The organism is Pseudomonas sp. YuFO20 (assembly GCF_035064975.1).
GTDB classification, from domain to species: Bacteria; Pseudomonadota; Gammaproteobacteria; order Pseudomonadales; family Pseudomonadaceae; genus Aquipseudomonas; species Aquipseudomonas putida_AE.
On the sequence record NZ_JAXDEO010000003.1, the window covers coordinates 1 to 57,671 of the forward strand.

At 60.9% G+C, this 57,671-nt stretch carries 51 protein-coding genes and 1 pseudogene (1 of these 52 running past the window's edge); 23 read left to right on the top strand and 29 right to left on the bottom strand.

The annotated features are described in order from the left end of the window. Positions 1-103: 103 nt before the first annotated feature. Positions 104-823 (top strand): response regulator transcription factor, encoded by a 720-nt coding sequence (locus SOP85_RS02260; RefSeq protein ID WP_323625956.1) that lies wholly within the window; start codon positions 104-106, stop codon positions 821-823. Beyond that, positions 820-2,340 carry a sensor histidine kinase gene (locus SOP85_RS02265; RefSeq protein WP_323625958.1) on the top strand — a complete coding sequence of 507 codons (1,521 nt, stop codon included), beginning with the start codon at positions 820-822 and terminating at the stop codon, positions 2,338-2,340. Before SOP85_RS02260 ends, SOP85_RS02265 begins: the two co-directional genes overlap by 4 nt. 127 nt (positions 2,341-2,467) lie before the next feature. On the opposite strand, the gene SOP85_RS02270 is transcribed toward SOP85_RS02265, so the two are convergent. From SOP85_RS02270 to SOP85_RS02285, 4 genes are all read right to left on the bottom strand, one after another. After that, on the bottom strand, positions 2,468-3,223 hold the full coding sequence (locus SOP85_RS02270) for a class II aldolase/adducin family protein (protein ID WP_323625959.1): 756 nt from the start codon (positions 3,221-3,223) through the stop codon (positions 2,468-2,470). Further along, positions 3,220-4,158: a CobW family GTP-binding protein gene (locus SOP85_RS02275; protein WP_323625960.1), complete on the bottom strand. Its 939-nt coding sequence runs from the start codon at positions 4,156-4,158 to the stop codon at positions 3,220-3,222. The genes SOP85_RS02270 and SOP85_RS02275 overlap by 4 nt, the downstream gene beginning before the upstream one ends. After that, complete coding sequence (locus tag SOP85_RS02280) at positions 4,155-5,903, bottom strand: amidohydrolase (protein ID WP_323625961.1); 1,749 nt, start codon at positions 5,901-5,903, stop codon at positions 4,155-4,157. Before SOP85_RS02280 ends, SOP85_RS02275 begins: the two co-directional genes overlap by 4 nt. Positions 5,904-5,965: 62 nt before the next feature. Further along, positions 5,966-7,570: a 5-guanidino-2-oxopentanoate decarboxylase gene (locus SOP85_RS02285; RefSeq protein WP_323625962.1), complete on the bottom strand. Its 1,605-nt coding sequence runs from the start codon at positions 7,568-7,570 to the stop codon at positions 5,966-5,968. Positions 7,571-7,717: 147 nt separating this feature from the next. On the opposite strand from SOP85_RS02285, the gene SOP85_RS02290 reads away from it, so the two are divergent. The 7 genes from SOP85_RS02290 to SOP85_RS02320 all read left to right on the top strand — a co-directional run bounded on the left by SOP85_RS02290 (position 7,718) and on the right by SOP85_RS02320 (position 15,541). Then, complete coding sequence (locus tag SOP85_RS02290; protein ID WP_323625964.1) at positions 7,718-8,623, top strand: LysR substrate-binding domain-containing protein; 906 nt, start codon at positions 7,718-7,720, stop codon at positions 8,621-8,623. A 290-nt stretch (positions 8,624-8,913) separates the two neighbouring features. Continuing rightward, positions 8,914-10,005 (top strand): ABC transporter ATP-binding protein, encoded by a 1,092-nt coding sequence (locus SOP85_RS02295; protein WP_323625965.1) that lies wholly within the window; start codon positions 8,914-8,916, stop codon positions 10,003-10,005. A gap of 91 nt (positions 10,006-10,096) precedes the next feature. Continuing rightward, positions 10,097-11,209 (top strand): ABC transporter substrate-binding protein, encoded by a 1,113-nt coding sequence (locus SOP85_RS02300; protein ID WP_323625966.1) that lies wholly within the window; start codon positions 10,097-10,099, stop codon positions 11,207-11,209. 10 nt (positions 11,210-11,219) lie between these two features. Then, entirely contained in the window at positions 11,220-12,092 is an 873-nt protein-coding gene (locus tag SOP85_RS02305) for an ABC transporter permease (protein ID WP_323625967.1), read from the top strand. Between the two features lie 7 nt (positions 12,093-12,099). Beyond that, complete coding sequence (locus SOP85_RS02310; RefSeq protein WP_323625968.1) at positions 12,100-12,927, top strand: ABC transporter permease; 828 nt, start codon at positions 12,100-12,102, stop codon at positions 12,925-12,927. A gap of 278 nt (positions 12,928-13,205) precedes the next feature. After that, on the top strand, positions 13,206-13,910 hold the full coding sequence (locus SOP85_RS02315) for a hypothetical protein (protein WP_274073898.1): 705 nt from the start codon (positions 13,206-13,208) through the stop codon (positions 13,908-13,910). Between the two features lie 200 nt (positions 13,911-14,110). Beyond that, on the top strand, positions 14,111-15,541 hold the full coding sequence (locus tag SOP85_RS02320; protein WP_323625969.1) for an aminotransferase-like domain-containing protein: 1,431 nt from the start codon (positions 14,111-14,113) through the stop codon (positions 15,539-15,541). Between the two features lie 184 nt (positions 15,542-15,725). Here the strand turns inward: SOP85_RS02320 and SOP85_RS02325 are convergent, their stop codons facing one another. The 10 genes from SOP85_RS02325 to SOP85_RS02370 form a co-directional block, all read right to left on the bottom strand. Continuing rightward, positions 15,726-16,526 carry an N-acyl homoserine lactonase family protein gene (locus SOP85_RS02325; RefSeq protein WP_323625970.1) on the bottom strand — a complete coding sequence of 267 codons (801 nt, stop codon included), beginning with the start codon at positions 16,524-16,526 and terminating at the stop codon, positions 15,726-15,728. Positions 16,527-16,540: 14 nt separating this feature from the next. Then, positions 16,541-17,500: a diiron oxygenase gene (locus SOP85_RS02330; protein WP_323625971.1), complete on the bottom strand. Its 960-nt coding sequence runs from the start codon at positions 17,498-17,500 to the stop codon at positions 16,541-16,543. Positions 17,501-17,565: 65 nt separating this feature from the next. Beyond that, on the bottom strand, positions 17,566-18,324 hold the full coding sequence (locus SOP85_RS02335) for a TauD/TfdA family dioxygenase (RefSeq protein WP_274073902.1): 759 nt from the start codon (positions 18,322-18,324) through the stop codon (positions 17,566-17,568). A 21-nt stretch (positions 18,325-18,345) separates the two neighbouring features. Continuing rightward, on the bottom strand, positions 18,346-19,218 hold the full coding sequence (locus SOP85_RS02340) for a branched-chain amino acid aminotransferase (RefSeq protein WP_323625972.1): 873 nt from the start codon (positions 19,216-19,218) through the stop codon (positions 18,346-18,348). 31 nt (positions 19,219-19,249) lie between these two features. After that, positions 19,250-20,602: a KamA family radical SAM protein gene (locus tag SOP85_RS02345; protein WP_323605645.1), complete on the bottom strand. Its 1,353-nt coding sequence runs from the start codon at positions 20,600-20,602 to the stop codon at positions 19,250-19,252. Between the two features lie 34 nt (positions 20,603-20,636). After that, positions 20,637-21,293, bottom strand: a complete 657-nt coding sequence (yfcF, locus tag SOP85_RS02350) for a glutathione transferase (protein WP_323625973.1) — start codon at positions 21,291-21,293, stop codon at positions 20,637-20,639. 199 nt (positions 21,294-21,492) lie between these two features. Then, positions 21,493-21,978, bottom strand: coding sequence for a cupin domain-containing protein (locus SOP85_RS02355; RefSeq protein ID WP_323625974.1), 486 nt, complete (start codon positions 21,976-21,978; stop codon positions 21,493-21,495). Between the two features lie 84 nt (positions 21,979-22,062). After that, positions 22,063-22,557: a RidA family protein gene (locus SOP85_RS02360; protein WP_274073907.1), complete on the bottom strand. Its 495-nt coding sequence runs from the start codon at positions 22,555-22,557 to the stop codon at positions 22,063-22,065. 48 nt (positions 22,558-22,605) lie between these two features. Then, complete coding sequence (locus tag SOP85_RS02365; protein WP_323625975.1) at positions 22,606-23,886, bottom strand: ATP-grasp domain-containing protein; 1,281 nt, start codon at positions 23,884-23,886, stop codon at positions 22,606-22,608. Between the two features lie 42 nt (positions 23,887-23,928). Then, positions 23,929-25,029 carry a hypothetical protein gene (locus SOP85_RS02370; RefSeq protein WP_323605641.1) on the bottom strand — a complete coding sequence of 367 codons (1,101 nt, stop codon included), beginning with the start codon at positions 25,027-25,029 and terminating at the stop codon, positions 23,929-23,931. A 148-nt stretch (positions 25,030-25,177) separates the two neighbouring features. Between SOP85_RS02370 and SOP85_RS02375 the strand changes: the two genes are divergently transcribed. Both SOP85_RS02375 and SOP85_RS02380 read left to right on the top strand, forming a co-directional pair. After that, the gene (locus tag SOP85_RS02375) at positions 25,178-26,596 is read left to right on the top strand and encodes an aminotransferase-like domain-containing protein (RefSeq protein ID WP_274073910.1); all 1,419 of its coding nucleotides are present in this window, start codon (positions 25,178-25,180) and stop codon (positions 26,594-26,596) included. Positions 26,597-26,823: 227 nt separating this feature from the next. Further along, a pseudogene (locus tag SOP85_RS02380) lies at positions 26,824-27,094 on the top strand (DUF3077 domain-containing protein). A 60-nt stretch (positions 27,095-27,154) separates the two neighbouring features. Here SOP85_RS02380 and SOP85_RS02385 read toward each other — a convergent pair. The 9 genes from SOP85_RS02385 to SOP85_RS02425 all read right to left on the bottom strand — a co-directional run bounded on the left by SOP85_RS02385 (position 27,155) and on the right by SOP85_RS02425 (position 35,103). Beyond that, positions 27,155-27,469: a helix-turn-helix domain-containing protein gene (locus SOP85_RS02385; protein ID WP_323625976.1), complete on the bottom strand. Its 315-nt coding sequence runs from the start codon at positions 27,467-27,469 to the stop codon at positions 27,155-27,157. Next, positions 27,466-27,810, bottom strand: coding sequence for a toxin (locus SOP85_RS02390; RefSeq protein ID WP_323625977.1), 345 nt, complete (start codon positions 27,808-27,810; stop codon positions 27,466-27,468). The genes SOP85_RS02385 and SOP85_RS02390 overlap by 4 nt, the downstream gene beginning before the upstream one ends. Before the next feature lie 146 nt (positions 27,811-27,956). After that, complete coding sequence (gene cyoE / locus SOP85_RS02395) at positions 27,957-28,844, bottom strand: heme o synthase (RefSeq protein ID WP_274073912.1); 888 nt, start codon at positions 28,842-28,844, stop codon at positions 27,957-27,959. A 10-nt stretch (positions 28,845-28,854) separates the two neighbouring features. Further along, entirely contained in the window at positions 28,855-29,190 is a 336-nt protein-coding gene (gene cyoD, locus SOP85_RS02400; protein WP_007916940.1) for a cytochrome o ubiquinol oxidase subunit IV, read from the bottom strand. Then, positions 29,190-29,813 (bottom strand): cytochrome o ubiquinol oxidase subunit III, encoded by a 624-nt coding sequence (locus tag SOP85_RS02405; protein WP_033038499.1) that lies wholly within the window; start codon positions 29,811-29,813, stop codon positions 29,190-29,192. The genes cyoD and SOP85_RS02405 overlap by 1 nt, the downstream gene beginning before the upstream one ends. A gap of 3 nt (positions 29,814-29,816) precedes the next feature. After that, the gene (cyoB, locus tag SOP85_RS02410) at positions 29,817-31,847 is read right to left on the bottom strand and encodes a cytochrome o ubiquinol oxidase subunit I (protein WP_274073913.1); all 2,031 of its coding nucleotides are present in this window, start codon (positions 31,845-31,847) and stop codon (positions 29,817-29,819) included. A gap of 3 nt (positions 31,848-31,850) precedes the next feature. Continuing rightward, positions 31,851-32,786, bottom strand: coding sequence for a ubiquinol oxidase subunit II (cyoA, locus tag SOP85_RS02415; RefSeq protein WP_046820452.1), 936 nt, complete (start codon positions 32,784-32,786; stop codon positions 31,851-31,853). 805 nt (positions 32,787-33,591) lie between these two features. Next, positions 33,592-34,101 carry a disulfide bond formation protein B gene (locus tag SOP85_RS02420; RefSeq protein WP_274073914.1) on the bottom strand — a complete coding sequence of 170 codons (510 nt, stop codon included), beginning with the start codon at positions 34,099-34,101 and terminating at the stop codon, positions 33,592-33,594. 108 nt (positions 34,102-34,209) lie between these two features. Next, a complete protein-coding gene (locus SOP85_RS02425) occupies positions 34,210-35,103 on the bottom strand; it encodes a LysR family transcriptional regulator (RefSeq protein ID WP_323605631.1) in 894 nt (297 codons plus the stop codon). Between the two features lie 122 nt (positions 35,104-35,225). Between SOP85_RS02425 and SOP85_RS02430 the strand changes: the two genes are divergently transcribed. Then, on the top strand, positions 35,226-36,164 hold the full coding sequence (locus tag SOP85_RS02430; RefSeq protein WP_323625978.1) for a DMT family transporter: 939 nt from the start codon (positions 35,226-35,228) through the stop codon (positions 36,162-36,164). On the opposite strand, the gene SOP85_RS02435 is transcribed toward SOP85_RS02430, so the two are convergent. The 6 genes from SOP85_RS02435 to SOP85_RS02460 form a co-directional block, all read right to left on the bottom strand. Beyond that, the gene (locus tag SOP85_RS02435; protein ID WP_323625979.1) at positions 36,165-36,941 is read right to left on the bottom strand and encodes an ABC transporter substrate-binding protein; all 777 of its coding nucleotides are present in this window, start codon (positions 36,939-36,941) and stop codon (positions 36,165-36,167) included. It abuts the gene before it with no gap. Between the two features lie 320 nt (positions 36,942-37,261). Beyond that, positions 37,262-37,714, bottom strand: coding sequence for a molybdopterin synthase catalytic subunit MoaE (moaE, locus tag SOP85_RS02440; protein WP_274073918.1), 453 nt, complete (start codon positions 37,712-37,714; stop codon positions 37,262-37,264). Between the two features lie 3 nt (positions 37,715-37,717). Further along, on the bottom strand, positions 37,718-37,960 hold the full coding sequence (gene moaD / locus SOP85_RS02445) for a molybdopterin converting factor subunit 1 (RefSeq protein WP_046820459.1): 243 nt from the start codon (positions 37,958-37,960) through the stop codon (positions 37,718-37,720). Beyond that, the gene (moaC, locus tag SOP85_RS02450) at positions 37,957-38,430 is read right to left on the bottom strand and encodes a cyclic pyranopterin monophosphate synthase MoaC (protein WP_323605626.1); all 474 of its coding nucleotides are present in this window, start codon (positions 38,428-38,430) and stop codon (positions 37,957-37,959) included. The genes moaD and moaC overlap by 4 nt, the downstream gene beginning before the upstream one ends. A gap of 226 nt (positions 38,431-38,656) precedes the next feature. Further along, on the bottom strand, positions 38,657-40,051 hold the full coding sequence (locus SOP85_RS02455) for a PhoH family protein (RefSeq protein WP_046820461.1): 1,395 nt from the start codon (positions 40,049-40,051) through the stop codon (positions 38,657-38,659). A 335-nt stretch (positions 40,052-40,386) separates the two neighbouring features. Further along, positions 40,387-41,511 (bottom strand): polysaccharide deacetylase family protein, encoded by a 1,125-nt coding sequence (locus SOP85_RS02460; protein WP_323625980.1) that lies wholly within the window; start codon positions 41,509-41,511, stop codon positions 40,387-40,389. A 286-nt stretch (positions 41,512-41,797) separates the two neighbouring features. On the opposite strand from SOP85_RS02460, the gene yaaA reads away from it, so the two are divergent. From yaaA to SOP85_RS02515, 11 genes are all read left to right on the top strand, one after another. Continuing rightward, the gene (gene yaaA, locus SOP85_RS02465) at positions 41,798-42,577 is read left to right on the top strand and encodes a peroxide stress protein YaaA (RefSeq protein ID WP_323625981.1); all 780 of its coding nucleotides are present in this window, start codon (positions 41,798-41,800) and stop codon (positions 42,575-42,577) included. Positions 42,578-43,389: 812 nt separating this feature from the next. Next, positions 43,390-44,706 (top strand): nucleotide sugar dehydrogenase, encoded by a 1,317-nt coding sequence (locus tag SOP85_RS02470; RefSeq protein WP_274073922.1) that lies wholly within the window; start codon positions 43,390-43,392, stop codon positions 44,704-44,706. Positions 44,707-44,904: 198 nt separating this feature from the next. Then, positions 44,905-46,386, top strand: a complete 1,482-nt coding sequence (gene alg8, locus SOP85_RS02475) for a mannuronan synthase (protein WP_406592065.1) — start codon at positions 44,905-44,907, stop codon at positions 46,384-46,386. 36 nt (positions 46,387-46,422) lie between these two features. Continuing rightward, positions 46,423-47,592 carry an alginate biosynthesis protein Alg44 gene (locus SOP85_RS02480; protein WP_274073923.1) on the top strand — a complete coding sequence of 390 codons (1,170 nt, stop codon included), beginning with the start codon at positions 46,423-46,425 and terminating at the stop codon, positions 47,590-47,592. Between the two features lie 9 nt (positions 47,593-47,601). Next, positions 47,602-49,113 carry an alginate biosynthesis TPR repeat lipoprotein AlgK gene (gene algK, locus SOP85_RS02485; protein WP_406592064.1) on the top strand — a complete coding sequence of 504 codons (1,512 nt, stop codon included), beginning with the start codon at positions 47,602-47,604 and terminating at the stop codon, positions 49,111-49,113. Next, positions 49,110-50,594 (top strand): alginate export family protein, encoded by a 1,485-nt coding sequence (locus tag SOP85_RS02490; protein ID WP_274073925.1) that lies wholly within the window; start codon positions 49,110-49,112, stop codon positions 50,592-50,594. The genes algK and SOP85_RS02490 overlap by 4 nt, the downstream gene beginning before the upstream one ends. A 26-nt stretch (positions 50,595-50,620) precedes the next feature. Then, on the top strand, positions 50,621-52,195 hold the full coding sequence (algG, locus tag SOP85_RS02495) for a mannuronan 5-epimerase AlgG (RefSeq protein WP_274073926.1): 1,575 nt from the start codon (positions 50,621-50,623) through the stop codon (positions 52,193-52,195). Positions 52,196-52,205: 10 nt separating this feature from the next. Continuing rightward, positions 52,206-53,657 (top strand): alginate O-acetyltransferase, encoded by a 1,452-nt coding sequence (locus tag SOP85_RS02500; protein ID WP_323625982.1) that lies wholly within the window; start codon positions 52,206-52,208, stop codon positions 53,655-53,657. An 8-nt stretch (positions 53,658-53,665) separates the two neighbouring features. Then, entirely contained in the window at positions 53,666-54,778 is a 1,113-nt protein-coding gene (locus SOP85_RS02505) for a mannuronate-specific alginate lyase (RefSeq protein WP_323625983.1), read from the top strand. Between the two features lie 207 nt (positions 54,779-54,985). Next, a complete protein-coding gene (locus SOP85_RS02510) occupies positions 54,986-56,551 on the top strand; it encodes an MBOAT family O-acyltransferase (RefSeq protein WP_274073929.1) in 1,566 nt (521 codons plus the stop codon). Positions 56,552-56,562: 11 nt separating this feature from the next. Then, on the top strand, positions 56,563-57,671 hold the 5' portion of the coding sequence (locus SOP85_RS02515; RefSeq protein WP_274073930.1) for an alginate O-acetyltransferase. 67 nt of this gene lie beyond the right edge of the window; only the first 1,109 of its 1,176 coding nucleotides appear in the window; the start codon lies at positions 56,563-56,565; its stop codon lies beyond the right edge, outside the window.

The following is a 57,671-nucleotide window of genomic DNA, read 5'->3' on the forward strand; positions in this document are numbered from 1 at the left end:
ATCTTTTGATCTTGATCTTTAAAAACAAGATCAAAAGATCGCAGCCTTCGGCAGCTCCTACAGTGAGTGGCATTACGCACCCTGCGCAGAAGGATTGAGCTGGATGGAACAGACCAAACGCATCCTCGTGGTCGAGGATGACCTGCATATCGCCGACCTCATCTGCCTGCACCTGCGGGACGAGCAGTTCGAGGTGGTGCACAGCGCCGATGGCACTGAAGGCATGCGCCTGCTGCAACAGGGCAACTGGGATGCGCTGATCCTCGACCTGATGCTGCCCGGTGTCGATGGCCTGGAAATCTGCCGCCGTGCCCGCGCCATGGCCCGCTATACGCCGATCATCATCACCAGTGCGCGCTCCAGTGAAGTGCACCGGATTCTCGGCCTGGAACTGGGTGCCGACGACTACCTGGCCAAGCCGTTTTCCATGCTCGAGCTGGTGGCCCGGGTCAAGGCGCTACTGCGCCGGGTGGAGGCCATGGCACGCAACCTGAAGATGGACGCCGGCAGCCTGCTCATCGACGGCCTGGCCATCGACCCGATCACCCGCGAAGTGGCCCTCGACGGCCGGCGCCTGGACCTCACGCCCCGAGAGTTCGACCTGCTGTACTTTTTCGCCCGCCAGCCGGGCAAGGTATTTTCGCGCATGGACCTGCTCAATGCCGTGTGGGGCTACAGCCACGAAGGCTACGAGCACACCGTCAACACCCACATCAATCGCCTGCGCGCCAAGATCGAGGCCGACCCGGCGCAACCGGTGCGCATCCTCACGGTCTGGGGTCGCGGTTACAAATTCGCCACCGGTAAGGAGCCACGGCCATGAGGCTGACCCTGACGCAGCGCCTGTCCCTGGTGTTCGCCGTGCTGCTGCTGGTGTGCTGCGGCACCTCGGCGTGGCTGCAGGTGCGTTCCAACCAGATGCATGAGCAGGAAGTGGTGCAAGGGCTGTCCCGGGACCTGGCGCAGCACATCGCCAGTGACACGGTGCTGATGGACACCCAGGGCCTGATGCCCAACGCCGTGCGCGATCTGTTCAGCAAGCTGATGCAGGTCAACCCCAGCGTCGAGGTTTACCTGCTGGACACCGAGGGCAAGATCGTCGGCAGCGCCGCGCCCGAAGGCCGGATCCGCCGTGAGCGCGTCGACCTGGCGCCGATCCAGCGCCTGCTGCGGGGCGATGCCTTGCCGATTGCCGGCGATGATCCGCGCAGTGTCGATGGGCGCAAGGTGTTCAGCGCCGCGCCGTTGAAGGTCGACGGCAAGCCGGTCGGTTATCTCTACGTGGTGCTGTTGGGTGAAGACCACGATCGCCTGGCCGAGCGCGGCGCCACCAGTGCGGCACTGAATACTGCCCTGCTGTCCATCGGCCTGGTCGCGCTGCTGTGCCTGATTGCCGGCCTCACTGCGTTTGCGTTGATCACCCGACCCTTGCGCCGTCTCACCGACACCGTCAGTCAGTTCGACATCGACGGCGTCCCGGTCTCGCCGGCCCTGCCCGTCACTGTGGACAAAACCGCCAGCCATGACGAGATCGCGATACTCGACGCCACGTTCCGGCAGATGCAGGCGCGCCTGGGCGAACAATGGCGCTCCCTGACCCGCCAGGACCAGGAGCGCCGCGAACTGGTGGCGAACATCTCCCACGACCTGCGCACGCCGCTGGCGTCGCTGCATGGCTACCTGGAAACCCTGTCGCTCAAGGACGCCACGCTGTCACCCGACGACCGTCGTCGCTATCTCGGCATCGCCCTGGATCAAAGTCGCAAGGTTGGCGGTCTGGCGCAGTCGCTGCTTGAGCTGGTGCGGCTGGAGCATGGCTTCGTGCAGCCGGTGCTGGAGCGGTTTTCCCTGACTGACCTGGCCCAGGACATCTTCCAGAAATTCGAATTGACGGCCGAGGCGCGGCAGGTCGAATTGAAGGCCACGTTCGCCCCCAACGTGTCTGCGGCCTGTGCGGACCTGGGATTGATCGAGCGGGTGTTGACCAACCTGTTCGACAACGCCTTGCGCCATACGCCGCCAGGGGGCGAGATTGAACTGGGGTTGCGTCCGCAGGGGTCGTTCATTGAAGTGACGGTCAGCGACACCGGGCCGGGTATTGCTCCGGAGTTGCGCGAAGGGCTGTTTTTGCGGCCGTTCAATATCGGTGGGGCACGGCGTGATGGTGGGTTGGGGTTGCGGATTGTGCATCGCATCCTGCAATTGCATGGGCTTGAGATTCAGTTGATCGACAGGCCGGGGCGTGGGGCGACGTTTCGGTTTTCATTGCCGATCGATGAACAGACCGCGGCGGCACTGGCGGTGCGATCCATGAACCTGAATACACCGGGGCAGGCCTGAAAATTTTTGGTGCCTGGCATGGCCTCTTCGCGAGCAAGCCCGCTCCCACAGGGGAACTGCGACATACCCCTTTGTGGGAGCGGGCTTGCTCGCGAAGGGGCCAGCCGATTACTTACAGAGCCACAGATTAATCCCGATACCCAGGTGCCACCCGCTCCAGCAATCTCAACAACGCCGCCCAAGCCAATTGCATCGCATCCGGATCATTCAGCTCCCCCTCCTCCAACACCCGACCCGGCTCATTGAACTGGCGCTCGGTATGCGCGCAAACCTCTGCCGGCGGCAACACCAGTTCACCCGCCGCCATGGCCGCCAACTGAATGTCGCAGGCCTTCTCCAGGTAGTACATGCGCATGAACGCCTGCCCCACCGTCTCACCCACCGTCAGCAGGCCGTGATTGCGCAGCATCAACACCGGCTTGTCGCCAATGTCCGCCACCAGCCGTTGCTGCTCGCTCAGGTCCAGCGCCACGCCTTCGTAGTCGTGGTAGGCGACCCGATTGTAGAACTCCATGGAGATCTGATTCACCGGCAACAACCCGCACTTGAGTGCGGCCACCGCACAACCGGATTTGGTGTGGGTGTGCAGCACGCACTGTGCATCTTCCCGTGCGCCGTGGATCGCACTGTGGATAACAAAGCCCGCCGGGTTCACCGGGTACGGCGATGGCTCGACGGCGCGGCCATCGAGGTCGATCTTGACCAGATTGGACGGGGTAATTTCGTCGAACATCAGCCCGTAGGGGTTGATAAGAAAGTGATGCTCAGGTCCTGGAATGCGCACCGAGATGTGGGTGAAGATCAGGTCGGTCATGCGAAAGTGCGCCACCAATCGGTAACAGGCGGCGAGTTCTTCACGCAAACGTTGTTCGATCGGATTCATGCGCTCACCTTCACGGTGCAGGCCTCAAGTCCCTGTCCCAACGCGTCCCACCCATCAAAACCCCGGCGTGCGATAAACACCAGGCGCGTGGCGCTGGCCTGATCGGTGGCGGGCGAAAACTGACTGCGAGTACCGACATGTTGCAACCAGTGCGCCTGGTTGCCTTGGGCCAGCCGCACCAGCCCCTTGACCCGAAATACATCACTGGGCAGCGCCTGCAACCAGCCGCGCAAACCCTCGGCATCGAGCGCCGAATCGCTCTGCCACAGCCAACTGCTGAACATCTCGCCGTGATCGCCATCGGCAACTCGGGTCAGCGGTTTCAACGCCCGGGTTTCAAGCTCCAGATCGGTGTCCAGCCACAGTGCATCGGGCAACTGCGCCTGCACGCTTTCGTGAATCCGGGTCCTGGAACCCAGTGCATCACGCAGCGCCTGCAACTGTGGCGCGTCGACCAGATCGGTCTTGTTCAGCAGCAACAAATCGGCAGCAGCCACCTGGGCCCTGGCCAGGCGGGCGTACTCACCGTCCAGTTGCAGATGCCGGGTGGCGTCGACCACCGTGATCACCATGTCCAGCTGCATCTGGCTGCGCAGCTGTGGATAAGCCAGGGTCTGCACGATGCGCTGCGGGTCGGACACGCCGCTGCACTCGATGACGATGCGTTCCAGCCGCGGCTCCAACTGCGCCAGGCTGCCGAGCTGGGCCAGCAGGTCTTCCTGCACGGTGCAGCAGATGCAGCCGTTTTGCAGGCTGTACACCGCGTCGGTCACCTCGGAAACGATAGCGGCGTCGATGTTCAGTTCGCCGAAATCGTTGACGATCACCGCCAGGCGGCTGCCTTCGGCGCGGCGCACCATGCGGTTGAGCAAGGTGGTTTTACCGGCGCCGAGAAAGCCCGATACGACGGTCACGGCGATTCGTGGTGTGGTCATTCTGCCTTGCCCTCCAGCACCGGTGGCTCGCCCTGCCAGACCGCCTTGAGGCCGATTGCGTCCAGCGTCGAATGGCGGTCGTAGACCAGTTGCCCTTCGACGAAAGTCAGCAGCACCTGGGTCTTGTGGATGTAGTTGCGCGCAGGCATAGCGAACAGGTCACGATCGATCACGATCAAGTCCGCCGCCTTGCCCACTTGCAGGCTGCCGGTGCTGTGCTCCAGGCCCATGGCCACGGCGCCGTTGCTGGTGATCACGGTCAGCGCCTGTTCCAGGCTGATCGGGTCGCCGAAGCAGGCCGGGTCGTCGTTCCACGGGTTCTGCCGGGTGATCATGGTTTCCAGCGCCAGCCACGGGTCGATGGACGCCACCGGCCAGTCGGTGCCCATCACCGCGGTGCCACCGGCGGCGAGCACGCCCTTGAAGTCATAGATGCGCTTGAGGCGTTCCTGGCCGTAACCAGAACGCGCGCCGCTGGCGAAGGGTGTCGGGTACCAGGCTGCCGGGGAGAATTCGGCGATGACGTTGAGTTCCTTGAAGCGCGGCAGGTTGCCCGGGTGCAGCAAGGTGCTGTGGGCGCACTGGTGGCGCACGCCGCTGAAGCCGTTGCGTCGACGCGCCTCGGCCACGGCATCGAGGAACACGTCGGACGCGCCGTCGCCGGTGCAGTGGGCGATCACGCGGATACCCTTGCGGTCCATGTCCACCACCATGTCAGTGATGTGTTCCGGGGTCAGGTTGAGCTTGCCGCGCCAGCTCGATTCCTGCGGCCATGGGGTCAGCAGGTACGAAGACTTTGGCTCCACGGTGCCGTCGAAGTGGAACTTCACCGCGTTGGCGCTCAGGCGTGCGCTGCGATAGTAGTGACGCTCGCCGGCGAGCAGTTCCCAGCGACGACGCACAGGGAAGATGTCGTCCTGCCAACTGATCGCCGCTTCGATGCGCACCGTCAGTTCGCCGCTGTCATCCAGCTCCTTGAGGGCCTGCAAGCGCTGTTCGCAGACGTGCACGTACTTGCTCGCCGTGACGCCCCGCGAGCTCTGGAAGTGCACGCCATCGCGATAGGCGCGGCGCAGCACGCTGACCGGGGTCGGCGGCATGGCGGCATGGATCATCGCGTAGGCGCCGTCGATCATCAGGCCGGTGGGTTCGCCGGTCAGTTCGTCACGCTCGAAATAACCGTTGCGCGGATCTGAGGTGTTGCCATCGATGCCGGCCAGTTCCAGGGCCTTGGAGTTGACCATCATGGTGCCCCACATGCGGTCGAGCAGCGCTACGGGGCGGTCCGGCATGACGCTGTCGAGCCAGGCGCGGCCCGGGGTCAGGCCAGCTTCGCGGAAGGTGTAGCGCACCCAATATTGGCCGTAGATCCAGCCATCACCTGGATGACTGTCGGCATAGCTCAGGATGCTTTCGCGCAGTTGCTCGGGCGTCGGGTCTTCGATGCCGACATCCAGGTCATCGGCGTAGCGCGGCGCCAAAGCGAGGTCGGGGTGCGTGTGCATGTCGTGCAGGCCCGGCATGCAGAACGCGCCTTGCAGGTCATGCACACGGGTGTTCGGGCCCTTGAACATTTCGATCTGGCTGAGGCCGGCGACACCGATCAACTTGCCATCGCGAATCGCCACCGCTTCGCCCCATGGGTTGGCAGGGTCCTGGGTGTAGATGCGACCGTTGGCGAGGATCAGGTCGGCGTAGGTCCCCTGCACGGAATGGGTAGAGGAAAAATTATCGGACTCAGCCATGTAAGCCACCTTTGAGTTCAGGAGATTGAAAGGTCCGGGGACCGTAAAAATTTGTTGTTGTTTTAGTCAGCAAGAAAGGTCGCGGCATCCACCTCGATCATCACCGGTTCGACGCTGTTGCCCAGTTGGCCCAGCAGCTCGCGCAGGTCCTGCAGATTGCTCGCCCGGTGGTGAGCGACGTGGCAGCTTCGAGCCAGGGCGGCGAAGTCCGGGGTGAGGATGTCCACCCCCAGCAACGGCACCGCCTTGGCATTCATGTAGTCGCGGATTTCGGCGTAGCTGCTGTTGTTCCACAGCAGCAGGATCACGCCGACGCCGGCCTCTTTGGCGGCGATCAGTTCGGCGCTGGAAAACTGCAGGCCACCGTCGCCGACCAACGCCACCACCGGCCGCGATGGATCCGCCAGCTTGGCGCCGATGGCGGCGGGCAAACCGTAGCCGAGGGTGCCGTAGCCGCTGCCGGCGTTGAACCAGCTGTTCGGTGTTGGCGCGCGGTAGCCCAGGGCGCCCTGATACGCCGGTTGGGTCGAATCACCGACGATCAGCGGCTCTGGCAAGTGATCTCGCACGGTATCGAGCAAGGCCTGCATGCGGCTCTGCTTTGCGCTCCAGCCAGCGTGCTCGATGGCGTTGACCCGGCTCACCCGCTCCCCTGCCCAGGCACCATCGGCCTGGTGTTGCGGCAGTTGCTCCAGTAACGCGAGCAAACCCTGCTCGGCATCGCCCAACAAGCCGACCGTGGCCGCTTGCACGCCAAGTATTTGCAGCGGATCGATGTCCAGGCGAATCAGCGGTGCCTTGAACTGCAAGGGGCCGAGGCCGAAAAAGTCGTAATCGGTCTCCCCCAGTTCGGTGCCGACCGCCAGCACCACGTCGGCCTCGGCAAACAGCTCGCGGCCATGGGCCGAGGACTGCACGCCGTCGAGCAATAGAGGATGGTCAGGGGCCAGCAAACCCCGGGCGTTGGTGGTCAATGCCACGGGTGCCTGCAGACGTTCGGCGAGCGCGGTCAGGGTTGCGGTAGCCCGACGTGCACCGCCGCCGGCGAGGATCAATGGGCGCTTGGCGTTCTGGATCAATTCGACGGCGCTGGCGATGCCCTCCGGTGCTGGCGCCGGTGCTGCCGGCAACGCGCGGGGGCGCAAGTCCAGGCCCTCGGCGGACATCTCCAGCACGTCCAGCGGAATCTCGATGTGCACCGGTCGTGGCCGCGTGCAGCCGAACAGGGCAAAGGCCCGCGCCAGCACTTCCGGTAATTGCGCCGGGTGCTGCAGCGTATGGCTGAAGGCGCAGACCCCGGCGACCAGCGCGCGTTGATCCGGCAGCTCATGCAGGTGACCGTGGCCCAGGCGCAAGTGTTCGCGACGGTTGCAGGTGGAGATCACCAGCATCGGCACAGAGTCCGCATAGGCCTGGCCCATGGCGGTGATGATGTTGGTCATGCCGGGGCCGGTGATGATGAAACACACTCCCGGCTTGCCGCTGGCGCGGGCATAACCGTCGGCCATGAAGCCGGCGCCCTGTTCGTGGCGCGGGCTGACGTGTTTCAGGCGGCTGCCGTGCAAGCCGCGATACAGCTCGACCGTATGCACGCCGGGAATGCCGAAGACAGTTTCGACGCCATAGCCTTCCAGCAGCTGGACGAGCGCCTGGGCACAACGGGTCATGCAGCACCTCTTTTTATGATGGGCCGAGCGACCCGAGGACAATTGGCGCTAGTATTGTTGAATCAACCGATACAACAATCGATTTTTTTTGGCCTGACTGTTCGATTTACGTCACCATACGAACTCACAACAAGCACGGGATGATTTATGCGTTTTCCTTCGATGACCGCCCTTCGCGCGCTGGACGCCGTCGCCCGCACCGGCAGCGTGTCGGTTGCGGCCCGTGAACTGAACCTGACCCGCAGCGCCATCAGCCACCAGATCAGCAAGCTCGAGGAATGTGTCGGCTTCCCTCTCACCGAGCGCATCGGCCGGGGCATCGGCCTGACGTATCAGGGCGAACGTTATGCCCGGGAGGTGCACGGGATACTGTTGAACCTGCTCGATGCCGGGCAGTCGATCGACGACCAGGAGATCTCCGGCCGGCTGTGCGTCAGTTGCGCCCCGGGGTTTGCCACCTATTGGTTGTGCCACCACATCGGCGCGTTCCTGCGTCAGTATCCGCAGGTGCAGTTGCAGCTGATTTCCCCGCGCACGCCGGACGACATCAGCAACCCCGGCGCCGACCTGTTCATTGCCTACGGGATTGGCGACTGGCCGGAGATGGTCGTCGAAGAGATTGTCGCGTTGCGCTTCTTCCCGGTGTGCAGCCCGCGCCTGATCAACGCGCTGAGCGGCCTGAAAAGCCCGCAGGAGCTGAGCAACTTTGCGTTGCTGCACATGACCGATTACTCGGACTGGCGAGTCTGGCTGACCGCCGCGGGGGCCTCTGGGGTCAACGCGGTGAGCGGCATCCTGTTCTCTGACGCCCACTGCGCGCAATCGGCCTGCATTGCCGGCCAGGGCATCGCGATCGGCGACAACCTGATCAGCGGCGATGCCTTGTCCAAGGGGCTGCTGGTGCGCCCGTTCGACATCACCATTGACTTGCACCGTGGCTATTACCTGGCGGCCGACCCGCAAAAAGCCGAACGCGCGGTGGTGCAGGCCTTCAGCAACTGGGTCAAGACGCAGCTGCAGTCATCCCACCAGACCTGGCAGGACACCCTCTAAACCACACCACCTCTCCCCCTGTGGGAGCGGGCTTGCTCGCGAAGGCGGTGTGTCAGTCGCCAAAAAGGTTGAATGTGACGCAGCCTTCGCGAGCAAGCCCGCTCCCACAGGGTAAAGCTCTATCTCGGGGCATTGCGCCAGCCAGGTATTTGTTCAATAAAACTAACCAATACGGGCAAAATAATTCCATTGATGTAGCGATATTTTTAACAATAATAACGCCCAAAGCCCATTTCGGATTTGCATCCGTCCTCGTACGTTTTATGGGCAATAAAAAGAGGAACCTCATTGTGTCCAGCCGTTCAGCGATTCAGCTCAGCGCTCAAGGTATCAGCCAGTATTACGGCCGTTTCGCGGCGCTGGATAACGTCGACCTGGATGTTCGCCAAGGCGAATTCCTGACCCTGCTGGGCCCTTCCGGCTCGGGCAAGACCACCTTGCTGATGATCCTGGCCGGCTTCCTCACCCCCACCGCCGGCAAGTTGATGGAGCAAGGCGTCGACATCATCCGGCGCTCCGCCGAGAAGCGGAACTACGGCATGGTGTTCCAGGGTTATGCCCTGTTCCCGCACATGACCGTCGCCGACAACGTCGCCTACCCGCTGCGCATCCGCAAAGTCCCGGCCGAAGAACGCAATCGCCGGGTCAAGCACATCCTCGAAGTCGTCGGCCTCGGCGCGCACATGCACAAGAAACCCGCCGAGATGTCCGGCGGCCAGCAGCAGCGGGTGGCGATTGCCAGGGCGCTGGTGTTCGAACCGGAACTGTTGCTGCTCGACGAACCGCTGTCGGCCCTGGACAAGAACCTGCGCGAACAGCTGCAAACCGAATTGCAGCGCATCCATCGTCAGGTCGGCACCAGTTTCGTGTTCGTCACCCATGACCAGAACGAGGCCTTGGCGCTGTCCTCGCGCATCGCGATTTTCAACCACGGCAAGCTGACCCAGGTCGACACCCCGGAAAACATCTACAACCGCCCGGAGAGCCGCTTCGTCGCCGAGTTCCTCGGCAAGATGAACCTGTTCCCGCTGAACAACTTGACCCGCAATGGCCAGACCGCCAGCGGCCGCTGCGGCACCAGTGTGCTGCACGCCCAGGCGCCGAATGCGCTGAGCAATGCGCCCATCGTGCTGGCCGTGCGCCCGGAGCACATGGAGCTGCACAGCGATTGCCCGACCCGGGACGGCTACAACGTGATGCCGGCGCAGCTCACCGACAAGGTCTACCAGGGTTCCAGCACCCACCTGTCGTTGAAGGTCGGCGGCGACACCTTGCCGATCAACCTGTCCGTGCCCGGTAATCACCCGGGGGCGCTGATGCAAAGCGGCGCGCCGGTGTGGCTGAGCTGGCCGGTGCAGCAAAGCTTCCTGTTGCAAGCCTGAAAAACCCAAGAATTTGCGTCACAAAGCTCTCTTCCAATGACAACAAAAAGGCCGGTGCCCACGCAGGCATCCGCCGACTGAGGACTTGTCCATGCGCCAGGATCACCAACAAGACTGCATCGAAGTGCTTATCGAAAAGGCCCGTGGCGGTCAGATCAATCGTCGCACCTTCATCCAGGCCATGGGCCTGTTGGCGGCGGTACCGCTGGCGTTGCGCAGTGGCATCAGTTGGTCGGCCGACAAGCCGCTGGTGGTGGTCAACTGGGGTGGCGATGCGCTGAGCGCGTTCCGTGCGGCGTGGACCGACACCTTTACCAAGAATACCGGCATCCAGGTGCGCATCGACGGCGCCGGCCCGACCGAGGGCGCGATCCGCTCGCAACTGGCCAGCGGTCAACCGAGTTGGGACGTGGTCGACGTCGAGAGCTACAGCGCCATCGTGCTGGGCCGGGAAAAGATCCTGCAACCGCTGGACTACAACACCATCAAGCGCGATCAGGTAGCTCCGGCGCTGAGCTCCGACTTCGGCATCGCCAGCTATCAGTTCAGCTACGTGATGGCCTGGGACAGCGAAAAATTCGGTGATAACGGGCCGAAGACCTGGGCCGATTTCTGGGACGTGAAGAAATTCCCCGGCAAGCGCACCCTGTACAAATGGATGAACGGGATGCTCGAAGCAGCCCTGCTCGCCGACGGCGTTCCACCCGATCAGCTGTACCCGCTGGATGTGCCACGGGCGATGAAGAAGATCGACGAGATCAAGCCGCACGTGCTGTCGTTCTGGAGTTCGGGCGCCGAGAGCCAGCAACTGATGGTCGACGGCGAAGTGTCGGTGGGTGCGATCTGGCACACCCGCGCCAAGCTGCTGAGCGAAGACACCGACAACCGCGTGCGCTGGAGCTTCGACAACGGCTTCATCAACTCCAGCAGCTGGGCAGTGCTCAACGGCAACCCGGCGGGCACCCAGCCGGCCATGCAGTTCATCCAGCAAGCCTTGCAGCCGGAAGGCCAGCTCAAGTTGTTCGAACTGCTGGGCAACGGCCCGTCGAACAGCGCCACGGAAAAACTGATGTCGGCCAAGCAGCTGGAAGCCAACTGCGCCTCCGAAGCCAACCTGAAAAAACAGATCGCCCTCAACGCCCAGTGGTACGCCGACAACTATTCCAAAGCCCTGGAAGAGTACCTGACGCGGTTGTCCAAGTGAGGCATCGACCATGACTACAACCCTTACTTCCACCCTGACCGCCCCCAAGCCGCGCTTCAGTTCGCCGGGTCTGGAGCGCGGCCTGCTGCTGTTTCCGCTGCCGGTGCTGTTGCTGGTGTTCTACGTGTTGCCGTTTCTCGGCGTGGTGGGCTGGAGCTTCTCGCTACCAACGCCGGGCATCGAGCAGTACCAGCGCATCGCCACGGACCCGGCGATCCACGAGATGCTCTGGCGCACCTTGCGCCTGTGCATGACCGTGAGTTGCCTGGCACTGGTGCTGGGTTACCTGTTGGCGTACTGCTGGGTGTTCAGCCCGCCGTTCTGGCAGCGAGTGGTGGAGATCTGCATCTTCATCCCGTTCTGGATCTCGGTGCTGGTGCGGGCCTTCGGCTGGTTGATCGCCCTGCGCAGCAATGGCGTACTCAACAACGGCCTGATGGGCATGGGCCTGATCGATCAACCGTTGCAACTGAGCCGCAATGAAATCGGCGTGGTCATCGGCATGCTCCACGTGATGATCCCCTACGCCGTGTTCCCGCTGCTGTCGACCATGCGCCAACTGGACCAGCGCGTGCTAATGGCCTCGCGCGGCCTGGGTGCCGGCCCCTTGCGCACCTTTTGGCAAGTGCTGCTGCCGCAGACCCTACCGGGCATCCTCGGCGCGTTCATCATGGTCTTCGTGTTCTGCCTGGGCTTCTTCATCACCCCGGTGCTGTTGGGCGGCGGGCAAACGGTGATGATCGCCGAGTACGTGTTCCTGCAAATGTTCCAGACCAGCAACTGGGGCCTGGGTGCGGCGCTCAGCGTGGTGCTGCTGGCCCTGGTCAGCGCGCTGATCTGGGTGCTGTTGAAAATGACCCGCGTGAACCGACTGGTAGGCTGAGATCACTATGAATACCCATCGCACAAGCCTGAGTACCCGCCTGCTGGCCGTGGTCGCCATGGCCTTCATGCTGTTCCCGCTGCTGACGGTCATCCCGGTGTCGTTCACCAGCAAGCGCTTTTTGTCGATGCCCGAAGGCAACTGGTCGCTGCGTCACTACGAGGCGCTGGTGAGCAACCCGGACTGGTTCCATGCCATCAGCCAGAGCCTGACCATCGCCTTCGCCACCAGCATCATCGCCACTCTGCTGGCGGCCAGTTTCAGCCTCGGTATCTGGTACATGCGCAACAAATGGGCCACGGCGTTGATCGGCCTGGTGCTGTTGCCGATGGCGATCCCGCCGGTGATTTCCGCACTGGTGCTGTACTTCATGGAGACCAAGCTGGGTCGCTTCGCCCCCGGCATGGGCTACGACACCCTGACCGGGGTGGTGATCGCCCACGTGATCATGGTGGTGCCGTACGGCGTGGTGACCATGCTGGTTGCCCTCAGCCAGATCGACCGACGCATCGAACTGGCCTCGCGCAACCTCGGCGCCAGCCTGATGCAGACCACCTTCATGGTGATCCTGCCGAACCTGAAACTGGGCCTGGCTTCAACCGCCCTGCTGGGGTTCGCCCTGTCCTGGGAAGAAGTGGCGGTGACGCTGTTCATCACCAGCGTCAATGTCGACACCCTGCCCAAGCGGATCTGGAGCGGCTTGCGCGATAACGTCGACCCGAGTGTGGCGGCGATTTCGGTGTTGTTGATCTCGCTGACCCTGTTGGTGCTGATTGGGCGGCTGGTGGTTCAGCATCTGGCGGATAAGCGCGCGCAGAAACTGCTGCATCCCTAAACACGCCCGCGTTTGTCATGAACGCGGGGCTTTTTTTGTATCGGTTCACACCGAACCTGTAGGAGCCGGCTTGCCGGCGAAGGCGTCCGAAAGACAGGCGCAATGTTCAGGGACGCCTTCGCTGGCAAGCCAGCTCCTACAGGGTTTGTGTGTTGTGATTTTGTCCGTTGGCCTGTTGGGCCGTGACAACGCCGCCCCGGTCCAATAGATTAGGCGGCCTGAAAAAGCCCCCGGGCTTTCTCGCCCCTATTCAAGTTCAAAGAAGTAGTGAAATTTCAATGTCAGATTCCAACACCGCTGAATCCGTAGTCACCCTGTCGTCCAAAGCGGAATACGAAAACTCCATCAATCTTTCACAGCACGTCTCCCAGGCCAAGACCATCAGCGAGATGGTCCTGGACGCGTTTCAATCCACCCGCGAAAGCGAGCAGATCCGCGAGCTGCGCGCCGCGATCCGCCAGGCCCACGACAGCTTCGACGACGACAAGGCCTACGAATTGATGGGCCAGCTCAAGCAGCTCAAGGACGCCGAGGCCGCCGACATTGCCGCCCTCGAAGACCTGAGCAGCAAGTTCCCGATCAGCCGCATCCTGTCCAGCTTCAAGGACGATCCGGCGTTCCAGGAAATCGTCTACGGCCTGGCCCTCAAGGTGCTGAACCAGACCCACCAGGCCATCAGCAACCCGAGCGGCGGCAAGAGCAAGGCCGCCAAGGCGAAAAAAGAAGTCGAAGTGTTCACCATCAGCAAGGACGGCATCAGCGTCACCTTGCCGCTGCGCACCCCGCGCTCGCGCCTGAGCGTCGACCGTGAAGCCCTGGAATTCCTCGGTTTCACCTTCGTCGGCGAAGGCGACGAGGCCGAGCTGCAAAGCGAGACGTTCCTGGACAACCAGGGCGCCGAACAAGCGGTCAACCGCAAGAACATCATCACCGCCCTGCAACAGCAGACCGCCTTCGACGGCTACAGCATCGCCGCCCAGTAACACCCGCCAGCGCTTCACAAGAGCCCCGCCACCGTGCGGGGCTTTTTATTGCCCGCGATTCCAGCGAAACCGCGTTTAGTGTTCCAGTATCAAGGCCAGAAAAACACTTCCCTTCACCCATCTGCACCACGGGTCCGCCTGCAGGGAGCGTCAACTCACTTTCCAGCCCAGACCTCAGTGGTGCGACTGCTGAGGTCATCATGAACACGCTTCCCTTGTACCGTCAGTTGGCCAACCACTACCTGGACGCGATCCGCAGCGGCACCCTGAAAACCGGCGAGCGCCTGCCCTCGATCCGCCTGATGATGGAAAAACACGCCGTCAGCCTGTCCACCGCCGTGCAGGTCTGCCGTGAGCTCGAGGACTATGGCGTACTGGAAGCCCGACCGCGCTCGGGCAATTACATCCGCCAGCCCGACACGCCGGGCAAAGCCGTCGCGATCAGCCTGCCGCCGCCACTGGATACGGGCGTCTATGTCGGCATCCACGAGCAAGTGTCAGCGGTGCTCAAGGCCAGCCAGCGCGCGACGGTCAAGGTCAACTTCGCCAGTGCCTACTGCGCTCCGCCGCTCTATCCGCTGAAGGTCTTGCAGGACAACATGATCAAGGCCTTGCGCCAGGACCCGCATCTGCTCGATACCAGCAGTTCGACCAGCGGCCACAGTGCCCTGCGCAATGTATTGGCCCGGCGGATGCTGACCGCCAAGACCCACCTGAGCGCCGAACGCATCGTGATTACCCACGGCGCCACCGAAGCGATCAACCTGGCCTTGCGCGCCGTAACCCGCCCCGGCGATACCGTGGCCGTGGAGTCGCCGACCTTCTACGGCGTGTTGCAGATTCTCGAAAGCCTCAACCTGCGGGTGCTGGAAGTCCCGGCCTCGACCCCTGCGGGGATTCACCTGCCGGCCCTGGAACAGCTGCTGCAAGGGCCGGAACCCATCAAGGCGCTGATCGTCATGCCCAACCTGCACAATCCGCTGGGCAGCATCATGCCCGACGCTCACAAGGCGCGGCTGGTGAAACTCTGTGCCGAGCACGATACGGTGCTGATCGAGGACGATACCTACGGCGACCTGGTGGACACCGAGCAACCGCTGTCCACCCTCAAGCACTGGGACCGCACCGACAGCGTGATCTATTGCGCTTCGCTGAACAAAACCCTGGCCCCGGGCCTGCGCCTGGGCTGGATCAGCGCCGGCAAATGGCACGACCGCGTGGAAATGCTCAAGCACACCCAGACCCGTGGCTGCGAGAAGTTGTCGCAGCTGGCGGTCAGTGCGTTCATGGCCACGCCTTCCTATGAACGCTACCTGCGGCGCTTGAGAAACACCCTGACCCAGCAGCGCCAGCAAATGAGCGCGGCGATATTGCGCTACTTTCCCGAGGGCACACGGGTGACCAATCCCCGGGGTGGGACGTTGCTGTGGGTAGAGTTGCCTGCGCAGTATTCGTCCATGATGCTTTTTCATGACGCGTTGAACGTCGGTATACAGATTTCACCTGGGGATATCTTTTCCAACACCCGGCGTTTCCATCACTTTATGCGCATAGGTTGCGGAGCGCCGTATTCGCCAAGGATTGATGAGGCGCTGCAAACCCTGGCCCGCCTCCTCAAAAACCAGGCTTAACACACCCCCTGTAGGAGCTGGCTTGCCAGCGAAAGCGTCAGCACATCCAGCATCGAGGTGCCTGACACACCGCCTTCGCTGGCAAGCCAGCTCCTACAGGTTTGCGGTGTGTCAGCACATCCAGCATCGAGGGTGCCTGACACACCGCCTTCGCTGGCAAGCCAGCTCCTACAGGGGTTGCGTGTTATTGGGGGTTTTGGTGTAGGCAGATGATATGCGGGTCATCATTCCAATGCGGGAAGCGCTCGGCGATCAGCGGGTCGTGGCCGGGGATGACGTGGTCTTCGCTGTCGGCCAGGCGATTGATCTCGCTGAACGCCTCCAGGCTTTGCGCCAGGTCATCGATGATTGGAAACGGGCTGCGCTGGCGAATATTGACCCACAGGTGCGCCGCGTCCGACGCCAGCACGATCCAGCCCCGCTCGGTGTGCACCCGCACCACCTGGCTACCCGGTGTGTGTCCGCCCACCGCGTGCAGCGTCACGCCCGGCAGCACCTCGACCGTGCCGTTGTGCAAACGCATGCGCCCCTCGAACAGCGGCGGCAGCGCCGACATCACGTCCTCCACCTCGTAGGTCTTGTTCACGGTGTGATGGGCCATCTTCGGCCCGGTGCAGAAGCGCAGTTCCGCTTCCTGCAAATGCACCGTGGCCTTGGGAAACAACCCCAGGTTGCCGGCATGATCCCAGTGCAGGTGCGTGAGGATCAGGTGCTCGACCTGCGCCGGATCGATGTCCAGTTGCCGCAGGGAATCCTCCGGCAGGCGATACATCTGACGGTTGCGGCGGTCCGCCGTGGCCGGCTGAAAACAGGTGTCGACCACAATCACCTGATGCTCGTTGCGAATCACCCAGAAGTAGTAGTCCAGGGGCATCGGCGCATTGGGGTCGCCGCAGCAGGCATCGTAGAGAAAGTTCTCCCGGGCGGTGCGCTGCGCGTTGGCGCCGACCCGGATGGCGAACACTTCGTACAGGGGAACGGACATGGTCACCTCCGGGTTCAGGCGGCTGCGGTGGCTTTGAGGGTCGGACGGAAATCGAAGTCGATCTGCTCGCTGATGCCCAGGTCCTGCGCCAGCTTATGCAGGCCACTGTAGTCGCGCATGATCGTGGCGTTTTTGTTGCTCTCGCGGGTGTCGGCGATGATCGCCTGGGCCTCCTCGACCCCAAGCTGCGTGAGGATCGCCTCCCACATCGAGTAGTCCTGGGCGATGAATGCACTCAGCGCCACCGAAAGGTGACGGGCGAAAAACTCCCGCTGTTCGGGCTGCATGTTGGCGTACATCACCTTGGCGACTTCGGCCAGCACCTTGCTGTGGGCGTATTCGTCGCGGTTGTGCAGTTCGGCCACGCGGCGGTTCTGCGGCTGGATGGTCTGGTCGTCCGCCAGCAGGTCGAGGTAGGCATTGACGCTGATCTCGGCCACCACCGCGAAGGTGATCGCCGCCAGGTCGCGCTGCCATTGTTCGGGCAGTTCCTCACGCAGGGCCTTGAGGCGCAGGTAGGTCACCGAGGGCGGCAAATCCAGGTCCTGGTCGAGGGCGCGATCGAGCTTGGTCCGCTCGATGGCGCGCAGGTGCATGAGCGTGTGGTAGTGCTCGTCGATCAGGGTCTGCTGCATCGCCTCGCGAAAATGCCAGTCGTCCTTGCCCAGGTACTGCTGGGCGATGACGCTCAGCGCCGGGTTCACTACATGCTCCTCGGCGGTGACGGTGCGCAGGTTGTAGCCGATCCAGCCCCAGGTCACCACCTTGCTCTTGAGCTCGTCGCTCAAGGCCTGGAACTTCGGGTGATGGAAAAACGGCACCATGCACTCCGGGTAATCCGGGCGTGCCGGGTCGAACACTTCGTCGACCTGGCCCCTGTCCGGCGCACAGACCCCGGCGCGTTTGGTCCAGGCCTGATTGAGCCGCACGATCAGTTGGTGATCGACCTGGGCAATCTCGATTGCTGTTTGCATGACGCAATACCTGTAGAACGCGTACCCGCCAGGGGTACGCGGAAAAAAGAAGGGCGACGGAAAAATCAGGCCAGCCAGTAGCGGGTCAGGTTGCGCGCCGGGTCAGTGTATCGACTGCGGGCATGGATCATCCGCCAGTTGTCCCAAATCAGCAGGCACCCGTCGGGAATCAGCACCGGGATGTTGTGCTCGACAAAGTACGCTTCGCCCAGCGCGGCAAATCTTGCCAGCGGCGCCGTGCTGTTGGCCACCTGCGATTGCTGCAACGCCTCCTTCGACGGATTCACATCGCCGTAGTGAAACTGGTTGTAGCTGAAGCGAAAGATGTCGCCGTCCTCGGTGGGGGTCAGGATGTATTCCCTGACACGGGTTTGCGCCGGTTCGCCAGGCTTGGCGGTGGCGACGAATTCCACCGGCGTATCATCGAGCCACTCGCGCAGTTCCGGCTCGGTTTGCTCGAGCGACTTCAGGAACTCATAGCCGTCCACCAGCCCCGTATGCCCGCCACCGCACGTCGCCTGTGTATGGCAATGCAGCGCCAGGTAACGTGGCGGCGGGCCGTACACCGGCGCTTCGGTGTGCGGGCCGATGCCGTTCATGCTCTGGGAGTACGGCAAGTCCTCGTAGCCCGGCTTGCGGGTGATGGCGAACGCCACCTGGCCATTGAACTGCGGAATGATCGGGCCGAACTCATGCAGTGTTCCCGTAACGTCGTGGGCGAATTCCCCTGGGGTGAGCACCGTCCAGCCACGACTCGACAATTCTTCATGGCGATGGCCCAGTGAAACATAAGGTGTGCACGCAACAATCCCTTGGTCTGACATGGTGAGTTTCCTGGCGGTTTATCAGGCGTTGACGGTTGAGGTGTAAGCGGCAATCAATGCACCGCAGGCGTTGCCCGGTCGGTAGCGCTGTTCATCGATGCTCTGTACCGGGGTGATTTCGGCGGCGGTGCCGGTGAGAAAACACTCGTCGAAGTCGCCCAGTTCCGTGGGCAGGATCGTGCGTTCGATGACCTGGTAATCCAGCGCCCGAGCCAGCTCGATGACGGTCTGGCGGGTAATGCCGTCGAGGAAGCAATCCGGCACTGGCGTATGCAAGGTCCGCCCCTTGGCGAAGAACACGTTGGCGCTGGTGGCTTCGGCGACATGGCCGCGCCAGTCGAGCATCAAGGCGTCGTGGTAGCCGTGGTTTTCGGCGTCGTGCTTGCTCAAGGTGGCGATCTGGTAATGCCCCGACGCCTTGGCTTCGAAGGGGCTGCTGCTGGGCGGTGGACGGCGCCACGTGGCGGTCTTCAGGCGGATGCCGGCCATGCGCGCCGCCGGGTCGAAATAGCTCGGCCATTGCCAGCAGGCGATCGCCACATGCACACGATTGAAACGGGCCGAGGTGGAAATCATCTCGCTGCCGCGCCAGGCCACCGGGCGCAGATAGCCGTCGCCCACCTGGTTGCGTTGCAGCAATTGATGGCTGGCCGCTTCCAGCTCGGCGGGTTCGAAGGGAATGGCAAAATCCATCAGCTGCGCCGAGCGATACAGCCGCTCAGTGTGTTCGCGCAGCTTGAAGACCTTGCCGTTGTACACACGCTCGCCCTCGTACACCGTGCTTGCGTAATGCAGGCCGTGGCTCAGCACATGCAAGCGCGCCTGGGACCACTCGACGAACTCGCCATCGAGCCAGATCCATCCTTCGCGCTGATCAAACGGGATACCGCTCATGTCCTTGTCTCCCCAGTAATTAAGCGTCGTCCTACGCCGTTTGCAGCAGGACCGGTATCAACTGCGGCGCAGGCGCCAGCAACAACTCGGCCTCGGTCTGAAAGAAAAAAGCCCGTTCGCCGAAAGCCGGGCGCAGCTCGTCGAACCAGGTCGCCTGCGGATCGAAGCGCGCATAGAAGGTGCGCAGTACCCACAACGGATCCCGGGCCTGGAGGAACTGCAACACGAAGACCTTTTCCCCGGCGACGGTCTCGATGCCGTTGATCAGGACCTTGCCGTAGAAGGTGCTCATCGACGGCCCGCGCACTGTACGTGCCAGCCCCGACACTGTGCGATAGGCCGCCTGGAAGATCTCGAACGCCCGTGCCAGCGGCATCGCGAAGTAGTGGCTGGGGCCGGTGTCGCGCTCGACGAACATGTAATAGGGCACCGCCCCGAGCCGTACGCCTTCGGTCCAGAGATGGGCCCAATCGGCGGGATTTTCGTTGATATGGCGGATCACCGGTGCCTGCATGCGCAGGGTCGCCCCCGTGGAACGAATGCACTCGATGGCCTGCCGGGCGATGGCCGGGCGGATCTCCACCGGGTGGTTGTAGTGGCCCATGATCGAGAGGTTTTTCCCCGCCGCGACGATCCGCCGAAACAGCGCCAGCAACTCGGGCGCATCCTTGTCGCTGACGAACCGCTGCGGCCAGTACGCCACCGACTTGGTGCCGATGCGGATGTTCTGGATGTGCGGCAGATCCAGGAGCGGCTCGATGTACCCTGCCAGCGAGCGGGTGTTCATGATCATCGGGTCGCCCCCGGTAATCAGCACATCCGTGACGTCGGTGTGTACCTTGAGGTAGCTGACCAGCTCCTGGGATTCCCGTGCGTTGAACTTGAGCTCTTCCTCACCGATGAACTGCGCCCAGCGAAAACAGAAGGTGCAGTAGGCGTGACAGGTCTGGCCGGCACCGGGGAAAAACAACACGGTCTCGCGGTACTTGTGCTGGATGCCCGGCAGGACTTTGCCGTCGAGGGTCACGCCGTTGTGCGTCAGTTGCCCGGCCGGATGGGGGTTCATGCGCAGCCAGATCGCCTCGATCCGCCGCTTGATCGCGGCGGCGTCATCCTGTTCGATCAGTTGCTTGAGCGAGGCATACTCCTCCGCCAACAACATGTCCTTGTGGGGAAAGGTCATGCGGAAAATCGGATCGTCCGGGATGTTGTTCCAGTCGATCAGCGTGCCCAGCACGTATTCATTGGTTCGAAACGGCATGACCCGGGCCACGACCGTCATGGCTTCCTGCAACGCAGGCGTCAGCTTGTGCCAATAGGGCGTGTCGCGAATGGTGCGGGCGTTATAGGGTTTGTAGCGTTCGTGCTCCGACAGTCCTTGCATGGCAGCGCTCCTGGTGATTGCCCTGACAGTCGCCTCAAACAACAGCGGGTGCGATGGCCGGCGCTTTGCGCTCGATGTCCATCCATGCCCGAACGCTGTCGCGATCCCACTGGCGGCGCACATAGGCCGCGAGCCGCGCCGGGACTTGATCGCCATGGGCGACCAGCCGGTTGAGCATGATCGCCAGGTCGGTGTCGGCAATGCTCCAGTCGCCGAAGAGGTGCTCGGCGCCCTCCTCCAGCAAGCGGTCGGCGACGAAAAACAGGCGTTCGACCGCGGCCCTGGCATCGTCGGAGAGCGGCGCGAGTTGCTTGCCGAAGTACACCAGGTCAAACGGGCGCTCCTTGCGAACCACCAGCAAATCGCTGCGCAGCCAGGCCTGAAGTTGGCGGGCCCGGGCGCGCTGCTGGATGTCTTGCGGGAAGAGTCTGGTATGTCCCGGGGCGAGTTCCTCCAGATACTCGGCGATGGCGGAAGACTCCGACAGCGCAAAACCTGCGTGAACTAAGGTGGGAATCTTGCAGGTCAGGGAAATATCACGATATTTATCCTGATAGTTCTCGCGCGCTTTTAAATCCAGAGTGACAAATTCAAATGAAAGTTGCTTTTCCTTGAGCGCCACAAACGCCGACATGGCAAAAGCACTGACAAAATCCGCACCCACATAGAGTTTAAGCTTGTTGCTTTCCATAGAACGCTCCCTTGAACTAAACACATAAATCCGTTGCATTCCAGGCGATCGTAGTAAGTTGACCGGGCGCTGAATAGATACAGAAATTGTCCGTTTGCATCGATACAGATGGCAAATTGCCACGGGGCAACGCGGGTACAGCAGAAATGAAAAAGGGAGTCGGCGAATGCGGACTCCCTGGTGGGCAACGGAGGGGAAATTACAGCGAGCGGGGGATCAGGCCAACGTTGTCGTTGTAGTTGGCGAGCAGCAGCGCCTGGGGCATGTTGCTGATGTTGAGCATGGCCAGCGGCTCGGTGGCGCTGGTGTTGACGAAGCCGTGGCGGGTCCAGGCCGGCACCAGCAGCACGTCACCGCTGCCGACGCCCACAGCCTCGGCATCGCCCAGGGTCAAGGTGCCGTTGCCGCTCTGGATGATGAACAGGTGCCACCAGGCATGAACATGGCCGATGAGTTCCGCGCCCGGTATCAACCATTGCATGGACACCGCCATTCCGGGGGTCAGCGAGCAGCCGTCGAGGCTGCCGTCGTGGGCCAGCGCGACAATATCGACATCGCTCGCCTCAAGGCTTTTGCGCATAGCCGTTAGTTCAACATCCTTCCACACCCGTGGTTTTAGCGGTTGTTGAACCAGACTTTGGCGAAAGTCCTTATATGAAAAGAACGCACCTTGAATGCTGTTCATGTTCGGGTTCCAACTTATTCTGCCGAGTTGAGTCATCCGACCTTAGGCGAACATTTAATCCCTGTAAAGCCGAACAACTCATACTTATAAGGCAGAGGGTCGCAACGCCACGATCATGTCCACTTCCACTGCCGCGTTTTTTGGCAACTGATAAACGCCGACGGTAGTGCGGGTATGTTTGCCCGCATCGCCAAGTACGTGACTGAAGACATCCGAGGCGCCGTTGGCCACTTCACTGAGGTCGACAAAGTCCGCGGTGGATTTCACATACACCGAGACCCGGATCAGCGACTTGATCTTGTCCAGCGAACCAATGGCATCGACGATCAACGCCAACCCGCGCATCGCGCAGAGGCTAGCGGCCGCTTGCGCATCCGCCATGTCGAGGTCCAGGCCGACCCGGCCGGGGTATTGGATCTTGCCGTTCACCCGCGGCACCATGCCGCTGATATGCAACTCGTCGTGGTGACGAATCAGCGGAGCGTAATGCCCGCCCACGCTGTTTTCGCCGTAGATGTCGTAGTCGAATTCCTTCGCCAGCGCGATGAAGCGCTCATCACAGGTCATGTGCTCAATCATTTAACAAACCTCTTGATCAGTACTGCAAAAAACATTGATCCCTGATGCTCAACACAGCATCCGTGCAGGTGGCGCCAGGCTGTTGATCCCGATGCTCGACTCAACGGCCTCGGCCAGGCGAAGCAGGTCATTGCTGAGCTGTGTGTAGTCTTCGTTGAACAACACGATGTGGCCGATGAACGAGAAGTTGTCTTTCACCAGCGCGCTGACCGCATCGCCAATGCGCTTGGTTACCACCGCCTCCACCAGGTCGATGTCCAGCGAGCGGGCCAGGGCCTGGATGTCCGGTACATCGCGCAGGATGCCGCCCGTGCTCGCCCGCAGCAGGCGTATGCCGCAGTAGCCGCGCGGCACCGGTTCCCGGTTATCGACCTGGCCTTCCACGGCCCAGCGCACCCAGCGCTCCCACGGGTCGAAATCGACGAATGCCTGACGTGCCAGGTCCCAGATGTGCATGCCCCCGGGGCGCATGTTGGTTTCAACGGCCGAGGTGCGATGGTTGGCCCGGTAGAACACCTCGTTGTGCCAGGCTCCGTTGTCCTGGGAAACCAACCCCGCCATGTGCTGGCCGGCAGCCTTCAGTCGAGCCTGTACCTCAGGCGCCAACGGAGCGGGCACCACTTGCTGGATCTCGGCGCGGTAGGCGCCTTCGGTGGTGGTTTTTTCGGTGATCCAGGTACTTCCGGCGACATAATCCCAGCTGTATTCCCGGGCGTTCTGGATCAGCTCTTCGAGTACGATTCCGCCCTCGCGATAAGGCTTGAGTGCCTGCCACGCGTCGTCGCATTCGGACGGGTGTCGGATCACCCGGCAGCCTCGGCTGGCACCTTCGCAGGCAGGCTTGATGAACGCCTTGCCGCCCAGCTCGATCACGCGCTGACGCAGGTCCGGCAGGCTCTCGATACGGCTGGAAACCACCGGCCGGTAATCTTCGGGAGCCGTGCTGGCGCAAGCTTCGAGCTGGCGGAAAATCTGTTTGTCCAACCCCGCCCGGGCCTCGGCGGGTGAAATACCGGGCAAGCCGAAATGACTGGCCAGCGCCGCACCGAGCAGCACGCCACGGTCGGAAAACGGCAGCACGCCGATCAGCTTCCAGCGATCGGCGTTCAGGCACCCCACCACCAGCTCGAGGGAGGCCGCTACGTCCTGCTCGGCCAGCGAAGTGCTGCAGACATGGTCCGCCACCTGATCGTCATAGGGCTGGACCTGCTCGACCAGCAGGATCAGCCTGGCGTTGTACAGCGACTTGCACAGATCGCGCAGCTTCTGGATATCGTGAACCCGACTGCCGTTGTACCCCACCACTACTACGCATGAAGTCGTATTCATAAAGCCCCCGACTTGCAAAGTGAAAACCGAAACAGCGATGACTCAGTCGTGCAACGACGCGATGGATTGCCGGTTGAGCCAGTACCAGACCAGGATCCCGCCAGCGCCGATGGCAGCCAGCACCAACGCGTTGTAGGGCGGTGGCGCGACCCGCATGATCAACACGGTCAACCCGGCGCCGACGCCCAGGGACACTTCCTTGACGAACATGTTGTTCTGCTTGACCGAGAAATAATCGAGGTGGCTGAAGGCGCATTCGGCGATGGACAGCAGCGCCACCCAGATCAGCGCGCCGACCAGGGTGTCGACGTGGAACGCGGCAGGCGACGACAGCACGGCAAAACCGCCGACAATGATGCCGATCACCGTCAGCACCTTGAAGCGCCCGGTGCTCTCGATCAGCTTCATGACCGGCACTTGCGCGAAGACCACCACGGCGCTGTTGAGGATCAGCATCAGCCCATACCAGGCCGGCAGCTCGCCGGTCTTGAGCAGGATCGCCTGTGGCAGGATCGAGAACACGCCGAACAGCTTGATGCCCATGATGACGCCGGCGATGACCCACGGCAGTTTGTTGCGCCAGCCGCTGCCGTCCTGGCTGGCGGGACGGGCCACCACGGGGTCACAGGTGAAGGTCGCGCCCATGGCGATCGGCAGGCACAACAGGACGAAACCGGCGGCGCCCAGGAAGAACAGGGTCGGGGTCAGCAGCGGCGACAACAGGATCAGCCCTGCCAGCAGGCTGCCCATGTTCATCGCGACACGGTTGTAGGCGGCGCCCTCCTTGGTCTGCGCCGCTTCGCTCTTGATCAGGTAACCGGCAATCGCAATGCCATAGGCGAACAACGCCGCGGCAAACATGACCACGCCCTGGTTGCTCGTGATCGCCAGCAGTACCAGCCCCATGGCGGCGCACAGCAGCGTAACGCTCAAGGAGCGGCGGCCGAGTACCAGCAGGGTCAACGGCAACAGCAGCAACAAGGCCCGATACCCCAGGGCCAGGATGCTGTTGGTGGCGGTATCGAGCCAGACGTTGGCCTTGCCCAGCACCGCAAACAGCGACACGGCGGTGATGATCCGGATGGTGAACAAGCGCAGGTTGATGACCGGCTTGGCCGCGACGACCGTTGTTTCGACACTCATGCAACACCTCACGAACCTGGCATCGATCGACCGGCATAGGTCGACCCTCCAGAAACTCTGTAAGGCGATGGTAGAAAGAGATGCTTGTCTTGGTCAGAGCAAGTTCGTATAGAATCAAACGAACTTTACTGCCAGAGAGACCAGTAAAATGCAGGCTCAGCGCGCAGTGATCGCCGCTATCGAGTTCCAGCCGGGTGTGCCGCTGGTGCAGCAGATCGTCGATCAGTTGTCGGTGGCAATCACCAAGGGCGGCCTGCCCCACGGCTCCAGGCTGCCACCGATCCGCGAACTCTCCGACCTGATGCATGTGGGCAAGTCCACGGTGGTCGACGCCCTCGACCGCTTGCGCGCCAAGGGCCTGGTGGTGTCACGCCAGGGCTCGGGGCATTACGTGCACCGTTCCAGCACTACCCTCCAGGCCAGCGCCGGCCCCGACCTGCTGCCCCAGGACACCCTCAGCGTAGTGCGTCGCGCGGTGCTGCTGGACAATGGCGCGCTGCGCCCGGGGGCCGGTTTCCTGCCGTCCTCCTGGTTGCCTGCCGAAGAATTGCTCAAAGCCGTGCGCGGCACCCTTCGCGCCACCACGCTGCGCATGGGTGAATACGGTAATGCCAGCGGTTACCTGCCACTGCGCCAGGCCTTGCGGGTGAAGATGGCGACCCTGGGCATCGAAGCGCCGGTGGAGCAGATCATCACCACCGCCAACACCGTACAAGCCATCGACATGCTGATGCGCCTGCTGGTCAAACCCGGCGACACAGTGCTGCTCGACGACCCGTGCTACTTCACGATGCACACCAACCTGGCCTGGCACGGCGCCAAGGTCATCACCATCCGCCGCGATTGCGACGGCATGGACCTGGAAGCGTTCGAGCAACTGCTGATCGCCCATCGCCCCGTCCTGTACATGACCAACAACGCCCTGCACAACCCGACCGGGCACTCGTTCACCTCGGCGCAGGTCTACCGCCTGGTGGAGCTGAGCCATCGCTACCATTTCCACATCCTCGAAGACGACCTGTACTGCGACATGCAGCAACGCCGAACGCCGCGCCTGGCTGCGAGCGGGCTGGACAACGTGTCCTACGTCTCGGGCTTCTCCAAGACCCTGACCGCCAACAGTCGCGTCAGCTTCGCGGTGCTGTCACCGCAACTGGCCGCGCGGATGGTCACCCTGAAAATGGCCTGCGGCGGCATGACCTCGGAAATGGCCGAACAGATCATCTGCACCATGCTCAGCGACGGCAGTTACTCCAAGCACATGCGCCGCACCGTGGACCGCCTTTACGAGTCGAACAGCCGGGTGGCGGCGTGGCTAGGTGAAGCCGGGTGTTCAGTATCCTCACTGCCCGGTGAAGGGTTATACATCTGGACGCGATTGCCAGATGGATACGATGCCGAAACCCTGGCCCGAAAGGGATTGGAAATCGACCTGGTGCTGGCGCCGGGGACCATGCTCAGCAAGGCCGCGGATGGCAACCAGTTTCTGCGCTTCAACGTGGCGCACAGTGATCATGTGCAGGTGCGCGAACGGTTCTTCCGCTTGCTGGACAAGCCACACAAATAACTGACTGTCTTCGATCCTGTGGGAGCGGGCTTGCTCGCGAAGAGGGCGTTATATCCAGCATCAATGTCGCCTGAAACACCGCTTTCGCGAGCAAGCCCGCTCCCACAAGGATCCTGCGGCGCTCAATCCCATCCCGGCCAGCACAAGGCCACGATTGTGCATTCCAATAACCACACGCTAACTTCGACCGGTCGCTGCCAATTCAGCGACCGGGCCTGAGAACTCGAATTCCCCAAGTCCTGAAAACCATCGGCCTCACCCCTTCTGCTACCACGCCCACGAACCACTGTTGCGCATCAACCCTGGTGTCCGGTCATCTCTGCCCTCTCCCACGCCTGCGACCCGCTCCACCTCGCCAAACTGATCGCCTCAGACGCCGCCATTGTCCGTGACTCCGACCGACACACCTGGGCCTCGCATTTCCTGCAGGACATGAGCAAGGCGATCATCGATGACGTGGTGAAGGTGCTCGAAGCACCGTGTAACAACCGCGCGTAAATGAAAAAGCCCCGGGTTTCTTTCGAAACTCGGGGCTTTTCAAGTGTTCGCTAAGCTCTATCAAACCACTGCCAGTCGATCAACCATATCCGGGAATTTCTCCACCAATCTGATCAACAAGGCTGCCTGTGCATTAGGCTTCGACTTTTCCTGTTCCCAGTTTCTCAAAGTACTGGGGCTGGTTCGAATCCGCTTGGCAAAAACGGCCTGGGACATGTGTAACTTTTCCCGTAACGCGACGATTTCTTGCGCCCCTACCTCGGGGGCCGGAATGTCCCCCACCGTCGTGTTGCGCAACGTAATCTTGCCTTCGCGTTGAGCCGCCATCTCATCAACGCCCTGCATCAACTCTGCAAACAGGTCGCGTTTTTTCATGGGATACCTCGTTTTTTCAACTCTGCTTCTATGGCTTTCTTGAGCGCCTTCTCTTGCTCGGCAGTCAAATTCTCAAGCTCATCTTTGTCATAAATTGCAAACATCCAGAACTGACCATCATTCATAAGCCAATAATAGATAACCCGCAAGCCACCTCGCTTGCCTTTACCTCGACGCCCATCCGCCCAACGTAGTTTCCGGAAACCGCCTGTTCGAGGCATCACATCCCCAGCTTGCGGATCGAGCTGCATATGGGTTTGCAGCGCTCGATACTCATCGTCCGTCAGATAATTTCCAACGGTAGCAGTGAAGGACGTGGTTTCGAAGAATACGGTTCGCATGCGCAAACTATAGGCAAGTTGCCTATAGTCATGCAACCGACGAATCATCTTCCTGACGAACCGTCTTTTCGAATCCCTATTCCCAGATCCAACAAAAAGCCCCGCTCTTCTCTCGAAGGCGGGGCTTTTCGGTGCAGCTCTGAATCTTAAGGCGCGTACGTCAGCAGCAGCTCGGTCGGCACTTTGAAGTCCAGGGACATCATCACGCTCAACGCGGTAATGGTGAAGATCGAGAACACGAACAGCTTGCGTGCCCAGACCGTGTCATCCACTGCCTTGTAGCCGGTCCAGGCCATGTACAACCAGTACATGCCCATGGCCGCGGCGACGGCGAGGTAGCTCATGCCGGCGTAGCCGCTGAAGGTCAGCATCAAGGTCGCCACGAGGAAGGCCAGGATGTAGAGCAGGATGTGCTTCTTGGCCACCTGGATGCCGCGCTTCACTGGCAGCACCGGAATCGATGCGGCCAGGTAATCGTTGAAGCGGAAGATCGCGATGGCGTAGGAATGCGGCATCTGCCACAGGCTGAACATCACCAGCAGGGTCAGTGCGGCCATGTCGAAGGTGTTGCTGACTGCGACATAGCCGATCACCGGCGGCATGGCGCCCGACAGACTGCCCACCAGCGTGCCGTGAACCGACTTGCGCTTGAGGTACAGGCTGTAGAAGCCGACGTAGATCACGAAGCCGATCACGGCGAACAAAGCGGCCAACGGGTTGGCCACCTTGTACAACAACGCAACGCCGAGAACACCCAGGACGGTCGCATAGATCAGGGCCAGTTTCAGGGAGATGAGGCCCTGGACCAGCACCCGGTTCTTGGTGCGTTCCATCTTGATGTCGATGTCGCGGTCGATGCAGTTGTTGAACACGCAACCGGAGGCGACGACCAGGGAAGTGCCGATCATGGCTGCCAGAAACACGGCCAGATCGACATGCCCTTTCGAGGCCAGGAAGAACCCGCCTGCCACAGAAAGCACGTTACCGAAAATGATCCCCGGTTTGGTGATTTGGATAAAGTGCTTGAGCGACATCGGGTCTACCTCACTTCGCCATCATGTACGTGTGGATGCTGAACATGATCCACAGCGACAGGCCAACCAGCAGCACGATCACGATGGCCGTAAAGACGAAAGCGATCACGTTGTTACGCTGAGCGATGGAACGGTCCAGGTGCAGGAAGTAATACAGGTGAACGATCACCTGGATCACTGCGAACAGCAGAACGATTGCCAGCGTGGTGGCCTTCGGCAGGCTCGGGTACATCACCAGACCGAACGGGATGACGGTCAGGATCACCGACAGGATGAAGCCGATGGCGTACGACTTTACGCTGCCGTGGCCAGCATCATGGCTGTCATGGGAGTGTGCATTAGCCATTACAGGGTCCCCATCAGGTAGACAACGGTGAAGACGCAGATCCAGACCACGTCCAGGAAGTGCCAGAACAGGCTCAGGCAACTCAGGCGAGTCTTGTTGGTCGACGTCAGGCCCTTTTTCTGCACCTGATACATCATGATCGCCATCCAGATCAAACCGGCGGACACGTGCAGACCGTGAGTACCGACCAGGGTAAAGAACGCGGACAGGAAGCCTGAACGGCTAGGGCCGTAGCCTTCGGAGATCAAGATGTGGAACTCGTTGATCTCCATCGCGATAAAGCCTGCGCCCAACAGGAAGGTCATGCCCAGCCAGGTCAGCACCGCCTTCTTGTTGCCCTTGTACAACGCCAGCATGGCGAAGCCGTAGGTGATCGAACTGAACAGCAGCAGAGCTGTTTCGCCCAGTACGTATGGCAGTTCGAAGATGTCGTGGCCCGACGGGCCACCCGCTACGTTGTTAACCAGTACCGCGTATACCGCGAAGATCGACGCAAACAGAATGCAGTCGGTCATCAGGTAGAGCCAGAAACCGTATACGGTCATCTCGCCCGAGTCGTGGTGGTGGTCATCGTGCCCATGGTCACCATGGGCGTGTCCAACATTGGTCACTAAGTTCGACATGGTTTAAGCCTGTTCCAACGAGGTTTCAACACGGGTGGCGGTGGCCGGGATTTTCCCTGCCGCTACCAGACGCTTGTGCTGCTCGGCTTCGATGCGCTCGATCGTTTCAACCGGGACCATATAGCCCTGGTCGTCACGTGCAGCGTGGATCACGAAGTAGGCGACAGTGCCTACCAGGCTCGCGATTGCCAGCCACCAGATGTGCCAGATCATCGCGAAACCGAATACGGTCAGCAGAGCGCCCATGACCACACCGGTAGCGGTGTTGTTTGGCATGTGGATCGGCTCGTACCTGGCCGGAGCCTTGTACGCGGTGCCGTTTTCCTTGGCTTCGGTGAACGGGTCGATGCAGTCAGCCTTGGGCAGCACGGCAAAGTTGTAGAACGGAGGTGGCGACGAGGTCGACCATTCCAGAGTGTGGGCATTCCACGGGTCACCGTGTTCGCACATGTTCTCTGGCTTGTTGCGGTCACGCACACTGACGTACAGCTGGATCAGTTGGCAGGCGATACCGAAGGCGATCATCACCGCACCGAACATGGCGACGTACAGGTACGGCACCCACTCAGGGTTGGTGGTGGCGTTCAGACGACGGGTCATGCCCATGAAGCCCAGTGCATAGAGCGGCATGAACGCGACGAAGAAGCCCGAGATCCAGAACCAGAACGCTGCTTTACCCCAGCCTTCGTGCAACTTGAAGCCGAACGCTTTCGGGAAGTAGAACGCGAAACCTGCGATGTAGCCGAATACCGCGCCGCCGATGATCACGTTGTGGAAGTGCGCGATCACGAACAGGCTGTTGTGCAGGACGAAGTCAGCACCCGGGATGGCCAGCAGTACGCCGGTCATGCCGCCGATGGCGAAGGTCACCATGAAGCCCAGGGTCCACAGCACCTGGCTGGTGAAACGCAGACGACCCTGGTAGATGGTGAACAGCCAGTTGAACAGTTTCACACCCGTCGGGATGGAAATCAGCATCGTCGCCAGACCGAAGAAGGCGTTGACGCTGGCACCCGAACCCATGGTGAAGAAGTGGTGCAGCCAAACCATGAAGCCCAGTACCGAGATCGCGCCCGAGGCGTAGATCATCGAGTGGTGGCCGAACAGTTTCTTGCCGGTGAACGCCGAGATCACTTCCGAGAAGATGCCGAATGCCGGCAGGATCAGGATGTAAACCTCAGGGTGGCCCCAGGCCCAGAACAGGTTGACGTACATCATTGGATTGCCACCAAGTTCATTGGTGAAAATGTGGAAATCCATGTAACGGTCGAGGGTCAGCAGTGCCAGGGTAGCGGTCAGGATCGGGAACGAAGCCACGATCAGCACGTTGGCCCAGGTGCAGGTCCAGGTGAAGATCGGCATGTCCATCAGCTTCATGCCAGGGGTACGCATTTTCAGCACGGTGGCGAGGAAGTTAACCCCCGTCAGCGTCGTACCTAACCCGGATAGCTGTAGCGCCCAGATGTAGTAGTCCATCCCCACGCCAGGGCTGTACTGCAGGCCCGACAGCGGCGGATAGGCAACCCAACCGGTCTTGGCGAATTCGCCGACGCCCAGGGACAGGTTGATCAGCACCACGCCGGAAACCAGCAGCCAGAAGCTCAGGGAGTTCAAGAACGGGAAGGCAACGTCACGCGCGCCGATCTGCAGCGGCACTGCAAGGTTCATCAGGCCGGTGAAGAATGGCATCGCCATGAAGATGATCATGATCACACCGTGGGCGGTGAAGATCTGGTCATAGTGTTCAGGTGGCAGGTAGCCAGGCGAACCCTCGGTGGCCATGGCCAGCTGGGTACGCATCATGATGGCGTCGGCAAAGCCGCGCAGCAGCATGACCATGGCGACGATGATGTACATCACGCCGATTTTCTTGTGGTCGACCGAAGTCAGCCACTCGGTCCACAGATAGGTCCACTTCTTGAAATAAGTGATACCCGCGAACAGTGCCAGACCACCGAGCGCGATCATGGCGATGGTCACCATCACGATCGGCTCGTGGAACGGCACCGCTTCCCAACTTAATTTACCAAACATCGTTTACTCCTCTGCCCCGGCAGCTGAATGCGAGTTCATGTCCGTAGCGGCCACTTCTTTCTCTTTCTTCTCGTGCTTGACCTTAGGACCAGGTTTCATGCCTTCGTACTTGTCGACGATGATCTGGAACAGGTTCGGCGTCACCGAGGAGTAGAGCTCGACTGGGTTGTTCTGGCTCTGCTTGGAAAGGGCTGCGTATTCAGCTTGTTCAAGCTGTTTAGGTGCCTTTTTGACTTCACTTACCCAGGCGTCGAAATCTTCCTGGGAAGTTGCGATCGCTTTGAATTTCATACCGGTGAAACCGGCACCGCTGTAGTTGGCGGAGATGCCGTCCATTTCAGCGTTGCGGTCGGCGATCAGGTGCATTCTGGTCTGCATGCCCGCCATCGCGTAGATCTGGCCGCCCAGGCCCGGGATGAAGAACGAGTTCATCACGGCGTCGGAGGTGATCTTGAAGTTGATTGGCGTGTGCGCCGGGAACACGATCTTGTTGACCGTGGCAATGCCTTGTTCCGGGTAGATGAACAGCCACTTCCAGTCCAGCGCGACCACTTCGATGGTCACAGGCTTCACGTCGGATTCGATCGGACGGTACGGGTCCAGCTCGTGGGTCGACTTGTAGGTGATGTAACCCAGGGCAATGATGATCAACACCGGAACAGTCCACACCGCGATCTCGATCTTGGTGGAGTGGTTCCATTTAGGCGTGTAGGTCGCCTTGGTGTTGGACGCGCGGTATTTCCAGGCGAACAGGAAGGTCATCACGATGACCGGCACCACGACCAACAGCATCAGCAGCGTGGCGGTGATGATCAGGTTTCGCTGTTCCAGGCCAACCTGGCCCGTGGGATTGAGCAAGGTCATGTTGCAGCCTCCCAGCAACAACGTGCCGAGCAGCGGCAATAAGCCTAGTAGTCTGGGGTACCTGTTTTTACTCATCTCACGACCTCTAAAGCAGCTTGCGCAATGCAGTTGGGTTTTGATCGCCAACACTTCACCCTGCCAAGGGTTGGCATTTTTCTTGGATTGAATAAGGGCTTGCCCGTCGAGCGTCAGAGGCGTTTCGACAAATCCTGGGCCAGCGGTGAGTTCTTATTCGAATTCGTGGTCAAAGGCCTTGTTACAGCCCAATTCCATTTGGTGCGGATAGTTGGAGGCACCGACACCTGGGCGTCACATGAGGCCAAAAGGCCTCTCGACACCCTCGTGCCACTCATGCACCAGAGCCTGGGTGAGCAGTGCCGGGAATTCAGTGCGGGCGATTGTAGATATGTAGCGTTTTATAAACCATGTCTTATCCCGAAATAATTTTTATCCCTGACCGCAACAATCCTGACTCAATTGTTTAAAAGTGGCGCATCTTATCGAAATTGATTCTCAACAAAAACACCAAAAATAGTAGGGCTACCACCCTCGATTCAGACAGCCTTAGACGCTTGAACAGGGTCCACAACCCCGCCCTAGCCCCGGTATGACAAGGGCTCTGGCAAATCGCCACAACCTGTTAAAACTGTCTGTTCCCGTTTGCCCCCGCAAATATCAGGCGACGCTTATACACGCCAATTTCATTGCAGGACGCCACACCAATCCAACCCTCGAAAGCGCCGTGCGACACTCGCGATGTGACAACATGTCGCACATTTGTCGCACCCCTCGTTGCCGCTCGTCACGGTCTTTTCACCTGGCCCCGGAAATGCAAAAACGCCCCGGCCCTTTCATCGAGGACCGGGGCGTTTCGGGTCTATCAGCGCAGCGACTTGCGATTGCGCAGCGTCAGCAACGGCACCAGTACCACCACCAGCACGAAGGCCACCAGCGCCCACTGCGCCAGGGACAAGCCCAGGATCGGCGGGTACGGCGTGGAGCAGAAACCGTCGACCTGGAAGCCCAGCGGGAAGATCTTCGCCAGCGGCAAGCCATCGACTATCGGTTGCAGCACATCGATGCCACAACTGACGGCCGGATAGAACTGCGTATAGACGTGATGCCCCGCCACCCCGACGCCGGCCAGGGCACAAATCACCACCAGGGTCTCCAGCACCGTGATGCTGCGGCGGGTGCGCATGGCCGCACCGATGAACGCGAAGAGCGCGATCAACAACAGTGCATAACGCTGCAGGATGCACAACGGGCACGGCGCCTCGCCCAACACCACCTGCATGTACAGCGCACCGCCGATCAGCGCCAGGCAGATGATGCCCAACAGCACCAGGTAGCGCCGTTCACGGCCCAGACGCATCGTTTCCTCGCTCATCGTGTTTCCCTTTTGACTATCGATTGCCCGCCAGTTTACACGCTGGCCTTGACCTTTGAGAGGGCTGGAGCGCACTGGCGGATTGTGGGGAAATAGACGACAGGCCGGTTAAGACGGGATTAACCCTGACGACCCCGGCCCCTCGAACTCGGCCTGCAACAACTTCACAAAGGCCTCGCGAGCCGGGTGCCGGCCCGCGCTTTCGTGCCAGTAAAAGAGGTTGTCGATGCTCGTCAGTTCCGGGAACTCATAGCCCTGGCAACCTGCGCTAAGACCATACTGCTCGTAGATTCCCCGGGGCACCAGCGCGACGCCGGCACCAGCGCTGACACAGCCAACGATGGTGCCATAGCTGGCGATGCTGACAATCGGCTGCACCTGGTCATGGCGCAACAGCCACTGTTCCAGCGCGAAGCGGTACGGGCAACCCGGGGGCCACATGAAAATCGCCTTGCCCTGCAGGTCCGCCGCCTTGCGCAAAGGCCCATGGGAGGCGGATGCGATGAGAATCAGGTCTTCGCGGTACATCACTTCCCGCTGCAGTCCCGGGCGATCAACGTTGACCGCCACGAACGCCCCATCAAGCCGCCGATGCTGGGTGTCGTCGAGTAATTGAGCCCAGGTTCCGGTGCTCAACTCCAGCATCACCTGTGGATAAAGCTCGTGGTACTTGGCCAGTAACCTGGGCAATCGCCCCGTGGCACTGGATTCGATGGCACCAATGCGCAGAGGACCGCTCGGCGCACTGCCGGGTGCCAACGCCCTGCGCGCCTCTTCGGCCAGGCCAAGAATTTTCGTCGTGTACTCAAGAAACACCTCCCCGGCGGGGGTGATCCGCAATCCACGGCCGTCGCGGGAAAACAGCGGCGTACCGAGTTCACGCTCCAGGGACTTGAGGCGCGCGGTGATATTGGACGGCACACAGTGCAGCGCCTCGGCCGCGCGCGCGATGCTGCCCAGGTGATGAACCGTGTTGAACATGCGCAGCTGGGACAGCTCCATAGGTCACCCAAAGTGAATGCTTAAGTCAGTTTAAGTCACTTGTAGTAAATTCATAGGGTTTTGATAATTCGAGTGTCGGCATTGCACTACGCCTTTTTCCGCCGGACACACAGGATCGCCTTATGGATTTTGTTCAACGCCGCCTCGCCGAAAGGCCTGGCGTAAAAATCGCCCTGGCGACGGTTTTCGTGATCCTCTGCTGGGCCTACTCCCCCATTGGCATCCGCATCGGGTTAGGGGCTTACGAGCCGGGTCATCTGGCGCTGATCCGCTTTCTCATCGCCTCGACGTTCATGGCTGGGGTCGCTTTGGTGGCGCGTATTTCCCTACCGCGCCTGAAAGATCTGCCACTGTTGGTTTTGCTGGGATTTTTTGCTGTCAGCCTGCACCACATCGCCCTCAACTTCGGCCAACGAGGCGTCAGCGCCGGCGCGGCCAGTGTGCTTGCGCAATCCACGCCGCTGTTCAGCACGATACTGGCGCATTTCGTGTTCAAGGACCGGGTCAATGGTTGGCAGTGGATCTGTGTGCTGTGCGGCTTGCTCGGTGCGGGGGTCGTGGTGACGGGTGATCGTGGCTTTGGAGAACTGGATGCGCACGGGCTGCTGATCCTGCTGGCGGCCTTGTCCTGGAGCCTCTATTTCGCCCTGCAAAAACGCCATTCCCATCGCTACGACGGGCTGACGATGGTGTGTTACACCATCTGGTCGGGCACCACGTTATTACTGGTGTATGCACCGGGCTTGTGGAGCGAAGTGCAGAACGCCTCAGCTTCGGCCAACCTGGCGGTGCTCATCCTGGGCATTTTCCCCAGCGCCCTGGCGTACCTTGCCTGGGCCTACGTACTGACTCACAGCAACGTGAGTCGCGCTTCAATTTCGCTTTACCTGATACCGCCCACGGCCATGCTGATGGCCTCGGTGGTTCTGGCTGAGCGCCCGTCGATCATGGTCATCAGTGGGATGGTCATCGTGCTGGCGAGCGTACTGGCGCTCAATCTGCAGCCATCGAGAAGCTGCAATGCAGTGGGGCCTTCGCGAGAAAGCCCCGAGAACAATTGATCACTCGCCGTAGATATCAGACTTGAAGTAGTGCTGAGAGATCTTCTGGTACTCGCCACTGGCGCGGATGCCGTCGATCGCGGTGTTCAGCTCCGAGACCAGCTCGGTGTTGCCCTTGCGAACCGCGATCCCGGCGCCCTCGCCCACGTATTTCGGGTCCTTGAGCTCTGGGCCGACAAAGGCGTAACCCTTGCCACGGGGCATCGACAGGAAGTCGTTGAGGGGAATGGTGTCGGCGAAGATGGCATCGAGGCGGCCCGCCGCCAGGTCCATGTAGATCTCTTCGTTGTTGCTGTAGCGCTTGACGTTGACGCCCATGGGTTCGAAGACTTCGGTCGCGTAGCGGTCGGTGGTGGTCGCCCGTTGCACGCCCACGGTCTTGCCCTTGAGACTGGCATATTGGTCATCGACGACTGCGCCTTCCTTCATGACCAGGCGCGACGAGGTGAAGTAGTACTTGTGGGTGAAATCCACCGACTTCTTGCGGTCTTCGTTGATGGTCATGGACGACAGGGCCATGTCGATCTTCTTCACTTTCAAGGAAGGAATCAGGCCGTCGAACTCGCCCTCGACCCACACACACTTGACCTTCATCTGCGCGCACAGGGCATTGCCGATGTCGTAGTCGAAGCCCGCGATCTCGCCTTTGTCGGTCTTGGAGGCGAACGGTGGATAGGCCGCTTCGATACCGATGCGCAGGGTTTTCTCGGCGGCAAACAGGTTGCTGCACGCCAACAGGCTCAGGGCCAGACCGGTGATGAGGGGGAGTTTCTTCATGTTCGTTCTCTCGCGGGTTGTTGTTGGTTTGGCAAGACGAAGAAGAGCAGTTCCAAGCTTGAAGCTCGGAGCTTGAAGCTGTTTTTATACTTGGAATTCCATACTGGACTTTTATGTATTTGGCGTCAATCGGGTAAATGGGTGGCGTGCCGGCCGATGGTCGGGTGGTCAATCAAGCGGTTCTTGGGTGAAGCGGATGGCCTCTTCGCGAGCAAGCCCGCTCCCACAGGGGTCTGTGTCGTACACAGAGTTTGTGTTCACAGAAGATCACTGTGGGAGCGGGCTTGCTCGCGAAGACTGACTAAAGAACGCCGCAGGAATTACCGCTTCCAGCGATCCGCCGCCGCATGATCACTATCGCGCCCCTCGACCCAACGCGGCCCATCGCTGGTGTTTTCCTTTTTCCAGAACGGGGCGCGGGTTTTCAGGTAGTCCATGACAAAGGCGCAGGCGTCGAAGGCCGCCTGGCGGTGGGCGCTGGCGGCGCCGACGAAGACGATGGGCTCGCCGGGCTCCAGGGCCCCGATGCGATGCAGCACTTCCAGCTTGAGCAAGGGCCAGCGCTGCTCGGCCTCGGTGGCGATCTTGCCGAGGGCTTTTTCGGTCATGCCCGGATAGTGTTCGAGGAACATCCCGGCGACATCCAGGCCGTCATTGAAGTCGCGAACGTAGCCGACGAAACTCACCACCGCGCCGACGCCGACATTGGCATCGTGCATGGCGTTGACTTCAGCACCAGGGTCGAACGCGGTCGATTGCACGCGAATGGCCATGGCTCAGCCCCCGGTCACGGTGGGGAAAAACGCCACTTCATCGCCATCGCTGACCGGTTCGTCGAGCTGGCACAGGTCTTCGTTGCGCGCGCACATCAGGTTCTGCTCGCTCAAGACTTCGGCGCCGTCGCGCTGGGCCAGCAATGCGCGCACGTCGTCGACGGTGGCGAAGTCGCCCTCGACCTTTACCGCATCGACGCCCAGCGCTTCGCGGTAACGGGCAAAAAATTTCACGGTGACGTTCATGGCTGCTCCGCCTGGAAATGCCCGCTCTTGCCGCCGACCTTCTCCAGCAGGCGCACGCTTTCGATGGTCATGCCGCGATCCACGGCCTTGCACATGTCATAGATGGTCAGGGCGGCGACGCTGGCAGCGGTCAGGGCCTCCATCTCGACACCGGTCTGCCCGGACAACTTGCAGCACGCCACGATGCGCACGCTGTCCTCGCCTTCGGCACTGAGTTCGACCTTGACCCCGGTCAGCATCAGCGGATGGCACAGGGGAATCAGGTCGCTGGTCTTTTTCGCCGCCTGGATGCCGGCAATGCGGGCCACGGCGAACACATCGCCCTTGGGGTGACCGCCACTGACGATCATTTGCAAGGTTTCGGGCAGCATGCGCACCAGCGCCTGGGCCGTGGCCTCACGGAAGGTCACGTCTTTTTCGGTGACGTCGACCATGTTGGCGCGGCCTTGGGAATCGAGATGAGTCAGCACGGGGTTACTCCTGATCAGGAGTTTCGATTGTAAACCTGTGGGTCAGATTTCCGCACGCCAGATTATCGGATGGACGCATTCCTGTAGGAGCTGGCTTGCCAGCGATGAGGGCCTTGAATTCAATGCAAGCTTCAAGGCCCCCTTCGCTGGCAAGCCAGCTCCTACAAGGTTTTTGTCGGCCATAAAAAACCGGACGGCTTTAGGGCCGCCCGGTTTTGGGTGAAGGTTACAGATGCGATTCGGCGTATTCGGCCAGGATCGAACGTGGCACCCCTTGCAGGGTGATGTGCACCCCGTTCGGGAAGTCCTTGAAGCGTTCAGTCAGGTAGGTCAGCCCGGAGCTGGTCGCGGACAGGTAAGGGGTGTCGATCTGTGCCAGGTTGCCCAGGCACACCACTTTGGAACCGGCGCCGGCACGGGTGATGATGGTTTTCATCTGGTGCGGCGTGAGGTTCTGGCATTCATCGATCAGGATCAGGCTCTGTTGGAAGCTGCGGCCCCGGATGTAGTTGAGGGATTTGAACTGCAACGGCACTTTGCTGAGGATGTAGTCGACGCTGCCATGGGTGCTTTCGTCATCCATGTGCAAGGCTTCGAGGTTGTCGGTGATGGCGCCCAGCCAAGGCTCCATTTTTTCCGCTTCGGTGCCGGGCAGGAAGCCGATCTCCTGGTCCAGGCCTTGCACGCTGCGGGTGGCGATGATGCGGCGGTAGCGCTTGCTGACCATCGTCTGTTCAATGGCCGCGGCCAGCGCGAGGATGGTTTTACCCGAGCCTGCGGCACCGGACAGGTTGACCAGGTGGATGTCCGGATCGAGCAAGGCATACAGCGCCAGGCTCTGATAGATGTCCCGCGGCTTGAGGCCCCAGGCTTCCTGGTGCAGCAGCGGTTCCTGGTGAAGGTCCAGGATCAGCAGTTTGTCTTCCTCGATCTCCTTGATCCAGCCGACGAACCCCTGCTCGTCGATGATGAACTCGTTGATGTGCACTGCGGGCAGATTGTCGATCAGTTGTACCTGATGCCAGGTGCGGCCGTGGTCCTGGCGGGTTTCGACCTTGCTCACGCGGTCCCAGAACGAGCCGGTCATGTTGTGGTAGCCATTAGGCAGCAGCGATACGTCGTCGACCAGTTGGTCGGTGCTGTAGTCCTCGGCCGCGATCCCGCAGGCGCGGGCCTTGAGGCGCATGTTGATGTCTTTGGTGACCAGCACCACGGGCTTTTGTGGGTCCCGCGCGTGCAGGTCGATCAATTGGTTGATGATTTTGTTGTCGTTCAGGTGCTCGGGCAGAATCAGGTTCGGCTCGGCGTGCTTGCTCATCAGAATTGACAGCAAGCCCTTGGGTCCGCTCTTGCCCCGCTGGATCGGCACACCCTGCTCGACGTCCTCGGGTGAGGCATCGCCCAGGGTCTTGTCGATCAGCCGGATGGCCTGGCGGCATTCGGCGGCAACGCTGTGATGCCCGCTCTTGAGCTTGTCGAGTTCCTCAAGCACGGTCATCGGGATCGCGACGTGGTGTTCTTCGAAGTTAAGCAGCGCGTTTGGATCGTGAATCAATACGTTGGTATCGAGTACATAAAGGATTGGCTGGTTGGAAGAAGAGCTACGTCCGTGATCATCCATACTCGGTCACCTTTGTGGGAGCCAGTCGACGCAATACCTTGGCGGTGCTGCGCCTCGAAGTGACTACCGAATACACCTGCGGGGACTCAAGTGTTCTGCATACATGCGGGTCTTGGGAGACGCCACCTGTGTTGCAGGTTTCGGCGGTCTGTCTTCGTAATACTCCAAAACCCATGACAGAAAAAAGTACTTTGACGCTTTTTTGAAGTTTATTTTTCAGAATGACCAATAACACTTGGCGGACTGCCATCACCCGTTTACAGTCGGAAGTCAACCTGCAGCAAAATCACCTCTAAAATCGCCTTTCACCCAATGTTTACGGGCTTTGGCGGTTTTCAGCGAAATCCCTCCTGACAGTCTTCCCACCCGATCCCGCTTTGCGCCGTTTGCGTGATCAGCCAGGGCAACGCCGTTTTCACCCCCTCCTGCTTCACATTGAAATTGATCACCCCGTGGCGCCACAGCAGCATCAGGGTCAGCACCCGTTGCGCACTCTGGCTGCCCTTGAGCTTGCCCGCACCGTCCTGGGCATCGATATCCCACAGGGCGACCTGCAAGCCCTGGGCCTTGAAGAAAGCGGCGGCGTCGGCGCGGCGCTGGCCATCGGGCGGGCGAAACAGCGGCACGAAGTTCTCCGGCAGCTTGCTTTTGGCCAGCTCGACGCTGCGGCGTACCGAGTCCTGCCAGTCCTGCCAGTGGCTGTGGGAGCGAAATTCCCAGCCCTGCACGCCGATGCACTGGGTTGACCAGGTCGACTGCAGGCTAGCCACCGAGCGCTCGTTTAAACGGGCCTGGAGGTCCTTGCCGAGCACGAAGAAGGTGCCACTGAGGTTGGCCTTGCGCAGGTACTCGGCAATCCAGTCGGTATTGTCCGGCGTGGCATTGGCGGCGCTGTCGAAGGTCATTAGAAACAGCCGATCATGCATGCCGTCGCCATTGCGTTCATAGTCGCCAAAACGATCGACTTCGCTGCTGGTTTGCGGGAACAGCGCCGCCTTGCGCAGTTGCTCATCCAGGTACTGGCTGTGGAACAGGCGACTCGGCTCGGACCATCGGGTGTAGTAGCTGTCCTCGCTGAGCTGGAACTTGCCGGCCTGCTCGCGCAAGGTGGCCATGTCCTCGACCAGGAAACAGAAGGAGGCGTCCTGGTCGCAACTCTGCTGAGCGAAGTTGTAGTTGGCCAGCAGGCGTTGCCACAGGCGCTGACGAACCCGATTGACCGACTCCAGGTTGATGGTGCGCAAGCCAAGGCGTTGCGCCAGCGCCGCCTCGTCCAGGGCTTCACTGGCCAGCAGCACCCGGGCGAACATGAGGATTTCGGCCCGCGAGGCGACATCGAACAGGGTCGGGTTGTCGAGTTTTTCCGGCCAGGTGCTGCGATCCAGCGTTGCTACTTCACCGGGTGCCGCGATGGCGCCGAAGCTAAATAGCCAGATCGAGATGAGAAAAACGATGCGCAATGGGAAGTCTCCATAACCGGGCCCGGGCGGCACTATATCGCGGGGAGATCAAAAGATCGCAGCCTCGCTCCGCGAGACAGCTCCTACAGGGGGGGTGTTCCGAGTTCAAGCCAACCCGCTCCCGGGTACGGTCCATTTTCAAGCCAACCCGGTCCCGTAGGAGCTGTCTCGCGAAGCGAGGCTGCGATCTTGTCCCATGACGCCACCGATCACCTATCGCACCGATAGCTGGAGTCAACACGGTCAACCCCCTAGAATCGCCGCCACGATTAAAGGAGACGACTTCATGCTGACGGTGATTTCCCCCGCCAAGACCCTCGATTACGAAACGCCGCCGGCGACCCAGCGCTTTACCCAGCCGCAATACCTCGACCATTCCCAGGAGCTGATCCTGCAGCTGCGCGAGCTGACCCCGGCGCAGATCAGCGAACTGATGCACGTTTCCGACAAGATCGGCGGGCTCAACGCCGCCCGCTTCGGCAGCTGGACACCCGCCTTCACCCCGGCCAACGCCAAGCAGGCCTTGCTGGCGTTCAAGGGCGACGTCTACACCGGGCTCAATGCGCAAACTTTCAGCGAAGCCGACTTCGACTACGCCCAGCAACATCTGCGCATGCTCTCCGGCCTGTATGGCCTGCTGCGTCCCCTCGACCTGATGCAGCCGTACCGTCTGGAAATGGGCACCAAACTGGCCAATGCCCGGGGCAAGGACCTGTATGCCTTCTGGGGTACGCGGATCAGCGAATGGCTGAACGAAGCCCTGGCCGACCAGGGCGATGACGTGCTGCTCAACCTGGCGTCCAACGAGTATTTCTCGGCGGTCAAGCGCAGCGCCTTGAACGCACGCATCATCAACACCGAGTTCAAGGACCTGAAGAACGGTCAGTACAAGATCATCAGCTTCTACGCGAAAAAGGCCCGGGGCATGATGAGCCGCTTCGTCATCGAAGAACGCATCAACGATCCGCAAGCCCTCAAACAGTTTGATGTTCAGGGCTATCGCTACAGCGCCGAACAGTCTAAAGCGGACAACCTGGTGTTCCTGCGCGACCACGCACCAGAGTAAAGCAACGGGTCGGCGCACGACCTTCCAGCTCCCCTCGTGCGCCCCCACTGATCCCCTCGAAACCCCTCACTTTTTTCGTCATTTTTATGACGCCAAAATACCACCTGTCAATTTTCTAACTTTAGTTTCACTCGACTTCGATCATTTTTTTCAGTAGTGGCACCGAAAAAAATTATCGATAGTGGCAAAAAACTATCCCCTCCAATAATCCGCCTATATATAAAGGGCGAAACGGCAAGTGCTATCAATTTGAGAGCAGTGCCATCTTTGACAATATTTCAAGAAATTTCAGATTTCGTGATGAGCGGGCCGGAACTATGTCCAGATGCACCGCTCATACCACCGGTAACGATTCTCGCCGTGGATGTACGAGATAACTTACGCAGATCAGGGAACCATGTAGTGAAGTTGCAATACTAACTTCCACTGACTAACCCCCTGATTTGGGCAACACCAGAACGCACAGGAGATACGCACCATTAATATCCCCTGCAAGGCCAAGGCCGCGTCCCTATAAACGTGCCCACCCGGGCACCAAAACGCTTGATCTACGGGCTTTCGGCCTGACATCGAGCGTGCAGGAACATTGCACGAACTTCTTCTGAACAGAGGACGCGCTGCATAACAGGGCAAGTCATAACAACAAGGCCTAGTTGCGCACACCTTGAGTGCACTTATTTAGACACTCGGAACTTTTATGCCAGCACGCGGTATTGTCGCGCCTGCCAGGCGTAACTTCCGCGTGCACTATAACCGCTGAACACCATTAACTCCGGCCATCTAATGGCTTGATCAACACTGAGGTAAATGCGATGCGCATCAGCATATTTGGTTTGGGTTACGTAGGCGCTGTCTGTGCCGGCTGCCTGTCTGCACGGGGCCATGACGTCGTTGGCGTCGATGTTGCCAAAGACAAGATCGATATGATCAATGCCGGCAAATCGCCGATTGTTGAACCAGGCCTGGGCGAACTTCTGGCCCAGGGTATCCAGACCGGTCGCCTGCGTGGCACCACCAACTTCGCCGAGGCCATTCGCGACACCGACCTGTCGATGATCTGCGTCGGTACGCCGAGCAAGAAGAACGGCGATCTGGAACTGAACTACATCGAAGCCGTGTGCCGCGAGATCGGTTTTGTCCTGCGTGACAAGACCACCCGCCACACCATCGTGGTTCGCAGCACCGTGCTGCCAGGTACCGTGGCCAACGTGGTGATCCCGATTCTCGAAGACTGCTCCGGCAAGAAGGCCGGCGTCGATTTCGGTGTTGCCGTGAACCCTGAGTTCCTGCGCGAAAGCACCGCCATCGCCGACTACGACCAGCCGCCAATGACCGTCATCGGCGAGTTCGACAAGGCCTCGGGCGACGTTCTGCAATCGCTGTACGAAGAACTCGACGCACCGATCATCCGCAAGGACATCGCCGTTGCCGAAATGATCAAGTACACCTGCAACGTGTGGCACGCCACCAAGGTGACCTTCGCCAACGAGATCGGCAACATCGCCAAGGCCGTCGGCGTCGACGGTCGCGAAGTGATGGACGTGGTCTGCCAGGACAAGACCCTGAACCTGTCCCAGTACTACATGCGCCCGGGCTTCGCCTTCGGCGGTTCCTGCCTGCCCAAAGACGTGCGTGCCCTGACCTACCGCGCCGGCTCCCTGGACGTGGAAGCACCGCTGCTCAACTCGCTGATGCGCAGTAACGAGTCCCAGGTGCAGAACGCCTTCGACATCGTTTCCAGCCACGACAAACGCAAAGTCGCCCTGCTGGGCCTGAGCTTCAAGGCCGGCACCGACGACCTGCGCGAAAGCCCGCTGGTGGACCTGGCGGAAATGCTGATCGGCAAGGGCTACGACCTGAGCATCTACGACAGCAACGTCGAATACGCCCGCGTTCACGGCGCGAACAAGGACTACATCGAGTCGAAGATCCCCCACGTCTCGTCCTTGCTCAACGCCGACTTCGACGAAGTGATCAACAACTCCGACGTGATCATCCTCGGCAACCGTGACGAGAAATTCCGCGCCCTGGTGCAGAACGTTCCACACGGCAAGCAGGTGATCGACCTGGTCGGCTTCATGTCCAAGGCCACCAGCGTGACTGGCCGGACTGAAGGCATCTGCTGGTAACGCGGTATCTGTAGGAGCTGCCGCAGGCTGCGATCTTTTGGCGCAGGCGATGGCTAAAGATCAAAAGATCGCAGGCTTCGCCAGCTCCTACAGGGACTCTGGCGTCATCCAGAACGGGTGCCGCCAGTTTTCACAAGCCTGCCTTAACCCCATCGGGCCACCCCACAGGCTCGCCCGAGATCGAGACGGATGCAGATTATGCACAGGCTAAAGCACGGCCTACTCCAGGCCGCCGGTTGGCTGTTCTACCTGAGTTTATTGATGGGCATCGCCATGGCGCTGCCTGTGTCCACGTTCGACTCCGAGTCGAAGGACTTCATTTTCCTGATCGGTATCGTCGGTATCTGGCGCTACTCGATGGGTGCCACGCACTTTCTGCGCGGCATGCTGTTCCTGTACGTGGTCTACCCGCACCTGCGGCGCAAAGTGCGCAAGCTGGGCAAGGCGGCGGACCCGTCCCATGTCTTTTTGATGGTCACCAGTTTTCGTATCGATGCGCTGACCACCGCGCAGGTCTACAGCTCGGTGATCCGCGAAGCGATCGACTGCGAGCTGCCAACCACCGTGGTCTGCTCCATCGTTGAAATGTCCGATGAACTGCTGGTCAAGAGCCTGTGGAACCGGATGAACCCGCCTGCCCGGGTCAAGCTCGACTTCGTGCGCATTCCCGGTACCGGCAAGCGCGACGGCCTGGCCTACGGTTTCCGCGCCATCTCCCGCCACCTGCCGGATGACCGCGCCGTCGTGGCCGTGATCGATGGCGACACCGTGCTCGGCGAGGGCACAGTGCGCAAGACCGTGCCGTGGTTCCAGCTGTTCGGCAACGTCGGCGGCCTGACCACCAACGAGTTCTGCGAAGTGCGCGGCGGCTACATCATGAGCGAATGGCACAAGCTGCGTTTCGCCCAGCGCCACATCAACATGTGCTCGATGGCTTTGTCCAAGCGCGTGCTGACCATGACCGGGCGCATGTCGGTGTTCCGTGCCACCGTGGTGACCAACCCGGAATTCATCGCCGACGTGGAAAGCGACTCGCTGCAACACTGGCGCCTGGGTCGTTTCAAATTCCTCACCGGCGACGACAAGTCGAGCTGGTTCAGCCTGATGCGCCTGGGCTACGACACCTTCTACGTGCCGGACGCGGCGATCAACACCGTCGAGCATCCGCCTGAGAAGAGCTTCATCAAGGCCAGCCGCAAGCTGATGTTCCGCTGGTACGGCAACAACCTGCGCCAGAACTCCCGGGCCCTCGGCCTTGGGGTCAAACGCCTCGGTGCGTTCACCTCGGTGGTGCTGTTCGATCAGCGCGTGTCGATGTGGACCTCCCTGCTGGGCTTGACGGTGGCGCTGATCGCCAGCTTCAAGTACGGCACCGCGTTCATCCTGGTGTACCTGCTGTGGATCGGCATCACCCGCCTGATCCTGACCCTGTTGCTGTCCTGTTCCGGTCACCGGATCGGCCCGGCATACCCGGCGATTCTCTATTACAACCAGATCGTCGGCGCGCTGGTGAAGATCTACGTGTTCTTCCGCCTCGACCAACAGTCCTGGACTCGCCAGCCCACTTCCCTGACCCGTGATCTCGCCAGCTTTCAACGTTGGTTCAACACCTGGTCGTCTCGGACCATGACCTTCTCCGCCGGCAGCATTTTTGTCGCCGTGCTGCTGATGATGGTCTGACCGCCCCCTTATTGAATTAACCAGGAAATCGCCCATATGAATACCGCCGTCAACGCCAACGTAGTGCATGAATCCGAAGCCCAGCGCCAACACGCCCGAGTGAAAATCCCGGCCAAGCTGCGTTTCTTCGGCCCTGACCGTACGCCGGTCGAAGCGCGAGTGATCGACCTGTCCGCCGGTGGCCTGGCCTTCAATGCCGGGCAACTGCCACTGAAGATCGGCGACAAGTACAAGGCCCGCCTGCAGTTCGTCATCGACAACCTCGGCCTGGCCATGGACGTGGAATTGCAGGTGCGCTCCCATGATCGCGAGACCGGTCGTACCGGCTGCCAGTTCCAGAACCTGGAGCCGCAGGACATCTCGACCTTGCGCCACCTGATCACTTCGCACCTGGCGGGCGACATCGTCACCATCGGCGAAGTGCTGGCGACCCTGCAGCGCGACAACTTCACCAAGGCGCGCAAGATCAAGGACGGCGGCCACGGCATGAGCGCGTTCGGGCGCATGAAAGCAGTGACACTCAGCCTGGGGGTTTTCGTCGTCGGCCTGGCGGCGTTCGGCTTCATCTTCAAATCGGTGTACGGCATGTACTTCGTCAGCCACGCCCAGGCCGGCCTGGTCAGCGTGCCGGGTGTGAACATCACCATGCCCCGCGACGGCACCGTGCAGAGCCTGGTGAAAGGCGATGGCGTTGCAGCCAAAGGCGCACCGCTGGCGACCTTCAGCACCAGCATGCTCGACGTGCTCAAGGGTCACCTGGAAGACGATCAACTGGCCCCGGCCAAGGTTGAAGAGCTGTTCGGCAAGCAGATGACCGGCACCCTGACCTCGCCGTGCGATTGCACCGTGGCCCAGCAAATGGTCGCCGACGGTCAGTACGCCAGCAAAGGCGACGTGATCTTCCAACTGGTGCCACGCAATACCGAAGCCAACGTCGAGGCGCGCTTCTCCTATCGCCAGTTCGGCGACGTTCTGCCAGGCACCCCGGTGCGCTTCCAGATCGCCGGCGAAGACAAGACCCGCACCGGCAAGATCGTCAGCAGCACCAGCCTGAAAAGCGCCGACCTGTCATCCGACATCCGCGTCCTGATCCAGCCTGACGAAGCCCTGGACAGCAGCCTCGCCGGCCGTCCGGTGGAAGTGAACAGCGACCGTGGCCCGAACCTGAACTGGCTGATCGACAAAGCCATGGCTGCTGGTCTGTAACCGGAGGACATGCACGTGACGACGCCACCAATTCCAAGAACACCGCAGTCCCTGTGGGAGCTGGCCTGCCAGCGATTGGATCAATGCGGTACCGCTGGAACACCGAGTCGAATGCATCGCCAGCAGGCTGGCTCCCACATAGGATTGATGGTGTGCTCGCTGGCATTGGCAGTCAGCCTCGCCGGTTGCGCCGGCCTGCCCGACCAGCGCCTGGCCAACGAAGCGCTCAAGCGCGGCGATACCGCCACTGCCGCGGCGAACTACCAGCAACTGGCAGACCTGGGCTACAGCGAAGCCCAGGTTGGCCTGGCCGATCTCCAGGTCGACAGCCGCGACCCCGCGCAGATGAAACAGGCCGAGGCGACTTACCGCGCCGCGGCCAGCGTTTCACCCCGTGCCCAGGCACGCCTGGGTCGCCTGCTGGTGGCCAAGCCCGGCTCCACCGAAGCCGAACAGCACGAAGCCGAAGGCCTGTTGAAAAAAGCCTCGGCCGCCGGCGAAGGCAACACCCTGATCCCGTTGGCGATGCTGTACCTGCAATACCCGCACAGCTTCCCCAACGTCGACGCCCAGCAGCAGATCAGCCAATGGCGCGCCGAAGGCAAGCCGGAAGCGGGCCTGGCGCAAGTGCTGCTGTATCGCACCCAGGGCACCTACGACCAGCACCTCGACGAAGTGGAAAAGGTCTGCAAGGCCGCGCTCAACACCACCGACATCTGCTACGTCGAACTGGCCACGGTCTACCAGAAACAGGCCAAGCCGGAGCAACAGGCCGAGCTGATCAAGCAGATGCAGGCCGCTCACAGTCGCGGCGCCGTTTCCGCCCAGCGTGTCGACAGCGTCGCCCGCGTGCTCGCCGATCGGACCCTGGGCACGCCCGACGAAAAAACCGCGCAGTCGCTGCTTGAACCCATCGCTCCAGGCTACCCGGCCTCGTGGGTCACCCTCGCGCAACTGATCTACGACTTCCCGGAACTCGGCGATGTCGACCAGATGATGAAGTACCTGGACAACGGCCGCGCCGCCGACCAACCGCGCGCCGAGCTGTTGCTGGGCAAGCTCTACTACGAAGGCAAGATGGTCCCGGCCGACGCCAAGGTCGCCGAGGAACACTTCCAGAAAGCCGTCGGCCGTGAAGTCGCCGCCGATTACTACCTTGGCCAGATCTATCGCCGTGGCTACCTGGGCAAGGTCTATCCGCAGAAGGCCCTGGATCATCTGCTGACCGCTGCGCGTAACGGCCAGAACAGCGCCGACTTCGCCATCGCCCAACTGTTTTCCCAAGGCAAAGGCACCAAGCCTGACCCGCTCAATGCATACGTCTTCAGCCAGTTGGCCAAGACCCAGAACACCCCGCAAGCCACCGAGCTTGCGCAAACCCTCGAAGCCCAACTGCCGCCTGCGCAGCTGGCCGAGGCCCAGCGCCTGTTGAAACAGGAACAGGCGGTTCGCGGCAACTTGAGCCAGAACACGCTGCAACTGCACGCCCTGCAAGAAGAAGACGGCGAGGAATCCCTATGAAGTTGAATCCATTCATGAAGGCCGGTATCGGCCTGACGTTCGCGCTGATCTGGTCGTGCCCGACACTGGCGGCGATGACTGAAGAAACCAAGAACTACGGCCTGGACGTGAAAATCACCGGCCAGTCCGAAGACGACCGTGACCTCGGTACCCAGAGTGGCGGCGACGTCAATGGCCTGGGCCTCGACCTGCGCCCGTGGGTGTATGGCGAGAGCGGCGCGTGGAGCGCGTATGCAATGGGTCAAGCCGTGACGTCCACCGACATCATCGAGACCGACACCCTGCAGCAATCCGAAGGCACCGAAAACACCGTCAACAATGACCGCAAGACCAAGAAGAACTACCTGGCGATGCGCGAGTTCTGGGTCGGCTACAGCGGCTTCACGCCCTACCCTGGCGAAATCCTGAAATTCGGCCGCCAGCGTCTGCACAACGACGACGGTCAATGGCGCGACACCAACATCGAAGCCCTGAACTGGACCTTCGACACCACCCTGTTGCGCGCCAACGCCGGTATCGCCGAACGCTTCAGCGAGTACCGCACTGACCTGAAGGAACTGGCGCCGAAGGACAAGGATCGCCTGCACGCCTACGCCGATGCCGAATACCAATGGACACCGGGCCACTGGGCCGGCATTCGCGGTCATCACACCCACGATGACGGCAAGCTCGACTATCCGGAGCCGGGCGTGGCCGGCGATTCGCTGGACAAGAAACAGAACGGTGACATCAGCTGGCTGGGCCTGCAGGCCAACAGCGACGCCTACAACTGGCGCAACACCAACACGGTCAACTACTGGGGCAGCATCACCGGCATGAGCGGCGACCGTGACACGGTCAACCCTTTGAACGCCGATGGCACCGCACCGGCGCAAGCCAAGCACAGCGGCGACGTCGATGGCTGGGCCACCGACCTGGGCGTGCGTCTGCGCCTCGATCCGCAATGGCAAGTCGGTGCGGCCTACGCCCGTGCCAGCGCCGATTACGAACAGAACGGCCTGGAAAGCAACCGCTCGAGCTACACCGGTACCCGCTCGCGTGTGCACCGTTTCGGCGAAGCCTTCCGTGGCGAAATGAACAACATGCAATCGGCCACCCTGTTCGGTTCGTGGATGCTCAACGACGAGTACGACGCCAGCCTGATCTACCACAAGTTCTGGCGCGTCGACGGCAACAAGCCGATCACCAGCAACGGCATCGACGCCGTGCAGAACAACACCGACGACGTCACCGGCGCGGTGCTGTCCAGCACGTCCCTGCCTCTGAACGATGGTGATAAAGACCTCGGCCAGGAAATGGATCTGGTGGTCACCAAGTACTTCAAGCAAGGCCTGCTGCCGGCGGCATTGAGCCAGAAGATCGATGAGCCTTCGGCCCTGGTGCGCTTCCGTGGCGGTGTGTTCAAGCCGGGCGACGCCTACGGCAAGGAAGTCGATTCGTACATGCACCGCGCGTTCGTCGACGTGATCTGGCGCTTCTGATGCACATTGCGAAGGGAGTCCCCGACATGAACAGTGCCAAGAAAGGGTCCTTGACCTTGCTCGCCGGCGCCCTGCTGCTGGCCAGCGCGACTGCCTTCGCCAATGTGGAGCCGGCCGCCAAGCCGGCCACCATGGCCAAGGAGCTGCAACAGGCCAAGACCTATACCGTCAGCAGCGCACCGACCGCGCCGCTGGAGCTGGCCACGCCGAAACTGCCGGACACCTCGGGCTACACCGCCGAAGCCATCGCCGCAAAAGTCGTGCGCAGCAAGGCCGGCAAGATCAGCGTGCGCCGCATGATGCAGGAAGACGCCCTGAAGGACTTCATCGGCGGCGACAACAAGATGGCCGAGTGGGTCGTGCGTCAGCACGGCATCCCCCAGGCGATCTTCGTCGACGACGGCTACATGAACCTAAAGGACCTGGCGAAGAAGCTGCCCAAGCAGTACTTCAGCGAAACCTCGCCGGGCGTATTCCTGGCCAAGTTGCCGATCGTGGTGGGCAACAAGGGCATCCTGGAAATCGACAAGCAGACCCAGGAACTGCGCCTGTCCCAGGAGGCCGGTTCGTTCCTGGTCAACGACGGCCAGTTGTTCGTGCGTGATACCAAAATCACTGGCTGGAGTGAGAAGGCCAACGGCCCGGCGGCCTTCAAGTCGCCCAAGGAGTTCCGTCCGTTCCTGCTGTCCTGGGGCGGCACCGAGACCTACATCGCCAACAGCAAGATCGCCAGTTTCGGCTACGCCAACAGTAAGTCCTACGGCGTGAGTATTTCCCAGTACACGCCGAACATGGCCAAGGTACTCAAGCGTCCTGAGCCGACCGGCTGGATCGTCGGTTCCGAGTTCTCGGACATGTGGTACGGCTTCTACTGCTACGAAACCCGCGACTTCGTGGTCAAGGGCAACACCTACAAAGACAACATCGTCTACGGCATCGACCCCCACGACCGTTCCCACGGCCTGATCATTGCCGACAACACGGTGTTCGGGACCAAGAAGAAGCACGGGATCATCATTTCCCGTGAGGTCAACGACAGCTTCATCTTCAACAACCGCAGCTACGACAACAAGTTGTCGGGCCTGGTGATCGACCGTAACAGCGTGAACAATCTAATCGCCCATAACGAGATCTACCAGAACCACACCGACGGCATCACCCTCTACGAGAGTGCCGACAACCTGCTGTGGGGCAACAAGGTGATCAGCAACCGTCGTCACGGCATCCGCATTCGTAACAGCGTGAACATTCGCCTTTACGAAAACGTCGCCATGGCCAACGGTCTGACCGGCGTCTACGGCCACATCAAGGACCTGACCAACACCGACCGTGACATCAAGCTCGACCCGTTCGACGCCCAGGTGTCGCTGATCGTGGTCGGCGGTGAACTGGCGGCCAATGGCAGTGGCCCACTGTCCATCGACTCGCCGCTGAGCGTCGAGTTGTATCGCGTGTCCATGCTCGCCCCGACCAAATCCAGCGGCATCAGCTTCTCGGGGATTCTCGGCGAGCGCCAGGATGAAATTCTCGACCTGCTGGTGCGCCAGCAGAAAGCCGTGCTGATCGACCCTGTCGAACGCCAGACCGAAATGCGGGACTGAGGATAATTTTATGCACCCACACTTGATCAAATTACTCAGCCTGTCGGCCCTGACCGCCGGCATTCTCGCCGCCAGCGGTGGTGTTCGCGCCGATGAAGTGCAAGCACCGAAATTCAGCGCCGAGCCGTGCTGCAGCCTGTGCCCCGCCGCCCACGACGCGAAGAACTACACCACGCGTTACCAGCAGAACTTCACCACGCTGGTACAGGCCCAGGGCGACTGGTTGTTCCGTACGCAAGAAGACTTGCGCACCGAGTTCGACACCACACCTGCCGGCTACAAGCGCATGAAGCAACTGCACGATGCGTTCAAGAGCAAAGGCGTGGAGCTGGTGGTGGTTTACCAGCCGACTCGTGGCCTGGTGAACCGCAACAAGTTGAACCCGGCAGAAAAAGCCAGCTTCGATTTCGACAAGGCGCTGAAGAACTACAAGACCATGCTCGGCCGTTTCGCGCAGATGGGTTACGTGGTACCGGACCTGTCGCCGCTGACCAACGAGTCGCTGCCCGACACCCTGCCCGCCCACGATTTCTACTTCCGCGGCGACCAGCACTGGACGCCGTATGGCGCCCAGCGCACGGCAAAAATCGTGGCCGAAAAGGTCAAGCAGATCCCGGCCTTCGCCGACATTCCCAAGCGTGAATTCGAGACCCACAAGTCGGGTCGCATGGGCAAGACCGGAACATTGCACAACATGGCTGGTCAACTCTGTGGCACCAGCTACGCGATCCAGTACATGGATCAATTCACCACCGAGCCGAAAGGCGAAGCAGGCGATGGCGATCTGTTCGGCGATTCCGGCAATCCGGAAATCACCCTGGTCGGCACCAGCCACAGTGGCAAGAACTACAACTTCGCCGGTTTCCTCGAAGAGGCCATCGGCGCCGACATTCTCAACGTGGCGTTCCCCGGCGGTGGCCTGGAAGGTTCGATGCTGCAGTACCTGGGCAGCGAGGAGTTCCAGAAGAACCCGCCGAAGATTCTCATCTGGGAATTCTCGCCGCTCTATCGCCTCGACCAGGAAACCATCTACCGCCAGATGATGGCGCTGCTGGACAACGGTTGCGAAGGCAAGGATGCACAGATGTCCGCCAGCACCACGCTGAAGCCGGGCAAGAACGAGCTTATGGTCAACAGCAAAAACCTGAACCTGCGAAACAGCAGTCACCAGGTCGACATCCGCTTCGCCGACACCTCGGTGAAAACCTTGCAAGCCACCCTCTGGTACATGAACGGGCGCCACGAGGACATCAAGATCGACAAACCGGAAACCTCCGACACTGACGGACGTTTCGCCTTCGAGTTGCGCACGGACGAAGACTGGGCCTCGCAGAACCTGCTGGCCGTCGAAATCCAGGGCCCTGAAAAAGCGGGCACCGCGCCACAGAAAGTCGAAGCGAAAATCTGCAAACGCAACGTATTCCCGAACGCTGAGCAACGTACTGCTTCAGCCGGGCAATGAGGTCTGCTATGCGAAATCCGAAACTTGCAACACTGACGCTGTTGAGCCTGGCGATGTTCGCCGGTGCGACCCAGGCCGCGGCGCCACTGCGCCCGCCACAGGGCTATTTTGCGCCGATCGAGAAAGTCAAAACCGGCGACAAGAGCGACGGCTGCGATGCCATGCCGACGCCCTACACCGGCTCGCTGCAATTTCGCAGCAAGTACGAAGGTTCGGACAAGGCGCGTTCAACACTGAACGTGCAGTCGGAAAAAGCCTTCCGCGACAGCACCGCCGACATCACCAAGCTCGAGCGCGGCACCAGCAAGCGCGTCATGCAGTTCATGCGTGACGGTCGCCCGGAACAGCTGGAGTGCACCCTGAACTGGTTGACGGCGTGGGCCAAGGCCGATGCGTTGATGTCCAAGGACTTCAACCACACCGGCAAGTCGATGCGCAAATGGGCGCTGGGCAGCATGGCGTCGTCCTACATTCGCCTGAAGTTTTCCGACTCCCACCCGCTGGCCAACCATCAGCAGGAGTCGCAGTTGATCGAAGCCTGGTTCAACCGCATGGCCGACCAGGTGGTCAGCGACTGGGACAACCTGCCGCTGGAAAAAACCAACAACCACTCGTACTGGGCCGCCTGGTCGGTGATGGCAACCTCCGTCGCCACCAACCGCCGCGACCTGTTCGACTGGGCCGTGAAGGAATACAAGGTCGGCGCCAATCAGGTTGATGCGGACGGTTATCTGCCGAACGAACTCAAGCGTCAGCAACGCGCCCTCGCCTATCACAACTATGCCCTGCCGCCGCTGGCGATGATCGCCAGTTTCGCCCAGGTCAATGGTGTGGATTTGCGCCAGGAAAACAATGGCGCCTTGAAACGCCTGGGTGATCGCGTACTCGCCGGGGTAGAAGACCCGGATGAGTTCGAGGAAAAGAACGGCAAGAAACAGGACATGACCGACCTGAAAGTCGACTCGAAATTCGCCTGGCTCGAACCGTTCTGCACCCTCTACACCTGCGCGCCGGAGGTGCTGGAGAAGAAGCATGACATGCAACCGTTCAAGACCTTCCGCCTGGGCGGGGATTTGACCAAGGTCTACGACCCGGCCAACGAAAAGGGCAAGGGTTCCTAGAACGACGCATTCCCCCTGTAGGAGCTGGCTTGCCAGCGATGCGGTGTGTCAGTCGACATCAATGTTGGATGTCAGACCGAATCGCTGGCAAGCCAGCTCCTACAGGGATCGCGGTGGTTTTTGAATGCAATGTGCCCCCGGTTTTTCGTGGGGGGTTTGGGGGGGCCGTTGGCCCTTGAATGTAGCTTCAAACAAGGAGAGATCGGGATGGTTTTTTCGTCCAACGTGTTCCTGTTTTTGTTCTTGCCGATCTTTCTCGGCTTGTACTACTTGAGCGGGCAACGCTATCGCAATCTGCTACTGCTGATCGCCAGCTACGTGTTCTACGCCTGGTGGCGTGTGGACTTCCTCGCACTGTTCGCGGCGGTCACGCTGTGGAACTACTGGATCGGCCTGAAAGTCGGCGCCGCAGGCGTTCGGACCAAACCGGCGCAGCGCTGGCTGCTGCTCGGCGTGGCGGTCGACCTGTGCATCCTCGGCTACTTCAAGTACGCCAACTTCGGCGTCGACAGCATCAACGCCATGATGACCTCGGTGGGCCTGGAGCCGTTTATCCTGACCCATGTGCTGCTGCCGATCGGCATCTCGTTCTACATCTTCGAGTCCATCAGCTACATCATCGACGTCTACCGTGGCGACACCCCGGCGACCCGCAACCTGATCGACTTCGCGGCGTTCGTGGCGATCTTCCCGCACCTGATCGCAGGTCCCGTGTTGCGTTTTCGCGACCTCGCCGACCAGTTCAACAACCGCACCCATACCCTCGACAAATTCTCCGAGGGCTGCACGCGGTTCATGCAGGGTTTCATCAAGAAGGTGTTCATCGCCGACACCCTCGCGGTAGTGGCCGACCATTGCTTCGCCCTGCAAAACCCGACCACCGGTGACGCCTGGCTCGGCGCCCTGGCCTACACCGCGCAGCTGTACTTCGACTTCTCCGGCTACAGCGACATGGCCATCGGCCTGGGCTTGATGATGGGTTTTCGCTTCATGGAAAACTTCAAGCAGCCGTACATCAGCCAGTCGATCACCGAGTTCTGGCGCCGCTGGCACATCAGCCTGTCGACCTGGCTGCGTGACTACCTGTACATCACCCTGGGCGGTAACCGCAAAGGCACCCTGACCACCTATCGCAACCTGTTCCTGACCATGCTGCTCGGTGGCCTGTGGCACGGTGCGAACATCACCTACATCGTTTGGGGTGCATGGCACGGCATGTGGCTGGCGATCGAGAAAGCCCTCGGCCTGAACACTTCGCCACGCAGCTTCAACCCGATTCGCTGGGCACTGACCTTCCTGCTGGTAGTGATGGGCTGGGTGATCTTCCGTGCGGAAAACCTGCACGTGGCCGGTCGCATGTACGGCGCGATGTTCAGCTTCGGCGAGTGGTCGCTGTCGGAACTCAACCAGGCCAGCCTCACCGGCCTGCAAATCGCAACCCTGGTGGTGGCCTACGTGACTCTGGCGTTCTTCGGCCTGCGCGATTTCTACAGCAACCAGCCGCCAGTGAAGACCAAGCCTGAAGTGAATGTCGATGCCGATGGCCCTGCCGCCAGCGAACCCGGCCTGATCAAGGCAGCGCCTGGGGATAACCCGGCGAGCATCCACCAGCCTGGCTACACCGTTGGCGTCGATGCCCAGGTGCAACCGGCCTACTGGACCGCTGACTGGTCGCGCTACGCAATGCGCGCATTGGTACTGCTGCTGTTCATCGCCTCGATTCTCAAACTCTCGGCGCAAAGCTTCTCGCCGTTCCTTTACTTCCAGTTCTGAGGGATCTGACCATGACCCGCTCATTACGCATCTTCTACATCGCCCTGTTCCTGGTGACGCTGCTGGCCCTGGGCCTGTGGTCGGTCCGCAGCTTCCTCGGCTTCAGCACCAACGCCGATGCGACGGTGCTCAACGGCCGCTGGACCAAGGCCGTGGAGACGCACTACGACGACGAGTTCCCGATCAAGCGCCTGGGCACCAACCTCTGGGCCGCGCTGGACTTCAAGCTGTTCAACGAGGGTCGTCCGGGCGTCGTGCTCGGTCGCGACCAGTGGCTGTACAGCGATGAAGAATTCCATCCGACGGTCAACGAAGAGCTGAACCTGCAAGGCAACTACGCGCTGGTCGAAGGCGTGCGCCAGACCCTGAAAGACAAGGGCGTGAAACTGGTGATGGCGGTGGTTCCGGCCAAGGTGCGCCTGTACCCGGAACACCTCGGTGAAGTGAAACCGGCCAGCATCCACGCCAACCTCTACCAGGACTTCCACAAGCGTCTGGCCGCCGACCACATCCTTGCCCCTGATTTGCTGGGCCCGCTGCAAGCGGCCAAGCGCGACGGCAAGCAAGTGTTCCTGCGCACCGACACCCACTGGACTCCGGAAGGCGCCGAGATCGCCGCCAACCGCCTGGCCAGGACCATTGCCGACAAGTACCCGCTGAGCGGCGAACCGCAAAACTTCGTCACCGAGCCTGCGGAGAAAATCACCCACAAGGGCGACCTGCGTCTGTTCCTGCCACTGGACCCGCTGTTCGAAAACCTGATGCCGGCGCAAGAGCCTCTGCAGAAGCGCAACACCGTTGCCGCTGATGACCAGCCAGCCGCTGAAGACGCCCTGTTCGCCAACACCGAAGTGCCCGTGGCACTGATCGGCACCAGCTACAGCGCCAACCCTAACTGGAACTTCGTCGGCGCGTTGAAACAAGCGCTGCGCAGCGACGTGGTCAATTACGCCGAAGACGGCCACGGCCCGATCCTGCCGATGCTCAGCTACCTCAAAAGCGACGCTTTCAAGAACAGCCCGCCACAAGTGCTGATCTGGGAGTTTCCTGAACGCTATCTGCCTGTGAACAACGAAATCGGCGACGCCGACCCGCAGTGGGTCGCAGAGCTTAAACAAGC

Excerpts from the sequence above, each read along its gene's own strand:
- SOP85_RS02260 (WP_323625956.1), top strand. The coding sequence starts at position 104 with ATGGAACAGACCAAACGCATCCTCGTGGTCGAGGATGACCTGCATATC.
- SOP85_RS02265 (WP_323625958.1), top strand. The coding sequence starts at position 820 with ATGAGGCTGACCCTGACGCAGCGCCTGTCCCTGGTGTTCGCCGTGCTG.
- SOP85_RS02270 (WP_323625959.1), bottom strand. The coding sequence starts at position 3,223 with ATGAATCCGATCGAACAACGTTTGCGTGAAGAACTCGCCGCCTGTTAC.
- SOP85_RS02275 (WP_323625960.1), bottom strand. The coding sequence starts at position 4,158 with ATGACCACACCACGAATCGCCGTGACCGTCGTATCGGGCTTTCTCGGC.
- SOP85_RS02280 (WP_323625961.1), bottom strand. The coding sequence starts at position 5,903 with ATGGCTGAGTCCGATAATTTTTCCTCTACCCATTCCGTGCAGGGGACC.
- SOP85_RS02285 (WP_323625962.1), bottom strand. The coding sequence starts at position 7,570 with ATGACCCGTTGTGCCCAGGCGCTCGTCCAGCTGCTGGAAGGCTATGGC.
- SOP85_RS02290 (WP_323625964.1), top strand. The coding sequence starts at position 7,718 with ATGCGTTTTCCTTCGATGACCGCCCTTCGCGCGCTGGACGCCGTCGCC.
- SOP85_RS02300 (WP_323625966.1), top strand. The coding sequence starts at position 10,097 with ATGCGCCAGGATCACCAACAAGACTGCATCGAAGTGCTTATCGAAAAG.
- SOP85_RS02305 (WP_323625967.1), top strand. The coding sequence starts at position 11,220 with ATGACTACAACCCTTACTTCCACCCTGACCGCCCCCAAGCCGCGCTTC.
- SOP85_RS02310 (WP_323625968.1), top strand. The coding sequence starts at position 12,100 with ATGAATACCCATCGCACAAGCCTGAGTACCCGCCTGCTGGCCGTGGTC.
- SOP85_RS02315 (WP_274073898.1), top strand. The coding sequence starts at position 13,206 with ATGTCAGATTCCAACACCGCTGAATCCGTAGTCACCCTGTCGTCCAAA.
- SOP85_RS02320 (WP_323625969.1), top strand. The coding sequence starts at position 14,111 with ATGAACACGCTTCCCTTGTACCGTCAGTTGGCCAACCACTACCTGGAC.
- SOP85_RS02325 (WP_323625970.1), bottom strand. The coding sequence starts at position 16,526 with ATGTCCGTTCCCCTGTACGAAGTGTTCGCCATCCGGGTCGGCGCCAAC.
- SOP85_RS02330 (WP_323625971.1), bottom strand. The coding sequence starts at position 17,500 with ATGCAAACAGCAATCGAGATTGCCCAGGTCGATCACCAACTGATCGTG.
- SOP85_RS02335 (WP_274073902.1), bottom strand. The coding sequence starts at position 18,324 with ATGTCAGACCAAGGGATTGTTGCGTGCACACCTTATGTTTCACTGGGC.
- SOP85_RS02340 (WP_323625972.1), bottom strand. The coding sequence starts at position 19,218 with ATGAGCGGTATCCCGTTTGATCAGCGCGAAGGATGGATCTGGCTCGAT.
- SOP85_RS02345 (WP_323605645.1), bottom strand. The coding sequence starts at position 20,602 with ATGCAAGGACTGTCGGAGCACGAACGCTACAAACCCTATAACGCCCGC.
- yfcF (WP_323625973.1), bottom strand. The coding sequence starts at position 21,293 with ATGGAAAGCAACAAGCTTAAACTCTATGTGGGTGCGGATTTTGTCAGT.
- SOP85_RS02355 (WP_323625974.1), bottom strand. The coding sequence starts at position 21,978 with ATGAACAGCATTCAAGGTGCGTTCTTTTCATATAAGGACTTTCGCCAA.
- SOP85_RS02360 (WP_274073907.1), bottom strand. The coding sequence starts at position 22,557 with ATGATTGAGCACATGACCTGTGATGAGCGCTTCATCGCGCTGGCGAAG.
- SOP85_RS02365 (WP_323625975.1), bottom strand. The coding sequence starts at position 23,886 with ATGAATACGACTTCATGCGTAGTAGTGGTGGGGTACAACGGCAGTCGG.
- SOP85_RS02370 (WP_323605641.1), bottom strand. The coding sequence starts at position 25,029 with ATGAGTGTCGAAACAACGGTCGTCGCGGCCAAGCCGGTCATCAACCTG.
- SOP85_RS02375 (WP_274073910.1), top strand. The coding sequence starts at position 25,178 with ATGCAGGCTCAGCGCGCAGTGATCGCCGCTATCGAGTTCCAGCCGGGT.
- SOP85_RS02385 (WP_323625976.1), bottom strand. The coding sequence starts at position 27,469 with ATGAAAAAACGCGACCTGTTTGCAGAGTTGATGCAGGGCGTTGATGAG.
- SOP85_RS02390 (WP_323625977.1), bottom strand. The coding sequence starts at position 27,810 with ATGCGAACCGTATTCTTCGAAACCACGTCCTTCACTGCTACCGTTGGA.
- cyoE (WP_274073912.1), bottom strand. The coding sequence starts at position 28,844 with ATGTCGCTCAAGCACTTTATCCAAATCACCAAACCGGGGATCATTTTC.
- cyoD (WP_007916940.1), bottom strand. The coding sequence starts at position 29,190 with ATGGCTAATGCACACTCCCATGACAGCCATGATGCTGGCCACGGCAGC.
- SOP85_RS02405 (WP_033038499.1), bottom strand. The coding sequence starts at position 29,813 with ATGTCGAACTTAGTGACCAATGTTGGACACGCCCATGGTGACCATGGG.
- cyoB (WP_274073913.1), bottom strand. The coding sequence starts at position 31,847 with ATGTTTGGTAAATTAAGTTGGGAAGCGGTGCCGTTCCACGAGCCGATC.
- cyoA (WP_046820452.1), bottom strand. The coding sequence starts at position 32,786 with ATGAGTAAAAACAGGTACCCCAGACTACTAGGCTTATTGCCGCTGCTC.
- SOP85_RS02420 (WP_274073914.1), bottom strand. The coding sequence starts at position 34,101 with ATGAGCGAGGAAACGATGCGTCTGGGCCGTGAACGGCGCTACCTGGTG.
- SOP85_RS02425 (WP_323605631.1), bottom strand. The coding sequence starts at position 35,103 with ATGGAGCTGTCCCAGCTGCGCATGTTCAACACGGTTCATCACCTGGGC.
- SOP85_RS02430 (WP_323625978.1), top strand. The coding sequence starts at position 35,226 with ATGGATTTTGTTCAACGCCGCCTCGCCGAAAGGCCTGGCGTAAAAATC.
- SOP85_RS02435 (WP_323625979.1), bottom strand. The coding sequence starts at position 36,941 with ATGAAGAAACTCCCCCTCATCACCGGTCTGGCCCTGAGCCTGTTGGCG.
- moaE (WP_274073918.1), bottom strand. The coding sequence starts at position 37,714 with ATGGCCATTCGCGTGCAATCGACCGCGTTCGACCCTGGTGCTGAAGTC.
- moaD (WP_046820459.1), bottom strand. The coding sequence starts at position 37,960 with ATGAACGTCACCGTGAAATTTTTTGCCCGTTACCGCGAAGCGCTGGGC.
- SOP85_RS02455 (WP_046820461.1), bottom strand. The coding sequence starts at position 40,051 with ATGGATGATCACGGACGTAGCTCTTCTTCCAACCAGCCAATCCTTTAT.
- yaaA (WP_323625981.1), top strand. The coding sequence starts at position 41,798 with ATGCTGACGGTGATTTCCCCCGCCAAGACCCTCGATTACGAAACGCCG.
- SOP85_RS02470 (WP_274073922.1), top strand. The coding sequence starts at position 43,390 with ATGCGCATCAGCATATTTGGTTTGGGTTACGTAGGCGCTGTCTGTGCC.
- alg8 (WP_406592065.1), top strand. The coding sequence starts at position 44,905 with ATGCACAGGCTAAAGCACGGCCTACTCCAGGCCGCCGGTTGGCTGTTC.
- SOP85_RS02480 (WP_274073923.1), top strand. The coding sequence starts at position 46,423 with ATGAATACCGCCGTCAACGCCAACGTAGTGCATGAATCCGAAGCCCAG.
- algK (WP_406592064.1), top strand. The coding sequence starts at position 47,602 with ATGCACGTGACGACGCCACCAATTCCAAGAACACCGCAGTCCCTGTGG.
- SOP85_RS02490 (WP_274073925.1), top strand. The coding sequence starts at position 49,110 with ATGAAGTTGAATCCATTCATGAAGGCCGGTATCGGCCTGACGTTCGCG.
- algG (WP_274073926.1), top strand. The coding sequence starts at position 50,621 with ATGAACAGTGCCAAGAAAGGGTCCTTGACCTTGCTCGCCGGCGCCCTG.
- SOP85_RS02500 (WP_323625982.1), top strand. The coding sequence starts at position 52,206 with ATGCACCCACACTTGATCAAATTACTCAGCCTGTCGGCCCTGACCGCC.
- SOP85_RS02505 (WP_323625983.1), top strand. The coding sequence starts at position 53,666 with ATGCGAAATCCGAAACTTGCAACACTGACGCTGTTGAGCCTGGCGATG.
- SOP85_RS02510 (WP_274073929.1), top strand. The coding sequence starts at position 54,986 with ATGGTTTTTTCGTCCAACGTGTTCCTGTTTTTGTTCTTGCCGATCTTT.